The organism is Streptomonospora mangrovi (genome assembly GCF_027604915.1).
GTDB classification, from domain to species: Bacteria; Actinomycetota; Actinomycetes; order Streptosporangiales; family Streptosporangiaceae; genus Streptomonospora; species Streptomonospora mangrovi.
This window is the reverse complement of record NZ_JAJAQC010000033.1, coordinates 1-57,671: the sequence shown is the minus strand read 5'-3', so window position 1 is coordinate 57,671 and position 57,671 is coordinate 1. Positions and strand designations below refer to the sequence as shown.

The following is a 57,671-nucleotide window of genomic DNA, read 5'->3' as shown; positions in this document are numbered from 1 at the left end:
CCGCCGAGGGTGGCCAGCGCCATCGCCGTCCACGCCCACCACGTGCTGCCCATCTCCAGCAGCCAGAAGTAGGGGAAGGCGGTCAGCGCCACGATCACGCCGCCCGCCAGGTACAGCGGGCGCCGCCCCACCCGGTCGGAGATCGCCCCGGCCACCGGCATCAGCGCCAGGCCGAGAAGGTTGTACAGCACCACGCCGGTCAGCGCCACGCCCTGGCTGAACCCCAGGCTGGTGGTGACGAAGCTGATGGCGAAGGGCTGGTAGATCTGGGAGGTCCCCGCCTCGCCGAGGCGCGCGCCGAACCCCACGGCGATGCTGCGCGGGTAGCGGCGCAGCGCCGTCAGCAGCGGGACGCGGACCTGGGCGTCGGCCGCCTTGACCCGGTGGAACGCGGGCGTCTCCTCGATCTTGAGCCGCACGAGCAGCCCCACCACCAGCAGCACCGCGCTGAGCAGGAACGGCACCCGCCAGCCCCAGCTCAGGAAGTCGTCCTCGGGGAGCAGCGCGAACAGGCTGACCACGGCGACGGCGATCAGGTACCCGATGGGGCCGCCGGTCTGGGGCAGGCTGCCCCAGAACCCCCGGCTGTGGCGGGGCGCGTGCTCGACGGTGAGGAGGGAGGCGCCGCCGAACTCCCCGCCCAGGCCGAGCCCCTGGACCAGGCGGAGGGTGACCAGCAGGATCGGCGCCCACACGCCGATGGTGTTGTAGTCGGGCAGCAGGCCGATGAGGAACGTCGCGCCGCCGATGATCATCATGGTGGCGACGAGGATCTGCTTGCGCCCGACACGGTCGCCCAGGTGGCCGAAGAGGAGGGCGCCGATGGGCCGCGACACGAACCCCACGCCGAAGGTGGCGAGCGAGAGCAGCGTGCCGATCAGCGGATCGGCGTCGGGGAAGAAGAGGCGGTTGAAGACGAGCGCGGCCGAGAGCCCGTAGAGGTTGAAGTCGTACCACTCCAGCAGCGCGCCGGAGAGGCTGGCGGCGATGACCTTGCGCATGGGTTGGCGGGGCGGGTCGTCGGTCGGGCGTGTCGTCATGTCAGCCTTCTTCGTTCGGCTTGCTGTGACGGCCTTCTTCGTTCGGCGTTCGGGGGTGGCGCCGGGCCGGACGAGGGCGCCGTGCCCCGCGCCGCCGGGGGAGGGCGGGTGCCCCGAGGGGGAGGGCGGGCGCCCCGGAGGGAGGGGCGGTCCGCCGCCCTGAGGGGACCCGCGCGGCCGACGCCCGGGGGGTTCCGGACGGGCTCCGGACGGGCATCCGAGATCGTGTTATTCGATTAACGTGACGCACGCTACATCGCGGTGGAACCGGCGTCCAGGCCCCGGGTGGCGAGGCGTTTCGGGGCGGGCCGGCGGCCCGCTGCCGTCGCCGCTCTCGCCGCCACCGCCGTCGCGACCTCGGGCATTCGCCCCGAGTGGTGATGCTCGGCCGCCTCAGGCATCCGCTGCCGTCGCCGCCCCCGTTGCCGCCCCGCTGCCGCCTCAGCCGCCCGCCCCGGGGGGGCCGATGTCCGCTCGCGCGGACGGCTCAACCCGGGCCGGGCCGGGCGACTACGCTTGACGGATGTGGCAGTGACCGAGCCCCCCGCACGCCCGACCCAGCGCGACATCGCGCGCCGGGCAGGAGTGTCGACCGCGACCGTGTCCTACGTGCTGAACGGGCGGCGCGGCGGGGCCAAGCCGCCGCCCGAGGAGACCCGCCAGCGCGTCCTGCGCGCCGTCGCCGAGGTCGGATACCAGGTCGACCACGCCGGGCGCAGCCTGCGCCGCCGCCGCACCGACCTCGTCGCGCTCATGTACCCCGCGCCCTCCAGCCCGTGGTCGGACCGCCTTGCCGAGCAGATGCAGGCGGGCGCCGCCGAGCGCGGCCTGGGCGTGGTGGCGCTGCCGCAGGGCGAAGCCGCCTCCGGCGACGCGGCCCTGCGGGTGCTGCGCGAGCGCTACGTCGACGGCGCCGTCCTACTGCCCGACTGCCGGGTGGACCCCGCCGAGCTGACCCGGCTGGCGGGCCGGGGCCTGGCGCTCGTCGTCTTCGACGACCACCTCGCCCCCGACGGCTTCGACGTCGTCCGCCAGGACCGCGCCCGCGCCTGCCGCGCCGCCGTGGAGCACCTGGTGGCCTCCGGCCACCGGCGCATCGCCTACCTGGCCCACCCCGGCGAGGACGGCTGGGACGGCGTCCGCTCGGTCAAGCTTCGCGGGTACCGCGACGTGCTCGCCGCCCACGGCATCGGCGTCGACCCCGCCCTCGTGCTGCCCGTCGCCGATTCCCGCCCCGCCGCCTACGCCGCAGTGCGCGAGCTGCTGCGCCGCCCCGATCCGCCCACCGCCGTGCTGTCGGCCACCGACCGCGCCGCCATCGACGCCGTGTGGGCGGCCCGCGACCACGGAGTCGAGGTGCCCGGCGGCCTCGCCGTGGCGGGGATCGGCAACATCCCCGAGGGAGTGGTGATCACGCCCGCGCTGACCACCGTGGGCGCGCGCGAACTCGACTTCACCCGCGAGGTCGCCCGGCTCTTCGCGCGCCTGGACGCCGCCGCGCCGCTGCCCGGCGAGGTCATGGCCGCGCCGTGGGAACTGATCGTCCGCGCGTCCGCCTGACCGCCGACACGCGCCGCTCCGCATCGAGCCGCGTCGTCCCCGCCGCCGCGCCGTCCGCACCGAGCCGCGTCGTCCGCACCGAGCGGGGTCGTCGTCCCCCTGAGTCCCGTTGTCCCCACCGAGTCGCGCCCTGCGGCGCCGGTCCGCACCCCATCGGCACCCGCCCCTGCACTCAGCCCCACACCGCGCCGCAGCCGCCCCCGCGCGTGCCCCCGTGCCCACCCCCACGCCCACCCCGCCCGGCCTTGGCGCCGCCCTTCCCCCGACGCGCCTGCCGGGGCGGGGGCGGGGCCATGGCCTACCCTTGAACGGCCCGGCCGCCCGGCGAGACCGCGAGTGGAGGCGCTGTGCCCGACCCGGACCCGACCCCCGACACCGCCGCCCGCCCCCCGGTCGCCGTGCTGCGCCGCGCGGGCGCCTGCCTGGTCGTGGACCTCGCACCGATGGCCGGGCGCGGCCTGCCCGAGGTGCTGCACTGGGGCGCCGACCTCGGCCCGCTCACCCCCGACCTCGCCGAGCACCTGCGCACCACGTCGGTGCCCGCCGTGCCCCACAGCGCCCCCGACGCGCCGCGCGGGTTCACCGTGCTGCCCACCCAGGCCGACGCCTGGGCCGGGACGCCCGGCCTCAGCGGGCACCGGGCGGGCACCGCCACCGCCCCGCGCCTGCGGCTGCGCGGCCACCGCCGGAGCAGCGACGACGGCGCCGACACGCTCACGCTGGACCTGCACGACCCGGACATCGGGATCGCCGTGGAACTGCGCTACCGGCTCGACGCGTTCGGCGTCCTGCGCGCCCGCGCCACCGCGACCGCCGACGCCTCCCCGGCCGCCGACGCCCCCGCCACCGACCCCGCCGACTCCACCGACCCGGCCGCCCGCCCCGCCCCCTACGACCTCGCGGCCCTGCGCGTGCTCCTCCCGCTGCCCGCCCGCGCCTCGAAGGTCCTCGACCTCACCGGCCGGTGGGTGCGCGAGCGCAGCCCCCAGCGCGGCCCCATGCGCGACGGAACGCTGCTGCGGCGCGCCCTGCGCGGGCGCCCCGGCCACGACAGCCCCCTGCTGATGGCGGCGGGCACCCCCGGGTTCGGGTTCGGCGCGGGCGAGGTGTGGGCGGTGCACGTCGCCTGGAGCGGCCACCAGGAGTACCTGGTGGAGCGCCTGCCCGAGGGCGCCGGAGCCCACGCCGCCGTCCTCGGCGGCGCCGAGGCCCTGCTGCCCGGCGAGATCCGGCTCGACCCCGGCGCGGCCTACACCGGCCCCGAGATCGTCTTCTGCCACTCCGCCGACGGGCTCGACGGGCTCTCCGCGCGCCTGCACGGCAGTCTGCGCGCCCGCCCCCGGCACCCGGTCCGCCCGCGCCCCGTCGTGCTCAACACCTGGGAGGCCGTCTACTTCGACCACGACCTCGACCGGCTGCGCGCCCTGGCCGACCGCGCGGCGCAGGTCGGGGTCGAGCGGTTCGTGCTCGACGACGGCTGGTTCCTGGGGCGGCGCGGCGACCGGTCCGGCCTGGGCGACTGGGAGGTCGACCCGCACACCTGGCCGCACGGGCTGGACCCGGTCATCGACCACGTCCACGCCCTCGGCATGGACTTCGGCCTGTGGGTCGAGCCGGAGATGGCCAACCTCGACTCCGACCTGGTGCGCACCGACCCCACCCGCCTGCTCCACCCCGAGGGCGACCCCGGCCGCACCTGGCGCCACCAGTACGCGCTCGACCTCGCCCGCCCCGACACCTGGCGGCTCGTCCACGACCGCCTCGACGCGCTGCTGACCCGCTACCCCATCGCCTACGTCAAGTGGGACCACAACCGCGACCTCTACGAGGCCGTGCACCGCGCCGAACCCGGCGGCGCACCGGGCGGCGCCGGGCGCCGCGTGCCCGGCGTGCACCGCCAGACCCGCGCGCTGTACGCCCTGCTGGACGCGCTGCGCGAGCGCCACCCCGACGTGGAGTTCGAGTCCTGCTCCAGCGGCGGCGCCCGCATCGACCTGGGCATCCTCGACCGCGCCGAGCGCGTGTGGGCCTCGGACTGCAACGACCCCCTGGAGCGCCAGGCCGTCCAGCGCTGGACCGGCCTGCTGCTGCCGCCCGAACTCGTCGGCACCCACGTCGGCCCGCCCGTCGCCCACACCACGCACCGCCGCACCGACCTCGCGTTCCGGCTGTGCACCGCCCTGTTCGGCCACTCCGGGATCGAATGGGACCTCACCCGCTGCGGCGAACGCGACCTCGCCGCCCTCACCGCCTGGACCGCCATGGTCCGCGAGTTCCGCCCGCTGCTGCGCACCGGCCGCACCGTGCGCGCGGAGCAGACCGACCCCGCCGCGCTGCTGCACGGGGTCGTCTCGCCCGGCCGCGACCACGCGCTGTACTGCTTCGCGCAACTGGCCACGGCGGCGGCCGAGCAGCCCGGCCGCACCCCGCTGCCCGGCCTCGACCCCGATCGGACCTACACGCTGCGCCACCGCACCGACCTGGGCGACCCCACGCGCGGGGCGGCGGGCGCGCCCGCCTGGATGCACGCCGACACTCCGGCACCGGTGCTCGGCGGCGCCGCGCTGGGCGCCCTGGGCGTGCCGATGCCCCGGCTGTTCCCGGCGCAGGCGGTGCTGGTCGAGGCGCGCGCGGCCGACTGACGAGCCCCGCCGCTCCTGACCCGCCTCAGGCGCCTCCGGCGGCCTCGGGTTTCCCCGCCTCCCGCTTCTCCGGTCCCTCTGGCTCCTCTGCGGCCCTCCGGCCTTCAGCGTCCGCCGCCCCCTCGGCGTCCTCCGCGTCCTCGATGCCGAGCGCCGACAGCGCCGCCGCCAGCACCGCCGGGCGCAGCTCGCTCGGATCGGCGTCGCCGAAGAACACCAGGCAGTCCGACAGCCCGCCGATGGCGGTGACCGCGCGGCACTGGGCGGTCAGGTCGGGCTCAGGCCCCGCCAGCAGCGCGATGAGCCGCCGCCGCCAGTCCATGACGCGCGCGCCCAGGTCCAGGTAGGACAGCGTCGCCAGCTCCCGGGCGACCAGCGCGGTCACCCGGCGGTGCCGGCAGCTCGCGTCGAAGTACCCGCCGAGCAGCGCGCGCGGGTCGGTGGACCCGGCGGCCTCGTCGCGCGCGATCAGCTCCTCGATGTCCTCGATCAGCGGCTGGACCAGGCTGCGCACCAGCTCCTCGCGCGAGGGGAAGTGGTAGTAGAGCGCCGGCTTGGTCAGCCCCAGCCGCTCGGCGATCGCCCGCAGGCTCGTCTGCTGGACGCCCTGCTCGCTGAACAGGTCCAGGGCGGCGGCCTGGATCCGCTCCCGGGTCTCGCCGCTGCGCGCTCGTGGCACCCGCACCCCTCCTCGGTCGATCGACGCATCGAGACTAGTGCGCCCGCGGTGGATCCGCGTTCGTTTACCTACCGGAAAGTAAACCGTTGACGGCGGCGTTCGGCGCCGGTTAGGTTTACCTTCCGGTAAGTAAACAAACGAGGGAGGACACCATGGCGCTGACCGTGCTGATCTCCGGAGCCAGCGTGGCCGGCCCGGTCCTGGCCTACTGGCTGCGCCGACACGGCCACACCCCGGTCGTGGTCGAGCGCACGCCCGAACTCCGCATGGGCACCGGGGGCCACGCCGTGGACCTGTTCGAGCCCGCCGTCGAGATCGCCGAGCGCATGGGCGTGCTGGCGGAGATCCGCGAGGCCGCCACCGGCACCGCCGCCATCACCCTGGAGCGGCCCGGCCGCCGACCGGTCGAGATCGACCTGGGCGGGCTGCCCGCCGCCTCCGCCGACCGCCACGTCGAGGTGCTGCGCGGCGAGCTGGCCCGGATCCTGCACGCCGCCACGCGCGACGACGTCGAGTACGTCTTCGGCGACTCCGTCAGCGCCCTGCGCGAGGACGCCGGCGGGGTGGAGGTCGCCTTCGAGCACGCGCCGCCGCGCCGCTTCGACCTCGTCGTCGGCGCCGACGGCCTGCACTCCACCGTCCGCCGGCTGGCGTTCGGCCCGGAGGAGCGCTACCGGCGCTTCCTCGGCGGCTACCTCAGCGCCTTCACCGTGCCCAACCACCTCGCCCTGGACGGGCGCATGGCCCTTTACAACGCCGTGGACCGGCTGGTCGGCCTCTACCCGGTCTGGCAGACGGGTGACGCCCGCGCGGTGTTCCTCCGCCGCCACGCCGAGGTGCCGTTCGACCACCGCGACACCGGCGCGCAGGTCCGCCTGCTGCGGGAGATGTTCGCCGACGACGGCTGGCAGGTGCCCCGGCTGCTGGAGGAGGCGGCGGGCGCCGCCGACTTCTACTTCGACTCCATCAGCCAGATCCGCATGGACGAGTGGTGGCGCGGCCGGGTCGCGCTCGTGGGCGACGCCGGGTACGCCCCCGGTCCGGCGGTGGGCGGCGGCACCACGGTGGCGTTCGTGGCCGCCTACGTGCTGGCCGGGCACCTGGCGGCGGCCGGGGGCGACCACCGCGCCGCCCTGGCCGGCTACGCCGCCGAGATCGGCGACTACGTGCGCCGCAGCCGCGAGTTCGGTCCCCGCGCGATGCGCACTCTGGTGCCCCGCTCGCCGCTGGAGGTCCGCATGGCGGGCTGGGTGCTGGGCGCCCTGCCGCGCCTGCCCGCCGCCGTGAGCGCGCGCCTGCTGGGTGGCGAGAACCGGGTGTCGACCCAGCTCGCGCGCTTCACCGTCCGCGACTACCCGCCTACCCCGCCCGCCGACGCGTGAGGCAGGCGGGAGGGGCGGGACAGGGCGGGGACAGGGGAGGGGAGCCGTGGGGGAGGGGGCGTGCCGCCGCACCCCGCCGCACGTCGAGCGCCTGCCCCCGCCGCTCGCCCGCGTCCCCGTAGGCCCGTGTCCCCGCGCGCACGCGGCGGCCCCGGATCTCCGGGGCCGCCGCGTGCGCGTCGGCTGACCGCCGGGCGCCCACGCCGGTGCGCGGGCCGCCGTGCGCTACTTGGCCTTGGCCGCCTCGCGGCGGCTGGGCGCCCAGTCGGCGGCGGCGCGCACGGCGGTGCCGGCGGCCTCGGCGATCTCGGCGGGGGTGGGCTCGGCCGGCTCGCTCTCGGGGTCGTAGTGGAGTTCGGCGATGTCACCGACGATCCGCACCTTCGACTCGCGCAGATCGTCGATGTCCTCCCGGCTCCAGGCGGCGACCCGGTCGCGGAACCCCGAGCGGACGCCCAGGCGCGGTCCCCGCTTCTCGCGCCCGGCGAACTCCTCGATGACCTGCGTCCGGAGCTTGCGGGTCGAGGCCCGGTCCCACCCCTCCCCCATCAGGTTGCCGTTGACCGCCCGCAGCACCTCGGCCTCCGGTGCCGTCACCCCGCTGTGCACGGTGGTGGCGGTGTCGGGGGCGGGCAGGCCCGAGGTGTCGCCCAGGTCGATGGCCTCCAGGAAGCGGTGCCACAGCCGGTCGGCGGGCGAGCCCGGGTTGGTGACCAGTGTCACCCGCTCGGGACCCACGAGCGCGGCCCACCGCTGGGCCAGCCGGCCGAGGGCGAACGCCCGCCACAGGTGGGTCTTGGGGTCCTGCTCCAACTCCTCCCAGCCCCGGTCGCGCTGCCGGGCGAGCTGGCGCAGGTAGCGGTCGTAGCTGGTGGCGTGGCCGTTGCGGACGTGCTGCTGCCACACCGACGGCAGCAGCTTGCCCAGGCCGCGCCCGGTGATGAACACGTCGGTGTTCTCCGGCACGCCGAACTCCTCGATGGTGCGCCGCGCGGCGTCGGTCCGCACCACCGACAGCGCCTCGGCCGAGACGATCGCGGTGCCCGACCAGTCGCGCACCTGCTTGCGCAGGTTGGCCCACCATGCCTTCTCCTGGGCCGAGCGCTCCTCGGTCACCCACGGGTACTCGGTGCCGAGCAGGCCGTAGGAGGCGGTCTCGTGGTGGTTGAGCCGCCCGGCATCGGGCCGGCGGGGCGGGACGGGGTACAGGACGTTGATCGCGGCCAGTTCGCGCGCGCGGTCCTGCATCATCTGTTGCAGATACGTCGTTCCTGATTTCTGCACACCTATGTGCAGGACAAGCCGCTGTGCCACGGGCTACTCCCATTCCTCGAACGTGCGCGCGCAGAAGCCACCGCCGGGAGGCGATCGGCGGACGAACACCAGGGGTACGTCGGACCGGTGCCGGAGCGGCGCCGGCCCGCCGGTGCGGGGACCGGCCGGTCCCGCGTCAGGCCCGCCCGGGGGTGCGGTGCCGCGGCGCCTGCCACCCGAAATTGTCACACGCCACTTCTACGATGGCGATGCCTCCGTTGCCTGGAGGTAAGGCGTATGAGCAGATGCCGGACACCGGGGCCGGTCCGCGTGGAACGGGCCGGTCCCGCCCGGCGCTCCGCTGTCGTGCACTGCGCTGCTGTGCGGTCGCGGCGCTGCCAGCGGCGGCCCGCGTTCTCTTCGTGCGCTCCGTTACAGCTACCGGCCGACTAACCCGCACCGGTGCGCCGGAAACCGTCGCGGCCCGTGCGCGCCGCCGCGCATACCTCGCGGCCCCCGTGGTAGCGGACCCGGTGGCGAAACCGTCCGCCCGGCCGACAGGCCCGCGCAGGCCGGGCGGAGTGCACGCACACACGCGCCAGGACTGGAGGGCGAGATGCAGCACGACGCGTTCATCGGACAGGTGCAGGCCCGCGCCCGCCTGGACAGCCGTGGGAGCGCCGAGGCGTTCACCCGGGCCACGCTCGAAACGGTCGCCGAGCGGATCAACCCCGACCTCGCCGACGACCTCGCCGCGCAGCTCCCGCAGGAGATCGGCGAGAACGTGCGCCGCGTCACCGACCAGTACGACCCCACCGAGCGCTTCGGCCAGGACGAGTTCGTGGACCGGGTGGCCGCGCGCGCCCACGCCGACCGGTCGCAGGCGTCCTACGCCGCCCGCGCCGTGTTCGAGGTGCTGGACGAGGCCACCGTCAACGTGATGACCAAGGTGCGCGGCGGCCTGCCCGAGGACCTGCGGCGGTTCACGCTCGCGGGCAGTCGCGGCGGCACCTGATCCGCCCCCCGGCGGCGCCCGGGGGGACGGCGGCGCGGCGGTGCGACAGCGGGCCGCCGCGCCCGCGCACGTCACGCCAGGGCGACCGCGCACGCCACCGCGTCGGTGCAGGTCGTCGCACCCGCGCAGGTCGTCGAGTCCGCGTCCGCCGGGATCCGGCGTCGACGGTTGGCCGTCAGCCGTCAGCCGTCGGCCGCCGGCGCGGCCCGGTGCCGGCGGCGCCCGCCGCCCCGCGTGCCGCCCGCCGCGTTCCTCGTTCCTCCCACCACGCCGAAGGAGAGCCGTGCCGCGCATCGGGTACTTCCTGTCGACCGAGCAGCATCCGCCCCGCGAACTCGTGCGCCAGGCGCGCATGGCCCACGAGGCCGGGTTCGACGGGCTGTGGATCTCCGACCACTTCCACCCCTGGCTGGACCGGCAGGGCCAGGCGTCGTTCGTCTGGCCGGTCATCGGCGCCATCGGCGAGACCGTCCCGCTGCCGGTGACCACCGCCGTGACCTGCCCCATCCGGCGGATCCACCCCGCGATCGTCGCCCAGGCCGCCGCCACCGCCGGCGCGCTGCTGCCCGGCGGGTTCGCACTGGGCGTGGGCACCGGCGAGGCGCTCAACGAGCACATCTTCGGCGACCCCTGGCCCTCGGCGCCCGAGCGGCTGGAGATGCTCGAAGAGGCCGTGGGGCTCATGCGCGAGCTGTGGACCGGTCGGCTGGTCTCGCACCGGGGCACCCACTACACGGTGGACGGCGCCCGGATCTACACGCTGCCCGAGGAGCCGCCGAGGGTGCTGATGTCGGCCTTCGGCCCCAAGGCCGCCGACACCGCCGGGCGGATCGCCGACGGGCTCATCATCATGGGTCCCGCCGCCGACACCGTGCGGGAGTTCCGCGCCAGCGGCGGCGAGGGCCGGCCGGTGCAGGGCGGCCTGCACGTCTGCTGGGGTCCCGACGCCGCGCAGGCGCGGGCGCTGGCCCGGCGGCAGTGGCCCAACGACGCCCTGCCGGGGGAGACCTCCCAGATCCTGCCGCTGCCCCGGCACTTCCGCCAGGTCACCGACGAGCTGATCACCGAGGAGCGCGTGGCCGCGCAGGTGCCGTGCGGGCCCGACCCCGAGGCGCACCTGGCGGCGATCCGGCCCTACTACGAGGCGGGGGCCGATGAGGTCTACGTCAGCCAGATCGGCCCCGACCAGGACGGCTTCTTCGACTTCTACGCCAACGAGGTGATCCCCCGACTGCGCGCCGGGGACGCGGGGGGCGCAGGGGAGTAGCGCCCGCGCGGTGTGGGGGCGATCCCCCGAACGAACGACCCGGCCCGGCCGCCGCGCACCGGCGGCCGGGCCGGTGGCGTGCGGGGGCCTGGCGGTGGGGCTGAGAGCCAGGTCAGGTCCGCGATCGGGGGCGCCGCACGGGAGAAAAAACCGGGGATCCGAAGGTTTATCCGCGCGGGAGGTCGGCAACAAAGTTGAGTGTCGACGCATCAGGTTTGCTGAGCACGCAGGAGGTGACCATGATGCTGATGCGTACCGACCCCTTCCGGGAGTTCGACCGCCTCGCCCAGCGGCTGCTCGACGACTCCGCCGCCCGTCCGGCGGCCATGCCGATGGACGCCTACCGCGAGGGCGACACCTTCGTCGTCTCCTTCGACCTGCCGGGCGTGCGCGCCGACTCCATCGACCTGGAGGTCGAGCGCAACGTCCTGACGGTCCGCGCCGAGCGCCCCGGTTCCGCCGGCGCCGAGGGGCGCGACCCGGTGGTCAGCGAACGCCCCTACGGCTCCTTCTCGCGGCAGCTCTTCCTGGGCGAGACGCTCGACACCGACCGCATCGCGGCCGACTACACCGACGGCGTGCTGACGCTGCGCATCCCGGTCGCCGAGCAGGCCAAGCCGCGCAAGATCAGCGTCGCCGCCGGCGGCAGCGGCCAGGCGCGCCAGATCAACGCCTGACCCGCCCGGCGCCGGCGCCGCGCGGGGGCGCGCGGCGCCTCCCGCGCCCCGGTCGCCTCTGCCGAGGGCGGCGCCCCCTGGGGCGCCGCCCTTCGCCGTGCCCGCGTGCCCGCACCCGTGCCGCGCCGCGTCCGGTCGGCGGACGGGCGCGCGCCGGGGTGGGGGTCCTCACAGCCCGCCCGCGCGTGGCGCATCGCCCCCGGCACCGCCCCCTTGCCACGATGGGGACCGGTGCGCGGCCCACCCCCGGCGCACCGGCGAGGACACCACGGAGACGACGAAAGGCGCGCCGATGCGACTCGACCTCAGCGGCAGGACGGCACTGGTCACCGGTTCGACCCAGGGCATCGGCGAGGCCATCGCCACCGGGCTGGCCCGCTCGGGCGCCCGCGTGGGGGTCAACGGCCGCACCGCCGCCCGGGTCGAGGAGGCGGTGGAGCGGCTGCGCGCGGAGGTCCCCGGCGCCGACGTGGTGGCGGTGGCCGCCGACGTCGCCACCGAGGACGGCGCGGCGCAGGCCGTCGCCGCCCTGCCCGACGCCGACATCCTGGTCAACAACCTGGGCATCTTCGGATCGGCGCCCGCGCTGGAGATCTCCGACGACGAGTGGCGGCGCTACTTCGAGGTCAACGTCCTGGCGGGCGTGCGGCTGACCCGCGCCTACCTGCCGGGCATGATGGAGCGCGGGTTCGGGCGGGTGCAGTTCATCGCCAGCGACTCCGCCGTCGTCATCCCCGCCGAGATGATCCACTACGGCATGTCCAAGACCGCGCTGCTGGCCGTGGCGCGCGGGTTCGCCAAGGAGGCGGCCGGCACGGGGGTGACGGTGAACTCGGTCATCGCGGGCCCCACCCACACCGGCGGCGTCGAGGACTTCGTCTACCAGTTGGTGGACCGGGACCTGCCGTGGGAGGAGGCCCAGCGCGTGTTCATGCGCGAGCACCGCCCGCAGTCCCTGCTGGGCCGGCTGATCGAACCCGAGGAGATCGCCAACCTGGTGGTCTACCTCAGCTCCGCGCAGGCCGCCGCCACAACGGGCGCCGCCGTCCGTGTCGACGGCGGCTACGTCGACTCGATCGTGCCGTAACGCCCCGCGTCGCGGTGTCGCTCCGTCCGGTGAGCCACGCCACCGCGTGAACCGCGCCTTCCGGCGGGCCGGTGCTGGCACCGCGGGGCCGCACGCGGCAGCCTGGGGGCATGACTTCCCGACACACCGACCCGCCCGCAGCCATGCGCGCCGTCGTCCAGGACCGCTTCGGCGGTCCCGAGGTCCTGCGCCTGGTCGAGCGCCCCGTCCCCGAGCCCGGCCCCTCCCAGGTGCTCGTGCGCGTGCACGCCGCCGGCCTCAACCCCACCGACTGGAAGCACCGCTCCGGCCGCCGGTTCCTCGGCGACCCGCCCTACGTGCTGGGGTGGGACGTCTCCGGAGTGGTGGAGCGGGTGGGGATCGGCGTGACCCTGCTCGAACCCGGCGACGAGGTCTTCGGCATGCTGCCCTACCCCTACGGCGCCGGGTCCTTCGCCGACTACGTCACCGCGCCCACGCGCGCCCTCGCCCGCAAGCCCGCCGGGCTCGGCCACGTCGAGGCCGCGGGCGTGCCGCTCGCCGCGCTGACCGCCTGGCAGGCGCTGGTCGACACCGCCGGCCTGGCCGAGGGGCAGCGCGTGCTCGTCCACGCGGCGGCCGGGGGAGTGGGGCACCTGGCCGTGCAGATCGCCGCGGCGCGCGGTGCGCGGGTGGTGGGCACCGCCAGCGCCAAAAAGCACGAGTTCGTGCTGGGTCTGGGCGCCGAGGAGGTGATCGACTACCGCGCGGTGGACTTCGCCGCCGAACTCGACGGGCTCGACGTGGTGCTGGACACGGTGGGCGGCGACTACGGCATGCGCTCCCTGGACACGCTGCGCCCGGGCGGCACCCTGGTGACGACCCTGCCCGTCGGCCAGGAGGAGGTCATCGCCCAGGCCCGCGAACGGGGCATGCGGGCGGCGGCCATGCTGGTGGAGCACGACCACGCCGGAATGTCGGCGGTGGCCGACCTGGTCTCCCGGGGCCTCCTCAAGGCGCACGTCAGCGAGGTGTTCCCCCTCGACCGGATCGCCGACGCCCACCGCGCGGGGGAGACGGGCCACACCACCGGAAAGATCGTCGTGGACGTCGCCGGAGCCTGAGGACGCGGTCCCGGGTCCGGGCGTACCGGCGTACCGGCGTACCGGCGTACCGGCCCGGGTTTTCCGCGGTGTGCCTCCGCTCGCGTGCGGCGGGCCGCGCGCGAGCGGACGCGGGGGCTATCGTGGGCGGCGATGAGGCTGCTGATCATCTCCGACACCCACATCCCGCGCCGCGCCCGGGTGCTGCCCGACCAGGTGCTGGCCGAGGTCGACCGCGCCGACGTGGTCGTGCACGCCGGCGACTGGTGCGACCTCGGGTCGCTCACCGACCTCCAGGCGCGCGCCCGGCGGCTGATCGGCGTCTACGGCAACAACGACGGCCCCGATTTGCGCGCCCGCCTGCCCGAGGTCGCCCGCGCCGAACTGGAGGGCGTGCGCCTGGCCGTGGTCCACGAGACCGGCCCCTCCGCCGGGCGCGAGAAGCGCATGGCCGCGCGGTTCGGCGACGCCGACGTGCTGGTCTTCGGCCACTCCCACATCCCGTGGGACACCACCGCGCCCACGGGCCTGCGGCTGCTCAACCCCGGGTCGCCCACCGACCGCCGCCGCCAGCCCCACCACACCTACCTCACCGCCACGGCCGCCGACGGCGAACTGCGCGACGTGCGCCTGCACCGGATCGAGCGCGGCTGAGCGGTTGAGCCGCCGCCCCACGGGCCGGCGCCCCGGCCGCCGCTTGGCTCCGCTTGACCTCAACCATGGTTGACGATGCAGGCTCGGTCACGGACGCGCCCGCACCGGGCGCCGGTGCGAGTGAGGGAGAACCGACATGCGTGCGGTGGTCGTGGAGGAGTACGGCGGACCCGAGGTGCTGCGGCCGCGCGAGGTGCCCGAACCCCAGGCCGGTCCCGGCGAGGTGGTCGTGGACGTGGCGGTCGCGCCGATCGACTTCGTGCAGACGCAGTTGCGGCGCGGTTTCACGCCCGGCCCGCCGCTGCCCGAGGTCCCCTACATCCCCGGCAGCGGGGTCGCCGGACGGGTGCGGGCGGTCGGCGAGGGCGTGCCGGCCGGCCTGGTGGGCACCCGCGTGCTGGGCCGCACCCCGGGGCAGGTGGGCGGCAACGCCGAGCGCGCCGTGGCCGTGGCGGCGTCGCTGATCCCCGTCCCCGACGGCGTGTCCCTCGCCGAGGCCGCCGCCCTGCAAAGCGACGGCAGCACGGCGATCGGCCTGGTGGCGGGCGCGGGCGTCGGCGCGGGCGAGTTCGTGCTGGTGGAGGCGGCGGCGGGCGGGCTGGGCAGCCTGCTGGTGCAGTTGTCCCTCGCGGCCGGTGCGCGGGTGGTCGGCGCGGCGCGGGGCGAGGCCAAGCTGGCGGCGGTGCGCAAGCTGGGCGCCGAGGCCGCGATCGACTACTCCCGGCCCGACTGGGCCGAGGAGGCCCGCGCGGCGACCGGCGACGCCGGGTTCGACCTGGTCTTCGACGGTGTCGGGGGTGAGATCGGCCGGACGGGGTTCGGCCTGGTCGCGCGCGGCGGCCGGTTCTCGGTGCACGGCGCCTCCAGCGGCGCGGCCACCGAAGTCGCACCGGCGCTGGCCGCCGAGCGGGGCGTGGCGGTCCTGCCGCTGTCCCAGCTCTTCGGCTTCGGCGCCCACACCCAGGAGCGGACCCGCCGAGCGCTGGAGGAGGCCGCCGCCGGTCGCCTGATCCCGCTCATCGGCGCGACCCTCCCGTTGGACCGCGCCGCCGAGGCCCACGCCGCGATGGAGGCGCGCACGGTCGTCGGCAAGACGCTGCTCGTGGTGGGAGAGGACCCCGCGTAACCCCTCGGCCGGGGGGCGGGGGCGCCCCACCTGTTGCGTCGACTCCGCGGTCGCGCCGCCGCCTACATCAGCCGTCCGTCCCGCGAACCGGTGGTCCTCCGGCCCCGCCCTGCGCCGACCTTGGTGCCGCACCCCTCGCCGCCGCCGCGCTCGGCCTCGCCCTCGTCCGGCAGGGAGCGCGGCGGCATACTGGCTTCGATCGTGGGGGAGTGCGGTGGCGGCCGACCCCCGGGGCCCTCCGGGGGGCTTCCTGGTGGCGTGTGCTGCGGAACGGACGGTGAGGTATGACGGCGGCCGACGCGCCGGTGGTCATCGGGCAGGCGCGTTGGCCCGGTGAGCTGCGGCCCTATCAGCGGGACGTGTTGGAGCGGCTGCGGCAGCGGTTCGCCTCCGGTGAACCCCGGGCCTGGGTGGTGCTGCCGCCCGGGGCCGGGAAGACGCTGGTCGGGCTGGAGGCCGCCCGCGAACTCGGGGCGCGCACCGTGGTGCTGGTGCCCAACACCGCCATCCAGGGGCAGTGGATCGCCGAGTGGGAGCGGTTCGAGCGGCCCGGCGGCGCCCGCGCCGGGACCTCGCGGGAGCTGGGCGACGCGGTCAACGTCCTGACCTACCAGTCGCTCGCGGTGTTCGACCCCGACATCGACCCCGACCCCGATCCCGAGGACGACGGCGACGGCGCCGAGAACGGGACCGGGGGGCTGCTCCGCCGCCTGCACCCCAACGGCGCCGCCCTCGTGGACGCCCTGCGCCGCGCGGGGCCGCTCACCATCGTGCTGGACGAGTGCCATCACCTGCTCCAGGTCTGGGGCCGCCTCCTCGCCGAGATCCTGGCCGAGCTGGACACCCGGGCGCACGTCATCGGCCTCACCGGCACCCCGCCCACCACCCTCACCCGCTCCGAGTCCGCGCTCGTCACCGGCCTGTTCGGCGCGCCCGTACACGGCGCCTCCATCCCCGCCCTGGTGCGCGACGGCCACCTCGCCCCCTTCGCCGAACTGGCCTGGCTGGCCGAGCCCACCGCCGTGGAGCGCGACTACCTCGCCGAGAACGGGCTGCGCTTCGCCGAGCTGTGCACCGACCTGCTGGCCCCCGGGTTCGCCGAGCCCGACCTGCGCTCCTGGCTGCACACCCGCTTCCTGGAGGGCGTGGACCCCGCCACCGGAGCGCGCCGCCCGTGGCCCGACCTGGCGGCCGCCGAACCCGAACTCGCCGACGCGCTGCTGCGCCTGCACCACGCCGGGCACGTGCCGCTGCCCGAGGGCGCCCGCCTCCAGGAGTGGCACCGCACCGCCCCGCGCGTGGCCGACTGGATGGCGCTGCTCGACGACTACGCCCGCCGCCACCTGCTGCCCGGCGCGCGCCGCCCCGCCGCCAACGCCGAGGCGTTCGAGCGGGTCCGCGCCGCGCTGCCGGCCGTCGGCTACCAGCTCACCCGGCGCGGCGTGCGCACCGGCCGCTCGCCGGTGGACCGGGTGCTGGCCCGCAGCGCCGCCAAGGCCCGCGCCACGGTGGAGATCGCCGCCGTGGAGTCGGCCGCCATGGGCGACCGGCTGCGCGCCCTGGTGCTGTGCGACCACGAGCGCGAGGGCGCCCGCCCCTCGGCGCGGCTGCGCGGCGTGCTCGCCGACGAGGCGGGCTCGGCCTGGGAGTGCCTGGTGCTACTGGGCGAGGACGCGCGCACCCGGCCGCTGCGCCCCATGCTGGTCACCGGGCGCACGGTGGCCACCACGGCCGAGGTCGCCGCCGACTTCGCCGCCTGGGTGCGCGAGCGCCGCCCCGGCCTGGAGTTGACCGCCCTCAGCGCCGGCGCCGACACCGTCCTGGGCATCGGCGCCCGCGAGGCCGACCTGGTGCGGATTGAAGGCGACTGGAACTCCCGGACCTGGGTGCGGCTGGCCACCGCCTACTTCACCGAGGGCGGCTGCCAGGTGCTCGTGGGCACGCGCGGCATGCTCGGCGAGGGCTGGGACGCCCCCGCCGTCACCACCGTGGTCGACCTGACCACCGCCACCACCCCCACGGCGGTGGTGCAGGGGCGCGGGCGCGCGCTGCGGCTGGACCCCGGCAACCCCGACAAGACCGCCCACACCTGGACGGTGGTGTGCGTCAGCCCCGACCACCCCCAAGGCGACACCGACTGGGAGCGGTTCGTCCGCAAGCACGAGGGCTACCTGGCGGTGGACGCCGAGGGCGAGGTGATGAACGGCGTCGCCCACGTGGACCCGGCGTTCTCCCCGTTCCACCCGCCGCCCGCCGCGGAGTTCGACGCCATCAACGCCCGCATGCTGGCCCGCGCCGAGGACCGCCTGGGCACCCGCGAGCGCTGGCGCGTGGGCGCCCCCTACCGCGACGAGGTGCTGCCGACCCTGCGGGTGTCGCCGCTGCCGGGCGCGGCACCGGAGTGGACCCGCGCCACCGCCGAGGGCGAGGCCGCGCGTCCGCCGGCCGCCGTGCCCGCCCAGCGGGGCGTGGCCATGCGCGACGCCGACCCCGCCGACCTTCCCTCCCGCGCCCCCACCCCGGTGGCGGCGGCGCTGGGCGCGCTGGCCGCCGCCTGCGTGGCGCTGCTCTGCCTGGCGCTGGGCCTGGTCGCCGGGGCGGTGGTGGCGGCGCCGACCGCGTTCGCCGCCGTGGAGCGGACGGTCGTGCGCCGCGCGCGCCTGGCCCTGGCGACGGGGCTGGTGCGCGAGGCCGCCCGGCCGCCCGGGGTGGTGGCGTTCGCCCGCGCCGTCGCCGACGCGCTCGCCGCCACCGGGCAGTCCGAGGCGGGCGCCGAGGGCGTGCGGCTGCACGTCGACCGCGACGGCAGCTCCCGGGTGACCCTCACCGGCGCCGGTCCCGAGGCGGCCGAGCGGTTCCGGGCGGCGCTGGAGGAGGTGCTGGCGCCGGTCGCCGGCACGCGCCGCGTCATCCACCGCTACGAGGTGGCGCCGGGCGAGCACCCGGGCGGCGAGCGCGGCCTGGCCGCCGCCTGGCTGCGCCGCGACGCGCCTCTCAACCGCGCGGTGCCCCACGCCGTCCCGGCGGTCTTCGCCCGCGACCGCACCCGCCTGGCGGCCTTCGAGCGGGCGTGGCGGCGCTGGGTGGCGGCCGCCTCGCCCGTCTCGGGGGCGGTGGCCGCCGGCGCCCCGGCGCTGCGGGGCGCTCCGGGAGCGCCGCCCTGCCCGGTGGCCACCACCAGCCGCCTCACCTGGTGGTGAGGCCGGCGGGCGGGCGGCGCTAGCCGAAGGTGTAGGGGGTCAGGTACTCCGGGACGACCACCTTGGTGTCCGGCGCGACCTCCTTGACCTTGGCCGCGAACTCCTCGGGGCCCATGGCCTCGCCGGTGGCGTCCACCGGCGGGTTCTTCAGCGGCACCTCGAAGTCGTCCCAGTGCACCGGCACCACGGTGGCCGGCTTGCCCAGCGCGCGGATCAGCCGGGGGACGTAGTCGTGGGTGGCCGAACTGGAGGGCAGCGCGACCATGGCGACGTCGGGGTCCAGACCCGCCACGGCGCGCTCGGCGAAGTCGCTGGCGCCCATGAAGAAGATGGCGGGGCCGCCCTTGACCCGCACCTGGAAGCACAGGGTGTCGCCCTCGGGCAGGTCGGCGATCGTGGCGGGCTTGGTCGCGGGCGGCGCGGGCACCGTGCCGGGGAAGGCCATGGAGTAGTTGCCGTTGCGGCTGTGCAGGGAGGGCACGACCTCGACCACGACGTCGGGGAAGTCGAACACCTCGCCGCCCTTGACCGCGCTGAGCTGGGCGGTGTCCACCTCCATGGCCTGGGCCAGGTAGACCGTGGAGGCGGTGCCCACCACCCGCGCGCCGGTGCTCTTGGCGATGTAGGGGACGTCGTTGAAGTGGTCCCAGTGGGAGTGGGTGACCAGGACCAGCGAGGGGTCGCCCATGTGCCGGTCGATCACGTCGCCCTTCACCGTGAGCTTCGTGGTGGGGTTGAACTTCCCGGTGAACAGGCCGGTGGGGTAGCGCGACAGGTAGGGGTCGACCAGCAGGGTGGTGCCGCCGGCCTCCAGGCGCCAGCCCGAGGTGCCCAGCCAGTGCAGCCGGGCGGTGGTGCCGCTCAGGCGGTCGTCGGCGGCGGGCGCGGTGTCGGCGGTGGCGGCGACTACCCCGACGGCGCCGGCGCCCAGCAGCGAGGCCAGCGCGGTCCCGGCCCCGGCGGTGCGCAGAAAGCGGCGGCGGTCCAGTGCGGACATGGTTCTCCCCTGGTCTCTTGGGTGGCGGGTCGCGCGGCCCGGCTCTGCGGCGGCCGCGCGGGGACGACCCAACCAGCGCCGGGGCCGCCGCGTCCAAGACCACGGGGGAACGGCGGTCATATCCGGACGCGTATCGGACCAGGCCACGGCCGGTGCGTGCGGGGAAGGAGGGCGGGAAAAACCGCCCGGCGTCACTCCACGGGCGCGCGGCCCGCCGCCGACCGCAGCTCCTCCACCGCCGCGCGCGCCGCCCGGCCGATCGCCACGTCCACGTCCAGGCGGCGGGCGTCGGACTTCACGGTGGGGGTGGCGGCGAACACCGCGACCGCGTACCGGCCGCCGTCGGGGTACTCGGCGACCCCGGCCTCCATGTGCAGCCCAGGCAGCGTGCCGGTCTTGGCGCACACCCGCACCGCCGGCGGGAACCCCGAGGCCAGCCGGGTCCAGAAGATCTGCTGGGCCAGGTAGGCGCGCACCGCCGCGCACGCCGGGGCCGGACCCGCCGCGTCGGTCCAGATCAGCTCCAGCAGCCGGGTGATGTCGCGCGCGGTGCTGGAGGTGGTGCGGTCGGGGTCGAACACCCGCAGGCGGCGCATGCGCTCCTCGGGCAGGGTGGGGAAGACCCGGGCGAACTCGGCGTAGTCGCGCGCGCCCACGTCGGCCAGCATCATCTCCAGCACCTGGCGGGGCCCGCCGATGACCCGGGTGCGCTCCAGACCAAGCTCGGCCGCCAGCATCCGCACGGTGTCCAGCCCCACCCGGCGCAGCAGCACGTCGGCGGCGGTGTTGTCGCTGACCTGGATGGCGGAGTAGGCCAGGTCGCGCAGCGACATCTCGACGTCGTCGGCGTAGCCGGCGGTGCCCCAGCCGCCCAGCCGGTCGGCGGCGCCCACCACCACCCGCTCGGCGGGGTCGAGCTGGCCGGCGTGGGCCTGGCGGGTGAACTCCAGCACCAGCAGCACCTTGAAGACGGAGGCGATCACCACCTGGTCGTCGGCGTGCCAGGCGACCTCGCCGCCGTCGACGAGGTCGCGGGCGTGCAGCTTGGCGGTGACTCCGGTCTCGGCGAACACCGCCGCCAACCTGTCCTGGATCGACACGCGGGCCACGCTAGCGCCCGACGCGCGTCCGCATCCCGCCGCCCCGACCGATAGCCGTTTCGCTATGGGCGGGGCTAGGCTGGTGTGCCGTGGACCTGTCCCGCCACCTGCGCCACTTCCTCGCCGTGGCCGAGGAGATGCACTTCGGCCGGGCCGCCGAGGCGCTGGGCATCGCCCAGCCGCCGCTCAGCCAGTCCGTCCAGCGCCTGGAGCGGGAGCTGGGGGTGGTGCTGTTCGACCGCTCGCGCCGCGCCATCGCCCTGACGCCCGCCGGCCGGCTGCTGTGCGACGAGGCGCGCGCCCTGCTGCTGCGCGAGGAGCGGCTGCGCGCGGTGATGCGCCGCGCCCGCGACGGCGAGCTGGGCGCGCTGCGCGCCGGGGTCCCCGCCGACACCCCCGCCCCGGTGCTGCGGGCGCTGCTGGAGGCCATGGCCGAGCACGCGCCCGGCCTGGAGGTCGACCTCCAGGAGCTGACGACCGCCGAGCAGGTGCGGATGCTGGCGGCCGCGCACCTGGACGTGGGCCTGCTGCACCACCCGGTCGAGGCGCCCGACGCGCACCTGGGTCCGACCGCCGACATCCCGCTGGGCGCGGTGCTGGCGCGCACCTCGCCGCTGGCGCGCTCGGCCGAGGTGGCGCCGGCCGACCTGGCCGGCCACGACCTGGTGGCGTTCCCGCGCGCCACCGCGCCCGGCGCCTACGACCACCTGCTGGCCGCGTGCCGCGCCGCCGGGTTCAGCCCCGCCCGGGTGCGCCACGCCGGCAACCCGGAGTTCCTGCTGGGGCTGGTGCTGGCCGACCGGGGCGTGGCGCTGGAGCCCGAGGCGCTGGCGCGGCGCGAGCCCCGCGCGGCCTGGCGCCCGCTGAAGGGCCGCCCGCTGGTGCGCCGGATCGGCGCGGCCTGGCCGCGCGAGGCGCCGCATCCGGCCGCCGCGCAGTTCGCGCGGGTGGCGGTGGGCCTGCTGGCGCCGCCGGAGCCGCCCGCGCCGCCCATCGGCCCGGCCGAGCGCCCGTGGTCGGTGGTCTACACCCCGCCGGAGCGGGGGCCGGGCGCCGACCGCGCCTTCTAGGGCGCAGCGCCCGCGCCCCGTCCGGCCCGCCGCGCGCGTCCCGTCCGCCCGTCGCGCGCCCGTCGTGCGCCCCCAGCGTGCCCGCCCTCCGGCGCGGCCTCAGTCCGCCGCCGGCGCGGGCGCCGGCCGGAACCGGAACCCCATGCCCGGCTCGGTGGTGAAGTAGCGGGGCCGCGAGGGCACCGGCTCCAGGCGCCGCCGGATCTGGGTCATGTACACCCGCAGGTAGTTGGTCTCCTTGACGTAGGCCGGCCCCCACACCTCGCGCAGCAGTTGCTCGTGGGTGACCAGCCGGTCGGCGTTGCGGACCAGCACCTCCACGATGCTCCACTGGCGCGGGGTCAACCGCACGGGTTCGCCGCCGCGCGACGCCTCCTTGGCGGTGAAGTCGATCGTGAAGTCGGGGGTGGTCACCACGCCGCCGCTCTCGGGCATCACCGCGCGGCGCAGCACCGCGCGCAGCCGCGCGAACAGCTCGTCCACGGCGAAGGGCTTGGTGACGTAGTCGTCGGCGCCCAGGTCCAGCGCGCGGACCTTGGCCGCCTCGGTGTCGCGGCCCGACAGCACCACGATGGGCACCGTGCTCCACCCGCGCAGCCCCTGCACGACCTCCAGCCCGTCCATGCCGGGCAGGCCCAGGTCGAGCACGACGGCGTCGGGGTGGCGCCGGGCCGCCAGCCGCAGCGCCTGGTGGCCGGTCGCCGCGAAGTCGGCGGCGTACCCCCGGGCGCGCAGGTTGACCTCCAGCGCCTTGCGGATGCGCGGGTCGTCGTCGACGACCAGCACCCGGCCGGCCTCGCTCATGGTGTCGTCCCTTCGTCGCGGCGCCCCCGCGCCGGGCGGCGCCCGCCCCGGCCGGAGCGGGCGCCGCCCGGCGCGCTCAGGCGCCCTCCTCGGCCGACTCGTCCAGGGCGAGGTTCAGCTCCAGCACGTTGACCCCCGGGTCGCCGAGGACGCCCGCCCAGCGGCCCTGGGTGTGCTCCTCGACCAGGGCCAGCACCTCGGCCCGGTCCAGGCCGCGGTCGCGGGCCACCCGAGGCGCCTGGAGCCGCGCGTTGGCCGTGGAGATGTGCGGGTCCAGCCCGGAGCCGGAGGCCGTGACGGCGTCCACCGGCACCTCGGCGCCGGCGGCCAGCCCGTTCTCCTCACGGTAGGCCACGGCGCGGGCCTCGATGTCGGCGAGCAGGGCGGGGTCGGTGGGGCCGAGCTGGCTGGCGCCGCTGTGGGAGCCGTCGTGGTCCACCGCCGAGGGGCGGGGGTGGAAGTAGCCGGGGCCGGTGAACGGCTGGGAGAGCAGCCGCGACCCCACCACCTGGCCGTCGCGCACCACCGGGGAACCGTCGGCGCGGTCGCCGAACAGCGCCTGGGCGGCGCCGGTGACCGCCATCGGGTAGAGCAGCCCGGTCAGCACGGTGAACACCAGCACCATGCCCAGGGCGGAGGGAAGTTGGCGCAGTGCGGCGCGCATGTCAGAAGACCCCCAGTGCGGTGACGGCCATGTCGATGAGCTTGATGCCGACGAAGGGGGCCACCAGGCCGCCCACGCCGTAGAGGAGCAGATTGCGGCGCAGCATCGCCGCCGCCGACAGCGGCCGGAACCGCACCCCGCGCAGCGCCAGCGGGATCAGCGCGACGATGACCAGCGCGTTGAACACCACGGCCGCCAGGATCGCCGAGTGCGGCGAGGCGAGCCGCATGACGTTGAGCGCGTCCAGCGGCGGCAGCACGCCGGCGAACATCGCCGGGATCACCGCGAAGTACTTGGCGACGTCGTTGGCGATGGAGAAGGTGGTCAGGGCGCCCCTGGTGATCAGCAACTGCTTGCCGATCTCCACCACCTCGATGAGCTTGGTGGGGTCGGAGTCCAGGTCCACCATGTTGCCGGCCTCCTTGGCGGCCTGGGTGCCGGTGTTCATGGCCACCCCCACGTCGGCCTGGGCCAGGGCGGGCGCGTCGTTGGTGCCGTCGCCGGTCATGGCCACCAGCCCGCCGCCGCGCTGGTGCTCGCGGATCAGCGCGAGCTTGTCCTCGGGCGTGGCCTCGGCGAGGAAGTCGTCCACGCCGGCCTCCTCGGCGATGGCCTTGGCGGTGAGGGGGTTGTCGCCGGTGACCATCACCGTGCGGATGCCCATGGCGCGCATGCGCTCGAAGCGCTCGCGCATGCCGGGCTTGACCACGTCCTTGAGGTGGACCACCCCCAGGACCCGCGCCGGGGCGCCGCCGTCCCCCGCCGGGCCGGCCTCGGCCACCGCCAGCGGGGTGCCGCCCTCGGCGCCGATGCGCGCCGCCTGGTCGGCGAGGTCGCCGGGCACGGTGCCGCCGCACTCGCGCACCCACGCCGCCACGGCGTCGACCGCGCCCTTGCGGATGCGCCCGCGCGCGCCGTCCACGCCGCTCATGCGGGTCTGGGCGGTGAAGGGCACGGGCTCCAGGTCCCCCTCGTCTTCGGTGGAGTCCGGCGCGGGCGCTCCGGCGCGGGTGAACTCCACGATGGAGCGGCCCTCGGGGGTCTCGTCGGCCAGGCTGGAGCGGTGCGCGGCGCGGGCGAGGTCGGCCTCGTCCACCCCGGGCATGGGCACCAGCGCGGCGGCCCGGCGGTTGCCCAGCGTGATGGTGCCGGTCTTGTCCAGCAGCAGCGTGTCGACGTCGCCCGACGCCTCCACGGCGCGGCCCGACATCGCCAGCACGTTGCGCCGCACCAGCCGGTCCATCCCGGCGATGCCGATGGCGCTCAGCAGCGCCCCGATGGTGGTGGGGATCAGGCAGACCAGCAGCGCCACCAGCACGAGCACCTCCTGGCGGGCGCCGGAGTAGACGGCGAACGGCTGGAGGGTGACCACCGCCAGCAGGAACACCGCCGTCAGGCCGGCCAGCAGGATGTTCAGCGCGACCTCGTTGGGGGTCTTGCGGCGCTCGGCGCCCTCCACGAGCGCGATCATGCGGTCCAGGAACGTCTCGCCGGGCGGCGCGGTGATCCGCACCGCGATCCGGTCGGAGAGCACCCGGGTGCCGCCGGTCACCGCCGAGCGGTCGCCGCCGGACTCCCGGATGACCGGGGCCGACTCCCCGGTGATGGCCGACTCGTCGACGCTGGCCACGCCCTCCACGACGTCGCCGTCGCCGGGGATGACCTCGCCGGCGGCCACCTCGCACACGTCGCCCACGGCCAGCGCGGTGGCGGCGACCTCCTCGACGGTGCCGTCGGGGCGCCGGCGCCGGGCGGTGGTGTCGGCGCGGGCGCGGCGCAGGGTGGCGGCCTGCGCCTTGCCCCGGCCCTCGGCCAGGGCCTCGGCGAAGTTGGCGAAGAGCACGGTGAACCAGAGGAACAGCGCGACCAGGCCGTTGAACAGGTTCTCGGCGGCCGTGGCCGAGCCCAGGTCGCGCACGAACAGGACGGTGCACAGGGCGCTGCCGACCAGCACGACGAACAGCACCGGGTTGCGGGCCTGCACGCGCGGGTCGAGCTTGGTGACGCTGCCGACAAGCGCCTGGCGCAGGACGGCCGCGTCGGGCGGCGACGGGCGCCGCCGGGGCGGGCGGCCGGAGCGGGGATCGGTGGCCGCGGCGGGGCCGGTGGGCGCCGGCGCGGCCTGGCGGGTGGTGGACACGGTTCTCCTACAGGGACAGGTGCTCGACGATGGGGCCCAGCGCGAGCGCGGGCAGGAAGGTCAGCCCGGCGACGACCACGACGACGCCGATGAGCAGGCCGCCGAACAGCAGCGTGTGGGTGGGCAGGGTGCCCGCGGTGGCGGGGGCCGGCTGCTTGCGGGCCAGGGACCCGGCGATGGCCAGGACCGGGATGATCAGCAGGAACCGGCCGACCAGCATGGCCAGCCCCAGCGTGGTGGTGTACCAGTAGGTGGTGGAGTCCAGGCCGGCGAACGCCGAGCCGTTGTTGTTGGCGGCCGAGGCGTAGGCGTAGAGGATCTCGGTGAGCCCGTGCGGCCCCTCGGCCGAGCGCGAGGCCAGCGCGGTGTCCAGCACGGAGGACGCCGCGGCGAACCCCAGCAGCACCGTTGGCATGGCCAGCAGGTAGAGCACCACCAGCTTCATCTCGGCGGCCTGGATCTTCTTGCCCAGGTACTCGGGCGTGCGCCCCACCATCAGCCCGGCGACGAACACGGCCAGCACGGCCATCACGAGCAGGCCGTTGAGGCCGACGCCGGCGCCGCCGGGGCTGACCTCGCCCAGCATCATGTGGATCAGCGCGGTGCCGCCGCCCATGGGGGTGAGGCTGTCGTGCATGGCGTTGACCGACCCGTTGGAGGTGCCGGTGGTCGAGGCCGCCCACAGGCCCGAGGCGGCGGCGCCGAACCGGGTCTCCTTGCCTTCGAGGTAGCCGGCCGCCTGGTCCACCCCCAGGGCGTCCAGGCGGGGGTTGCCGGCGGTCTCCAGCGCCATGGCCGCCACCGACATCCCGGCCCACACCACCGCCATGACGGCGAACACCGCGCGGCCCTGGCGGCGGTCGCCGACCAGGTGGCCGTAGGCGAAGGCCAGCGCGAACGGGATGACGAGGATCGCCCAGTTCTCGACCAGGTTGCTGAGCGGGGTGGGGTTCTCGAACGGGTGGGCGGAGTTCATGTCGAAGAACCCGCCGCCGTTGGTGCCCAACTGCTTGATGGCGACCTGGCCGGCGGCGGGGCCGCCGGGGATGAGCTGGCGGGCGCCCTCCAGGGTGGCGGCGGCGGTGTGCCCGGACAGGTTCTGCACCACGCCCTGGCCGGCCAGCACCACGGCGAGCGCGAACGACAGCGGCAGCAGCACGCGCACCGTGCCCCGGGTGAGGTCCACCCAGAAGTTGCCGACGGTGGCGGCGCGCCGCCGGGCCAGCCCGCGGACGAGGGCCGCCATCACGGCCATGCCCGCCGCCGCCGACACGAAGTTCTGCACGGTGAGCCCGGCCATCTGGCTGAGGTGGCTCATCGTGTACTCGCCGCCGTAGGACTGCCAGTTGGTGTTGGTGACGAAGCTGACGGCGGCGTTGAACGCCACGTTGGGGGCCACCCCGGGCAGGCCGACGGGGTTGAGCGGCAGCACCCCCTGGAGCCGCAGCAGGGCGTAGAGCAGCAGGAACGAGACCAGGCTGAACGCCAGCAGGGACAGGGCGTAGCCGGTCCAGCGCTGCTCGCGGCCGGCGTCCACCCGGCACAGCCGGTAGACGGCCCGTTCCACGGGCAGGAACACCCGGTCGCCCGGCGCGCGGCCGGCGTCGCCGTAGACGGCGGCCAGGTAGCGGCCGAGCGGGGGTGCGGTGAGCAGCAGCAGCGCGATGAGCGCGGCGAACTGCGACCAGGCGGCGCCGGACATCAGAACCTCTCGGGAAGCAGCAGGGCCGCCACCAGGTAGGCGGCCAGGGGGACGGCGAGGGCCAGGGCGAGGGCGTCGTCGAGGGTCACGGCGCGACCGCCTCGCCGGCGCGGTCGGCGCGCTCGGGGCGGCCGGCGGGGTGCTCGTCGTCGCCGGCGCCGGCGGGCGCGGCGCCGATGATCCGTTCGCAGCCGCGGACGTAGCCGACGCACAGGGCGAAGAACACGACCGCGACGAGCACGAACGCGATGTCGGCCATCGGTCGGGCTCCTCTCGTGACGGGTGGGGCGTGAATGGGGTGAAAGTGCGCGAAGTGCGCACCTCGCCCACACTGCGCGCCCCGGCCCGGCGCCGCCCGCATCCGCAACGCGCTCTTAACCCGGCGGGCCGCGTTATTTAGCACCGTCTTGACGCGGGGGAGGTGGTGGGCGTGCGCGGGCGGGCGGCGGGGCGTGACGCGGGCGACACCGCGCCGGCCGCTAAGAACCCACCAAGCGCCGTTGCCGCCGCGACCTCGGGCGACTACAACGGGTGCGCGGGCGGTGGGACGTTCCCCGGCCGCCCGCCAGGAGGAGGGAGGGTCCGCGATGGCACGCGGACGGCTGCGCGTCTACCTGGGCGCGGCCCCGGGGGTCGGCAAGACCTACGCCATGCTCGCCGAGGCGCACCGGCGCCGCGCCCGGGGCGCCGACGTGGTGGTCGCCTACGTCGAGACCCACGGCCGCCCCGAGACCCAGGCCATGATCGGCGACCTGGAGACCGTGCCGCGCCGCACGGTCGAGCACCGCGGCGCGGTCTTCACCGAGATGGACCTCGACGCCGTGCTCGCCCGCCGCCCGCGCATCGCGCTGGTGGACGAGCTGGCGCACACCAACGTCCCCGGGTCGGCCAACGCCAAGCGGTGGCAGGACATCGCCCGGCTGCTGGACGCCGGAGTCACCGTGCTGTCCACGCTCAACATCCAGCACCTGGAATCGTTGAACGACGTCGTGGAGCGCATCACCGGCGTGCCCCAGCGCGAGACCGTGCCCGACGCCTGGGTGCGCGCCGCCGACCAGATCGAGCTGGTCGACATGACCCCCGAGGCGCTGCGCCGCCGCATGGTCCACGGCAACGTCTACGCCCCCGACAAGGTCGACGCCGCCCTCCAGAACTACTTCCGCGTCGGCAACCTCACCGCGCTGCGCGAACTCGCGCTGCTGTGGCTGGCCGACAAGGTCGACGACCAGCTCGACCGCTACCGCAGCGAGCACGAGGTCACCGCCACCTGGGAGGCGCGCGAGCGGGTGGTCGTGGCGCTCACCGGCGGCGCCGAGGGCGACACCCTCATCCGCCGCGCCGCCCGGATCGCCGCGCGCAGCAAGGGCGCCGATTTGCTGGCGGTGCACGTCGCCCGCTCCGACGGGCTGGTGGGCGCCGACCCCGCGCTGCTGGCCCGCCAGCGGGTGCTGGTGGAGTGCCTGGGCGGCACCTACCACGAGGTCATCGGCGACGACGTGCCCACCGCGCTCATCGAGTTCGCCCGGGGCGCCAACGCCACCCAGTTGGTGCTGGGCGCCAGCCGGCGGGGGCGGCTGGGCCACGCGCTGTCGCCGGGGGTGGGGCCGACCACCACGGCGCTGGCAGGGTCCATCGACGTCCACCTGGTCAACCACGAGCACGCCGGGCGCGGCGGGCGGCGCGGCCCGGCACCGGCGCTGCCCCGGCGCCGCCGGGCCATCGGCCACGCCCTGGCGCTGGGCGCGCTGCCGCTGCTGATGCTGAGCGGCGTCCTGCCGCCCGGCGAGGAGTCCCTGCCCACCGCCATCCTGGTGGTGTTCGCGGCCGTGATCGGCGCGGCGCTCACCGGGGGCATGGCGCCCGCGCTGACCGCCGCCGTGGTCGGGTTCCTGCTGATGGACGTCTTCCACACCCGGCCCTACCTCACGCTGGCGGTCTCCCACCCGCGCGACGTGCTGGCGCTGGGGGTGTTCCTCGTGGTGGCCGCGGCGGTGAGCGTGGTGGTCGACCGCGCGGCCCGGCGCACCCGCGAGGCCGCGCGCGCCCAGGCCCAGGCCCAGACCCTGGCCACCGTGGCGGGCAGCGTCCTGCGCGGGTCGCGGCCGCTGGCGGCGCTGCTGGAGCGGCTGCGCGAGACGTTCGGCTCGGAGTCGGTCGCCCTGCTGGAGCGGCCGGCCGAGGACGGCGCGCGGCTCGACCCGGGGGCGTGGCGGGTCGCCGCCTCGGCCGGGGAGCCGCCGGGCGCCGACCCGGGCGAGGGCGGGGTGGAGGTCGCCATCGACGACACCCTGCGCCTGGTCCTGCGCGGCGGGCGGCTGGCCGCCGAGGACCGCCGCGTGGTCGAGGCGTTCGCCGCCCAGGCGGCGGTGGCGCTGCGCCACGAGCGGCTGGCCGAGGAGGCGGCCACGGCCCGCCCGCTGGCCGAGGCCGACCGGCTGCGCACCGCGCTGCTGGCGGCCGTCAGCCACGACCTGCGCGGGCCGCTGGCCTCGGCCAAGGCGGTGATCACCAGCCTGCGCAGCGAGGAGGTGCACTTCGACGCCCACGACCAGGCCGAGCTGCTGGCCACCGCCGACGAGGCCGTGGACCAGCTCACCCGGCTGGTGGCCAACCTGCTGGACATGAGCCGGCTGCGCGCCGGGGCGCTGGGGGTGAGCTTGAGCGACTTCGACGTGGCCGAGGCGCTCATGCCCGCCCTGGAGGAGGCCGCGCCGGAGGCGCCCGTGCGGCTGCGCGTCCCCGACGACCTCTCGGCCGTGCACGCCGACCTCGGCCTGCTCCAGCGGGCGCTGGCCAACGTGATCGGCAACGCGCTGCGCTACAGCCCCGCCGGCGCCCCGCCCGAGATCACCGCCACCGAGACCGACTCCCGGGTGGAGGTGCGGATCACCGACCACGGCCCGGGGATCCCCGAGGAGGAGTGGGACCGGGTATTCGTGCCGTTCCAGCGCCTGGGCGACACCGACAACACCACCGGTGTGGGGCTGGGGCTGGCGCTGTCGCGGGGCCTGGTGGAGGCCATGGGCGGCACTCTCTCCCCTGAGCCCACGTCCGGAGGCGGGCTGACCATGCTGGTCTCGCTGCCGTCGGCCGACGCCACCGAGCCGGCGGAGCCGGCCGAGCCGACGCCGCCGCTGCCCTAGCCGGGCGGCCGGCCGGGAGCGGTGCGGGTGTCAGGTGCCGGTGCCGGCGTCGGTGCGGGGGCGGGTGTCGGGCTCGGGGGCCGGGGCGAAGGCGGGAAGGGCGGGGGCGGCGGCGGTCAGGGCGGTGCGCAGGACGGCGCCCAGGGGCGGGGGATCGGACGACTGCGCGAGGGCGCGGGCGTGCTCCTCGGCGGCGACGCGCAGGGCGGCGTTGAGGACGGCCGCCTGCATGCGGACGGCGAGGTCGCCGGGTGCGGCGCCGACGCGCTCGGCGATGATCTCGGCGAAGACCTCCTCGGCGGCGTGGTGGACGTCCAGCCAGACGGTGCGCAGCGCGGGCTCGGTGCGGGTCATCCGGACCAGGTCGGCGATGGGCTCGGTGCCGAGGGTTTCGCGGTCGGCGAATATGCCCACGCGCTCCAGGTGCGCCAGCAGCCCCGCGCCGGGCGGGCAGTCGCGCAGCGCGGCGGCCAGGGTCTCCAGGCTCCCGGTGAGCAGGGGGCGGACGCAGCTCTCCTTGGTGGGGAAGTAGCGCCACAGCGTGCGGGCGCTGATGCCGATGGCGCCGGCGATGTCGTCGCCGGTGGTGGCGGCCACCCCCTTGGCGCGGAACAGTTTGACGGCGGCGCGCGCGATCTCCAGGCGCATGAGCGAGCGGCGCCGCTCCGACATGGGCGGGCGGCCCCGGCCCTGCTGCGCCGGCCTCGACGTCCGCGCCGGGCCGGTCGGCCCGGTCGCCCCGGCCGGTCCGCTCGGCTGCGGCGGGTCCGCCGGCTCCCCTTCGTCCGGCGGCCGGACCGGCTCCGCCGGCTCAAGCGGTTTGCGCTGCGCCACCCCGACCTCCTTCGCCACCGGCCCCCGGGAGGGCTCCCCGGGCCGCACCAGGCTACCGCTCCCACGTGCCGGAATATCACTCACCGACAAAATGTCGCTTAGCGACAAAAAGTCGTAGAGTGACAGAGGAGGCCCGAGGCAGCCTCGCCGGTCGGCCACGCAGGGCCGACCCTGCCGTCGGGACGAAGGGACCAACCGTGATCGAGTCGGGTCTGGCCGGGAAGAACGTCGTCGTCACCGGGGGCGGCTCCGGCATCGGGCGGGCCAGCGCGCTGCGCTTCGCCGCCGAGGGCGCCCGCGTGCTCATCGCCGACCTCAACGCCGAGACCGCCGAGAGCGCGGCCGCCGAGGTCCGCGCCGCCGGCGGCACCGCCGAGGTGGTCGCCGGCGACCTCAGCCGCCAGGAGGTGGTGGACGAGGTCGTGGCCGCCGCCGTGGAGCGCCTGGGCGGGATCGACGTCCTCGTCAACAACGCCGGGATCATGGACGACCTGTCGGCCACCGCCGACGTCACCGACGCCGTGTGGGAGCGGCTGATCCGCGTCAACCTCACCGCGCCGTTCCTGCTCACCCGCGCCGCCCTGCCGCACATGCTGGAGCGGGGCAAGGGGTCGATCGTCTTCACCGCCTCGGAGGCGTCCCTGCGCGGCAGCGCCGCCGGCACCGCCTACACCGCCGCCAAGCACGGCGTGGTGGGCCTGGTGAAGTCCACGGCGGTCATGTACCGCGACCACGGCATCCGGGTGAACGCGGTGGCCCCCGGCGGCACCGCCACCGCCATCGCCGTGGAGGCCGCCCCGGCGCCCGGCGGCCCCACGGTGGTCGGGACCTACGCCACCAACATCGGCCGCGTGGCCGACCCCGCCGAACTCGCCGCCGCGATCGTCTTCCTGGCCTCCGACGCCGCCAGCAACATCAGCGGCGCCGTCCTGCCCGTGGACAACGGCTGGTCGGCGGTCTGACCCGGAGCGCCCGGAGCGCCCGGAGCGAGGCCCAGGCGCAGCCGCCGCCCCGAGCACGGACGCGCCCACCCGGTGCCGCCCCGGCGCCACCCGCACGTGGGCGGCGCCGGGTGGCGACTCAGTCCCCGCCCGCGTCGCCGGGCTCCCCGCCGGAGTCCGGCGACGCGGGGCGCCGGGCCGCACGCCGCCCGTCCGGTCACGGGCCGACCACGATTCCCGGTTCATCGACCCACACCGCTTGTCCCGCAGCGGAGACGGTAAGCCCGAGCCGATCGCGTTCCGGTCGGCCCGCCGCCTCCCACGCGGTGTAGGCGCGTTCGACCTCGGCCCACAGGCGGCGCGGCCCGTGGTGGCTCACGGCGAACTCGTCCGCGCCGGGGACGTGGTCGGCCGCCGCCCAGGACCCCCGAGCGTCGTAGAGCCAGACCGTGAACTCGCCCGACCCGTCGCGAGCGCTGAACCGCATGGCGTAGAGGTCCTCCACCGCCGCGCCGATCACGAACCGGGCACCGCTGTCCTCGGCCGCCAGTACGGCGCCGGGGTCCAGGGTCGTCGTGCCCTCGGCCATGGGCGCGTCGAAGTCGATGTGGTCGCGCCAGGTTCCCGTGTAGGAGCGCTGACCGCGCAGCCACATGAACGCCGCAGGGCCGATGATCCGCCCCGAGGCGGTGCCGTCGGCTCCCACGTCCAGGCGGAGCAGGTGGTGGCCGAGGTAGTCGTTGCCCCAGGGGGTCACGATCACCCCGCCGGGCCGGGTCTGCTCCACCCAGGCGAAGGGCACCGACTTCGCGGCGACCGTGGAAAGCACCCGGTCATAGGGGGCGTCAGCGGCGACCCCCTTCGTGCCGTCGCCCACGACCACGGTCGGCGCGAAGCCCGCGCGCTCCAGGTTCGCCCGCCCCTGCTCGGCCAGGGCCGCGTCGATCTCCACCGTGGTCACCTGCCGCGATCCCAGCCGCGCCGACAGCAGGGCCGCGTTGAAGCCGGTCGCCGTGCCGATCTCCAGCACCCGCGCACCGTCGTACACCTCAAGCGCGTCGAGCATGGCGGCGACCATCAGGGGTTGGCTCGCCGAGCTGGTCGCCAGCCGTCCGCGCCCGTCCGCGCCCTCGGGTGCGCCGTCGTCGACCTGGGTCACGACGGGCACGTCGGAGTAGGCCCATTCCCACCAGCGCGGATCGTCGCGTGTGACGGGGGACAGCCACCCGTCGGCGTCGTTGGCCCAGACCACGTCGGGCAGAAACGCGTGGCGCGGCACCGAGGCGAAGACGCGCTCCCACACCGGGTCGGTGAGCACTCCGCGAGCGCACAGCAGCCCGGCCAGCGCGGCCGGGCCGCCGTGCGGTGGCGAAGTCACTTGTTCTCGCCGGTCTTCTCACCGCCGCGGCCGTGCGGGGACGGGTTCTGCCCGTCCTGGATGATCTTGGGCTCCGGTTTCTGGTCCGGTTCGCCTTCTTTACGGTGACCCATCGCAACCTCCAGCGGAAGGGGACGTGCCCTCACCGTAGTCAGAAGGCAACGCATTGTCACTGGAGCTGACCGGCACCGGTCAACGGCCGGTTACCCGCGGGTCCCAGGTTTCACCTGAGCGGTGCTGGGGCGGGCCGGACGTCTGGTTCCGTCCCGTTCGCACCGCACGGGAACCGCCTCATCTCCAGTGATCGGACCAGGGTGGCGGCGGCCAGGCTGTGCGGGTGGGTGGCTACTGCGGGTCTGTCCGAAGGTCGTTGCTATGGTGTGAACATGATAATCATTTTCATTCCTCGGAAAGATGCTCCGTGGTAGGGGAGCCGCCCGGAACGGCCCTGGTCACCGGGGCTGCCGGGGGAATCGGGAGTGCCGTCGTGCGTCTGCTGGTCGAGCGGGGGTTTGCCGTGGCGGCGCTGGACGTCGACGGCGACGGCGTCGCCGACCTGGCGGCGCGGCTGGCCGCGCGGGGGCACCGCGTCCGGGGATACGCGGTCGACGTGGCCGACGCCGACGCCGTGGAGGCGGCGGTCGCGGCGGCCGAGAGCGACCTCGGGGCGCTCGCCGCCGCCGTCAACGTCGCGGGGGTCCTGCGCTGGGGGCCGGTCACCGCCTTCTCCGATCGGCAGTGGCGCGAGGTCTTCGACGTCAACACCCTCGGCGTCTTCCACGTCTGCCGCGCGGCGGCGCGGGCGATGGTGCCCCGCCAGTCCGGCAGCATCGTCACCGTCGGCTCCGACGCCGGTGCCGTGCCCCGCGCCGCCATGGCGGCCTACGCCGCCTCCAAGGCCGCCGCCGCCCACTTCACCCTGTCGCTGGGCCTGGAACTCGCCCCGCACGGCATCCGCTGCAACGTCGTCTCGCCCGGCGCCACCGACACCGCCATGCAGCGGGCGCTGTGGGACCGGGAACCCGCCCCCGCGACGCAGCCCGCCGAGTCCGCCGAGCCCGCTGCACCCGCCCCCGGCGCCCGCGCCGAACCCGCTACCGCGCCCGGCGCCGATCCGCGCGCCTTCCGGGTGGCCGTACCCCTGGGTCGGATCGCCCAGCCCGACGACGTCGCCGAGTCGGTCGCCTTCCTCATCTCCCCGGCCGCCCGGCACATCACCCTGCACGACCTGCGCGTGGACGGCGGCGCCAGCCTCGGCGCCTGAACCCCGGTGACTCCCGGGCCGGTGGCCCGCCGCCACCCCCACACCCCCCACACCCCCCGCACCCCCGCCCCGCTTCCGCGCCCCCACACCCCACGCCCCATCCCCGTCCCGATCCCGTCCCCGCCGCCGCTCCGGCCTCCGGCGCGTGGCGCCCGCGCGAAAGGACCGCTGATGCCGCTACCGACCATCGACCCCTACCCGATGCCCGGCGAGGGCGACCTGCCCGCCAACCGCATGGCGTGGACGGTGGACCCCGACCGCTGCGTGCTGCTCATCCACGACATGCAGCGCTACTTCCTCGACGCCTTCACCCCCGAGGAGGAGCCCGTGCCCAGCCTCCTCGCCAACATCTCCGCGCTGCGCCGCCGCTGCGCCGAGTTGGGCGTGCCGCGCGTCTACACCGCCCAGCCCGGGTCCCAGCACCCCCGGGAGCGCGGCCTCCTGCGCGACCTGTGGGGCGACGGCCTGCGCGACGACCCCGCCCACACCGCCATCGTGGAGCCGCTGGCGCCCGCCGCCGACGAGCCCGTGATCACCAAGTGGCGCTACAGCGCCTTCGCCCGCACCGACCTGGAGTGGCGGCTGCGCGACTCCGGCCGCGACCAACTGGTCGTCTGCGGGGTCTACGCCCACATCGGGGTGCTGGTCACCGCCTGCGACTCCTTCATGCGCGACTTCGAGACCTTCGTGGTCGGCGACGCCGTCGCCGACTTCTCCGCCGCCGAGCACGCCATGGCCCTGTCGTACGCCGCCAACCGCTGCGCGGGCGCGGTCGGCACCAAGGAGGTGCTGGCCGCCCTGTCCGGCTGACCGGCTCCGGCTGTCCCCCCCGGCCTCCGCCGTCCGCCCCGGCCCCGCCGACCACCTCCGGCCGTCCGGCCGTCCCGCCCGACCCCCCCCCCGGCCCGGACGCCCGCGGCCCCCCCCCCCCCCCCCCGGCCGCCCGCCCGCCCGCCGGCCCGGCCCCCGGGCCGGCACGGCCGGAGGCCGCCCCCCGCTACCCCTCCGCCGCCCGCTCCCGCAGCGGGCGCTTGTCCACCTTCCCCACCCCGGTCAGCGGGAGCGCGGGCACCGCGCGGACCTCATCAGGGACCTTGAACGGCGCCACCCCCCGCGCCAGCAGCGCCGCGCGCACCTCCTCCCGGCCGGGGCAGGCGGCGCCCCGGGCGACCACGAAGGCCACCGACCGCTCCCCGAGCACGGGGTCGGGCGCGCCCACCACCGCCGCGGCCGCCACCCCCGGCACCCCCAGCAGGTGCTCCTCCACCTCCACGGCCGCGATCTTCTCGCCCGCCCGGTTCACCTGGTCCTTCACCCGTCCCACCACCACCAGGTCCCCGCGCTCGGTGCGCACCACCAGGTCGCCGGTGCGGTAGAACCCGTCGGGGGTGAACCGCAGCGCGTCCAGTTCCCGCGCCCGGTAGTAGCCGCGGATCGTGTAGGGCCCGCGCGTGAGCAGCTCGCCGGGGGTGCCCGGCGGCACCGGCCGGCCGTCCTCGTCCACCACCGCGACCTCGTCGGCGGGGGAGAGCGGGCGGCCCTGCGTCGTGCACACCACGTCGTCGGGGTCGTCCAGCCGGGTGTAGTTGTTCAGGCCCTCGGCCATCCCGAACACCTGCTGGAGGCGGCAGCCCAGCGCCGGGCCGACCCGCCGCGCCGTGGCGTCGTCCAGCCGGGAGCCGCCGACCTGGAGCACCCGCAGCGACCCCAGGTCGTGCGCGGTGCGCCCGGCCTCCTCCAGCCACGCCGGCACCAGCGCGGGCACCAGCGCGGTGATGGTCACCCCCTCGCGCTCCACCAGCCCGAAGGCGGTCGTGGGGCTGGGGTCGGGGCTGAGCACCACCGTGCCGCCGGTCGCCAGCGTCCCCACGATCCCCGGCGACACCATGGTGAAGTTGTGCGCGGCCGGCAGGACCGCCAGGTACACGGCGTCGGCGCCCACGCCGCACGCGGCGGCCGAGGCGCGGGCGTTGTAGCCGTAGTCGGCGTGGGTGCGGGGGATCAGCTTGGGCGTGCCCGTGGTGCCGCCCGACAGCAGGAGCAGGGCCGGTTCCTCGGCGGACCCCGCATCGGCGGCGGGCGGGGCGGCGCCGGCCTCCAGCAGGGCGTCCCAGGCCAGGCCGCCGGTGTCGCCCGGGTCGCCCACCACGATGAGGCGGCGCACCGACGGCGCCTCGGCGGCGATGCGCGCGGCGGCCGGGCGCGGGTCGGCGCGGCCCCGGCCCTGGGCGACCACGAGCGCGCACGCGCCGCTGGTGCGCACCAGCGACTCCACCTCGGCCGGGCCCAGCGAGGGCAGCGCCAGCACCGGCAGCGCGCCGATGCGCACCAGCGCGAACAGGGTGACCACGTACTCGGCGCGGTTGGGCAGTTGCAGCAGCACGCGCTCGCCCGCGCGCACCGGCAGCGCGGCCAGCCCGGCGGCCACCCGGTCCACGCAGGTGTCCAGATCGGCGTAGCTGAGCCGGTCGGCGCCGTCGACCAGGGCGAGGCGGTCGCCGTGGCGGGCGGCGCCCTCGCGCAGCGGCGCGTCCAGCCGCCGGTCGTCCCAGAACCCGCGCTCGCGGTACTCCCGTGCCGTGTCCGCGGGCCAGGGCAGCCAGTCCTGCGGCATGCGACTCCTCCTTGTGATGTGGGCGATCCGGGCTCGACTCGGCGATCCGGGCGGTGCTATACATAGACACCGGTAATGAAAACGGTTTTCATTATCACCGATACCCGCGAACCACACCGCAAGGGGGCGAATCGTCGTGGCTGACCGCGCCGAGGCCGGGCCCAAGTCCGTACGGGAGCAGGTGGCCGCGATCCTGGGCACCGACGGCTTCGCCGACACCGACGACCTCTTCGACCACGGGCTGGACTCCCTCGGGCTCATCCGGCTCGTGGGCGCCTGGCGCGAGGCCGGCCACGACGTCACGTTCGCCGACGTTGCCGCCGAACCCACGGCGGCGGCCTGGCGCGACCTGCTGCGCCGCTCGGCCCCCGCCGCTCCCGCCGCCCGCACGCCCGCCCCGGCCGCCGACACCGCCGCCCCCACCGACCTGGTCGCCGCCCCCGGCTCCGCCGCGCCCGCCGCCCCCGGCGCGCCCTTCCCCATGGCGACCATGCAGCACGCCTACTGGATCGGCCGGCAGGACGGCCAGCCCCTGGGCGGGGTCGCCGCGCACTTCTACACCGAGTTCGACGGGCGCGGCCTCGACCCCGACCGGCTCGCCGCCGCCGTGCGCGCCGTCGTGGCCCGCCACCCCATGCTGCGCGTGCGCTTCACCGGCGACGGCCGCCAGTACACCGCCCCCGCCGAGGCCGAGGCGCCCGCCCTGGCAGTGCACGACCTGCGGGACCTCTCCCCGCACGAGGCCGAGCGGGTCCTGGCGCGGGTGCGCGACGACTCCACCCACCGCCGCATGGACGTCGCCGCCGGGCACGTGCTGGACATCGCCCTGTCCCTGCTGCCCGGCGGCGCCACCCGGCTGCACGTCGACCTCGACATGATCGTCGCCGACGCGCTGAGCCTGCGCGTGCTGCTGGAGGACCTGCGCACCGCCTACACCGGCGGCTCCCTGCCCCCGCTGGACTACGACTTCGCCCGCTACCTGGCCGACCGCGCGGCCCGCGCCGCCGCCGACCCCGCCCCTCGCGAGCGCGCCCGCGCCTGGTGGGCCGAGCGCCTGCCCGACCTCCCGCCGCCGCCCGCCCTGCCCACCGTCCCCGACGCCCTCGCGCCGGCCTCGGCGGGCGCCCCGCCGACCCGCTCCACCCGGCTGCACCACCACCTCCCGCCCGAGCGCACCCGCGCGTTCGCCCGCCGCGCCCGCGCCGCCGGGGTCACCCCCGCCGCCGCCCTGGCCGCCGCCTTCGCCGAGGTGCTGGGGGCCTGGAGCGCCGAGCCGCGCTTCACCCTCAACCTGCCCCTCTTCGACCGGGCGCCGCTGCACCCCAACGTCGACCAGGTGATCGGCGACTTCAGCGGCTCGGTGCTGCTGGGCGTGGACACCGGCGCGCCCGCCCCCTTCGCCGAGCGCGCCGCCGCCGTGCGGACCGACCTCCACCAGGCGGTGGACCACGGCGCCTACGGCGGGGTGGAGGTGCTGCGCGACCTCGCCCGCTCCGGCGGCGGCGCGCCCGTCCTGGCGCCGGTCGTCTACACCAGCGCCATCGGCCTGGGCCCGCTGTTCACCGACGCCGTCCAGGAGGTGTTCGGCGCGCCGTCGTGGATCATCTCCCAGGGCCCCCAGGTGCTGCTGGACGCCCAGGTGACCGAGTTGGACGGCGGCCTGCTGCTCAACTGGGACCTGCGCGAGCACGCGTTCGCGCCCGGCGCGGCCGCCGAGGCGTTCGACCGCTACCGCGCCCTGGTCGAGGAGCTGATCGACGACCCCGCCGCCTGGTCGCGCCCGTTTTGCCCCCCGCTGCCGGCCGCCCGCGCCGCCGCGCGCGCCGCCACCGCGCCGGACGCGGCGCCGCCCGCGCCCCGCACCCTGCACGCGCCCTTTCTCGCCCGCGCCCGCACCGCGCCCGCCGCCACCGCCCTGGTCGCCGCCGACGGCACCGCCGTCTCCTACGGCGACCTGGCCGACCGCGCGCTGCGCGCCGCCGGTGCCGTCGCCGCCCAGGCGCCCGCCGGCGCGGTCGTGGCCGTCGACCTCCGCAAGGGCGCCGACCAGGTGGCCGCCGTCCTGGGGGTCCTCGCGGCCGGCTGCGCCTACCTGCCCGTGGGCCGCGACCAGCCGGCGGCCCGGCGCGCCCGCGTCATCGCGGCGGGCGCGCCGGCGCTGCTGCTCACCGACGACCCCGGCCGCCACGACGGCCGCGTACCCGTGCTGGCCTGGGACGACGCGCGCACCGCACCGCCCGCCGAACCCCGCCCGGCCGCCCCCGACGACCTCGCCTACGTGCTGTTCACCTCCGGCTCCACCGGCACCCCCAAGGGCGTGGAGGTCCCCCACCGCGCCGCCGCGCACACGATCGACGTGCTCAACGCCCACCTGGGCACCGGCCCCGGCGACCGCACCCTGGCGCTGGCCGACCCCGACTTCGACATGTCGGTGTTCGACCTGTTCGCGCCGCTGTCGGCCGGCGGCGCCGCCGTGCTGGTCGACTCCGCCGACCGCCGCGACGCCCTCACCTGGGCGCGCGCCGCCGCCGACGCCGGGGCGACCCTGCTCAACTGCGTGCCCGCGCTGCTGGACATGCTGCTGGCGGCGGTCGAGGCGGGCGCGGCGCCGATGCCGCCGCTGCGCGCCGCGCTGCTGGGCGGCGACCGCATCGCCCCCTCCCTCGCCGACCGGCTGCGCGCCCAGGCCCCCGACTGCCGGTTCCTCGCGCTGGGCGGCATGACCGAGGCCGCGATCCACTCCACCCTGCTGGAGGTCGATGAGGCCGACCCCGCCTGGCCGTGCGTGCCCTGGGGCCGCCCGCTGCCCGGCGTGCGCTGCCGGGTGGTCGACCCCCAGGGCCGCGACCGGCCCGACCACGTCGCCGGCGAGCTGTGGGTGGGCGGCGCCGGGCTGGCCCGGGGCTACCGGGGCGACGCCGCCGCCACCGCCGACCGGTTCGTCACCGCCGGCGGCGAGCGCTGGTACCGCACCGGCGACCTCGCCCGCTACGCCCCCGACGGCACCCTGGAGTTCCTCGGCCGCGCCGACCACCAGGTCAAGGTCAACGGCGTGCGCGTCGAGACCGGCGAGGTCGAGGCCGCCCTGCGCGCCCACCCCGGCGTGGCCGCCGCCGTCGCCGTGGCCCTGCCCGGACCCGCACCGCGCCTGGCCGCCGCCGTCGCCCCCGCCCCCGGCGCCCCCGCCGACGGGCTCGCCGAAGCCGCCGCCGACCACGCGCGCACCCTGCTGCCGCCGGCCATGCTGCCCGACCCCGTGGTGGCGCTGCCCGCCGTGCCGCTCACCCGAAACGGCAAACCCGACCGCGCCGCCGTGGCCGCCCGGATCACCGACCACCTCGGCGCCGCCCCGGCCGGCGCCGAACCGCCCGCCACCGCCGCCGAGCGCCGCGTCGCCGAGGTCTGGCAAGAGGTGCTGGGCGCCGCCGCCGTGCACCGCGGCGACTCCTTCTTCGCGCTGGGCGGCGACTCCCTGCTGGCCACCCGCGTGGTCGCCGCGCTGCGCGCCCTCGGCCACGCCGAGGCGGGCGTGGCCGAGCTGTTCGCCCACCCCGTGCTCGCCGACTTCGCCGCCCGGCTGCCCGAACCCGGCGCCGCGGCGGACACCGGTACCGGCGCCGCGCCCATCGCCCACGACCCCGGCGCGCGCCACGAGCCGTTCGCCCCCACCGAGGTGCAGCGGGCCTACCTCACCGGCCGCAGCCCCGACTTCCCGCTGGGCGGGGTGGGCACCTACCACTACACCGAGTTCGACGGCGCCGGCGTGGACCTGCCCCGGCTGGAGCGCGCGCTGAACCGGCTCGTCGCCCGCCACGACATGCTGCGCGCGGTCTTCGGCCCCGACGGCGACCAGCGGGTCCTGCCCGAGGTCGCCCCCGTCCGGGTGCCCGTGGCCGACGCCGACCCCGACGACCCCGACCCCGCGCTGCGCGACCTGCGGGAGTCCATGTCCCACCAGGTCCTCGACCCCACCCGGTGGCCGCTGTTCGACGTGCGCGCGGTGCGCTACCGGCGCGGCGGCGCCGAGCGGGTGCGCCTCGGCGTCGGCCTGGACTACCTGGTCCTGGACGCCCTGAGCATCATGACCTTCTACACCGAGCTGGACCGCCTCTACCGCGAGCCCGCCGCCGAACTGGAGCCGCTCGACGTCACCTTCCGCGACTACCTCGCCCAGGTGCGCCCCGACCCCCAGCGGCGCCGCCGCGACGAGGACTACTGGCGCGCCCGCGTGGCCGAGCTGCCGCCCGCGCCCGACCTCCCGCTGCGCCGCGCGCCCGCCGACATCGACCGCCCCCGCTTCACCCGCCGCGCCGACCGGCTGGCCCCCCGCGAGTGGGCGGCGCTGCGGGCGCTGGCCCGCTCGGCCGGGATCACCCCCGCCGCGCTGCTGCTCGCCTGCTACGGCGAGGTGCTGGGCCGCTGGAGCGGCCAGACCGCCCTCAGCCTCACCCTCACCCTGTTCAACCGGCACGACGTCCACCCCCACATCGGCCGCGTCCTGGGCGACTTCACCTCCCTGTCGCTGACCTCCTACCACCGCGAGCCCGGCCGGGACCCGCTGGAGGCCGCCCGCGACCTCCAGCGGCGGCTGGGCCGCGACCTCGACCACCGCGAGGCGCCCGCCGAGTGGGTGCTGCGCGAGCTGGCGCGGCGCACCGGAGGCGCGCAGCCGGGGATCCCCGTGGTGTTCACCAGCTCCCTGGGCGTGGGCGGCGACGTCTCCCTGGACCTGTCGCCCGAGTTCCCCGAGCGGGTGTGGGGGCTGTCCCAGTCCCCGCAGGTCTACCTGGACAACCAGGTCATGGAGAGCCGCGGCGGCCTGGAGGTCTCCTGGGACGCGGTGGAGGAGCTGTTCCGCCCCGGCGTGCTCGACGCCATGTTCGCCGCCTACCTGGACACCCTGCGCGCGCTGGCCGCCGACGGCGCCGCCGCCTGGCCGCGCGCCGCCGCGCCCCCGCTGCCGGCCGACCAGCGCGCCGCCCGCGCCGCCGCCAACGCCACCGCCGGCCCCCGCCCCGCCGGCACCCTGCACGGGGGGTTCTTCGCCCGCGCCGCCGAGCGCGCCGACGCCCCCGCCGTGATCACCGCCGAGGGGGTCCTCACCCACGGCGAACTGGCCGAGGCCGCCCTGCGCACCGCCGCCGGGCTGGTCGGGCGCGGCGTGCGCCCCGGCGACACCGTGGGCGTGTGCCTGCCCAAGGGCGCCGACCAGGTCGTGGCCGTGCTGGGCGTGCTGGCCGCCGGCGCGGCCTACGTGCCCGTGGGCGCCGGCCAGCCCCCGCTGCGGCGCGAGCGCATCCACCGCGCCGCCGGCACCGTGCTGGCCGTGGGCGACGGCACCGGCGCGCCGCGCGCCGCCGACCCCGCCGAGCTGCGCGCCGCCCCGCCGCTGGCCGCGCCCCTCGCCACCGACCCCGGCGCGCTCGCCTACACCGTGTTCACCTCCGGCTCCACCGGCGCGCCCAAGGGTGTCGCGGTCAGCCACGCCGCCGCGCTCAACACCGTCGCCGACATCACCGAGCGCTACGAAGTGGGATCCGGCGACCGGGTGCTCGCGCTGTCGGCGCTGGACTTCGACCTGTCGGTCTACGACCTCTTCGGCCTGCTGGGCGCCGGCGGCGCGCTGGTGGTGCCCGAGGAGGACGACCGCCGCGACGCCGAGCGCTGGCGCGCGCTGTGCGCCGAGCACGGCGTGACCGTGTGGAACACCGTGCCCGCCCTGCTGGACATGCTGCTGCTGGCCGCCGAAGGCCCCGGGCTGCCCCCCGCGCTGCGGCTGGCCCTGGTGTCGGGCGACTGGGTGGGCGCCGACCTCGCGCCGCGCCTGCGCGCCGCCGCCGGCGGGCGGGTGCGCCTGGTCGCCCTGGGCGGCGCCACCGAGGCGGCCATCTGGTCCAACGCCTTCGACGGCGGCCACGTCCCCGACGGCTGGCCCTCGGTGCCCTACGGCCACCCGCTGCGCAACCAGCGCTACCGGGTGGTCGACCCCCACGGCCGCGACTGCCCCGACTGGACCCCGGGCGAGCTGTGGATCGGCGGCGCCGGGCTGGCCGAGGGCTACCGGGGCGACGCCCGGCGCACCGCCGAGCGGTTCCCCACCGCCGGCGGCGAGCGCTGGTACCGCACCGGCGACCTCGGGCGCTACCGCCCCGGCGGGCTCCTGGAGTTCCTGGGCCGCACCGACCGCCAGGTCAAGATCGGCGGGCACCGGCTGGAACTCGGCGAGGTCGAGGCCGCGCTGGAGGACCACCCCGGCGTGCGCCGCGCGGCGGTGCTGGCCGTGGGCGAGCGCAGCGCGCGCCGGCTGGCCGCGTTCGTCGCCGGCGACCCCGCGCCCGGCCCCGCCGACCTCGCCGCCCACCTGGCGGCGCGGCTGCCCGCCCACGCGGTGCCCGCCGAGGTCCACGCCCTGGCCGAGCTGCCGCTGACCGCCAACGGCAAGGTCGACCAGCAGGCTCTCGCCGAGCTGGCGGCGGCCCGGCCGGCCGGCGGCCCCGCCCCGCTCGCCGACGAGGTCGAGAAGCACATCGCCGGCGTGTGGTCGGAACTGGTCGGCGCCGAGGTCGGCGACCGCGACGCCAACTTCTTCAGCCTGGGCGGCACCAGCCTGCTGGCCATCCGCATGATCACCGTCCTGCGCCGCGACCTCGGCGCGGAGCTGTCCACCCGCGCGTTCCTGGCCGCCCCCACCCTCGCCGCGCTCGCCGACCAGGTCCGCGCCGCCCGCCCCGGCGACCTCCAGACCGGCGTGATCTGACCCGCCCGGCCGCCCGGCCGCCCGCCGCCGCCCGCCCGCACCGCGCACCGGCCCCGCCCCGACCGGCTCCACCCCGAGGAGAACCCCACCGTGCAGTCCGCCACCACCGCGACCCTCCACGCCCTGCTCGCCGACCTGCGCGCCGCCGGCGTCCACCTGTGGGCCGACGACGCCCAGATCCGCTTCCGCGGCCCCGCCGGCGCCCTCACCGACGACCACCGCGCCCTGCTGCGCGAGCACCGCGCCGAGGTGCTGGCGCTGCTGGACCAGGAGGCCGAGCCGGTCCTCACCCCCGACCCCGCCGCCCGCCACGAGCCGTTCCCGCTGACCGACGTGCAGGGCGCCTACCTGGTGGGTCGCGGCCCGGCCTACGACTACGGCGGCGTCGCCTGCCACGCCTACGCCGAACTGGACTTCCCCGACCTCGACCCCGACCGCCTGCGCACCGCCTGGAACCGCCTGGTCGCCCGGCACGACATGCTGCGCGCCGTGGTCTCGGCCGAGGGCCACCAGCGGGTCCTGCCCGAGGCGCCGGGGGAGTCGCTGACCGTCACCGAGGTCGGCGACGGCGACACCGCCCGCCACGCCGCGCGCGCCCGGGAGCGCCTGCGCGACCTGGTGCCCGACCCCGGGTCGTGGCCGCTGGTGCGGCTGCACCTCACCCGGGGCGCCGACCGCGCCCGCCTGCACCTGTCGGTGGACCTGCTCGCCGCCGACTACTCAAGCGTCCGGCTGCTGCTGGACGAGCTGGCCGCGCTCTACGCCGACCCCGCCGCCGAGCCGGCGCCGCCCGCCGCGACCTTCCGCGACTACGTGCTGGCGCACCGGGCGCTGCGCGAGACCGCCCGCTACCACCGCGACCGCGCCTACTGGATGGAGCGCGCCGACGACCTGCCGCCGGCGCCCGAGCTGCCGCTGGCCGAGGGCGCCGCCGAGGCGTCGGCCGCCTTCACCCGCCACGCCGCCGCACTCACCGCCGAGGAGTGGCGCGGCCTGCGGGCCCGTGCCGCCGAGCGCGGCCTGACCCCCGCCGCCACCGCCCTGGCCGCCTACACCGAGGTGCTGGCCCTGTGGTCGCGCCGCCCCGACTTCACGGTGAACCTGCCGGTGTCCCAGCGGCTGCCGCTGCACCCCGACGTCGAGCGGATCGTCGGCGACTTCACCACCCTGACCCTGCTGGCCGTGCGCGCCGACGACGGCGCCACCTTCACCGAGCGCGCCCGCACCCGCCAGGAGCGGCTGATCGAGGACATGGACCACGGCCTGTACTCGGGCACCGAACTGCTGGCCGAACTCGCGCGCCGCCGCGACAGCGCCGCCGTGCTGATGCCGGTCGTCTTCACCGGCGCGATCGGCACCGACACAGCGGACACAGGCGACCCAGCAGGCACAGCCGGCACCGCCGAGGGCGCCGCCGCCGAGGCCGGCGCGTGGGCCGCCCGCGAGGTCCACGGGCTCTCCCAGACCCCCCAGGTGTGGATCGACTGCCAGGTCAGCCAGGCCCAGGGCGCGCTGGCGGTGCGCTGGGACGTCCGCGAGGGCGTGCTGCCCGAGGGCGTGGCCGCCGCCGCGTTCGCCGCCTACACCGACCTGCTGCGCCGCCTGGCCCGCTCCGAGGACGCCTGGGCCGCCGAGGCGCCGGTGGACCTGCCCGCCGACCAGCGGGCCGTGCGCACCCACGTCAACGCCACCGCCGCGCCGCTGCCCGACACCCTCCTCCACGAGGGCGCCCTGGAGCTGGCCCTGCGCGAACCCGGCGCCCCGGCGGTGCTGCACCCCGGCGGCGTCCTCACCCGCGGCGGCCTGCTGGCCCGCGCCGCCGCCGTCGCCGAGGTGCTGCGCTCGCGCGGCTGCGGACCCGGCGAGCACGTGGCCGTGGTCATGGACAAGGGCGTGGAGCAGGTGGTCGCCGCCTACGCGGTGCTGCTGACCGGCGCCGCCTACGTGCCCGTCGACACCACCCAGCCCGCCGCCCGCCGCCGCGCGATCCTGCGCGACGCGGGGGTGCGCACCGCCCTCACCCAGTCCTGGCTGCGCGAGATCGGCGACTGGGCCGAGGGCGTCGAGCCGGTCGCGGTGGACACCGTGCCCGCCGGCCCTGCGCCCGACCGGCTCCCGCCGCGCGTCGCCGCCCCCGACGACCTCGCCTACGTCATCTACACCTCCGGCTCCACCGGCGCGCCCAAGGGCGTGATGACCAGCCACCGCGCCGCCCGCAACACCATCGACGACGTCAACCGGCGCTTCGGCGTCGGCTCGGGCGACCGTGTGCTGGGGCTGGCCGCCCTCGGGTTCGACCTGTCGGTCTACGACCTGTTCGGCCCGCTGTCGGTGGGCGGCGCGCTGGTCCTGCCCGCCGCCGACCGGCGCGGCGACCCCGCGCACTGGGCGGAGCTGGCCCGCGAGCACGGCGTGACCCTGTGGAACTCGGTGCCCGCCCAGATGGGCATGCTCGCCGACTACCTCACCACCGCGCCCGGCCTGGCCCCCACCTCCCTGCGGGCGGCCCTGCTGTCGGGCGACTGGATCCCGCTCACCCTGGCCGACCGGGTCCGCGAGCACCTGCCCGCCACCGCGCTGCACAGCCTGGGCGGCGCCACCGAGGGCGCCATCTGGTCCATCCACCACCCCATCGCCGAGGCCCCCGGCCCCGACTGGCCCAGCGTCCCCTACGGCCGGCCGCTGGACAACCAGACCTTCCACGTGCTGGACCACGCCATGGCCGACCGGCCCGACTGGGTGGCGGGCGAACTGTACATCGGCGGCGCCGGCGTGGCCCTGGGCTACCTGGGCGACCCCGACCGCACCGCCGAGCGGTTCGTCATCCACCCCCGCACCGGCGAGCGGCTGTACCGCACCGGCGACCTGGGCCGCTACCGGCCCGGCGGCGACATCGAGTTCCTGGGCCGCGAGGACGACCAGGTCAAGATCCGCGGGCACCGCGTGGAGCTGGCCGAGATCGAGGCGGCGGTGGAGTCCCACCCGGCGGTGGCCGCCGCCGCGGTGGTGGCCGTGGGCGGGCGCGAGGACCGGCGCCTGGCCGCGTTCGCCGAGACCGCCCGGCACCGCCTGGGCGGGCACGGCGGCGCCGCCGGCGAACCCGCCGGAGCCGCGGCGGCGGAGGCGGCGCGCGAGGCCGCCGCCGGGATCGACCGCGCCGACCTCGCCGCGTTCCTGGACGCCATGCGCGCGGCCGCGCTGGGCGCCATGACCCGCACCCTCACCGGCGCCGGGCTCTTCGCCGGCACCGCACACACCGCCGCCGAGGCCGCCGCCAAGCTCGGCGCCGACCGCCGCCACCACCGGCTGCTGGCCCGCTGGCTGGACGCCCTGGCCGAGGCCGGGCGGCTCACCCGCGAGGGCGACCGCTTCAGCGGGCTGCGCCCGGTCACCGAGGACGACCAGCGCGCCGCCTGGGCGCGCCTGGCCGACCTCGACGCCCGCGTGGACTACGGCACCGAGGTGCTGGACTACCTGCGCGCCTGCGCCGACCGGCTGCCCGAGCTGCTGCGCGGCGAACTGGACGTGCGCACCCTGCTGTTCCCCGGCGCCGAACTCGACACCGCCGGCGCCGCCTACCGCGACAACCTCGCCATCCGCCACCTCAACGCCGGCGCCGCCGCCGCGCTGGCCCGGATCGCGGCCGGGCGGACCTCCGGCGAGCCGCTGCGGGTGCTGGAGATCGGCGCGGGCGTGGGCGGCACCACCGAGGCCGCCGTGGCGGCGCTGGCCGGCCACGACGTGGAGTACCTGTTCACCGACCTGTCCCCGTTCTTCCTCAGCGAGGCCGCCGAGCGCTTCGCCGACTTCCCGTGGGTGTCCTTCGGCCTGTTCGACCTCAACCGCGACGCCGAGGAGCAGGGGTACGCCCCCAACTCCGTCGACGTGGTGGTGGCGGCCAACGTGCTGCACAACGCCGTGGACGCCGACACCGCGCTGGCCCGCGTGGCCGGGCTGCTGGCCCCCGGCGGGCACCTGCTGTTCATCGAGACAACCCTGGAGCGCGACCCCGCGCTGCTGGTCTCCATGGAGTTCCTCGACGGCCTCGACGGCGGCCACCGCGACGCCCGCGCCGGCACCGACCAGACCTTCCTCACCCGCGAGCAGTGGAACGCGGTCCTGGAGCGGGCCGGCGCCACCGCGCCGCTGGTGCTGCCCGACGCCGGCGACGGCCTCGCCGCCACCGGGCAGAGCCTCTACCTGGCCCGCCTCAAGACCGACCGGGTGCCCCTCACCCCCGCCGAACTGGTCCGCCACACCGCCGAGCGGCTGCCCGAGTACATGGTGCCCGGCCAGTGGCGGGTGCTGGACGCCCTGCCGCTGACCGCCAACGGCAAGGTCGACCGGGCCGCGCTGGCCCGCCGCCTGCCCGGCCCGGCCGGCGCCCCGGCGCCCACGGCGCCCGCCGGGGCCGCCCCCGCCGACGAGCTGGAGCGCGCGCTGTGCGGGCTGTGGAGCGAGCTGCTGAACTGCGGCACCGTGGGCCGCGACGACGACTTCTTCGCGCTGGGCGGCGACTCCCTGCTGGTGGCGCGCATGGTCGGCCGGCTCGGCGAGGTGCTGCCCGGCGCCGGCGGGGACGGCGCCGCCGACATCGAGTGGGAGGTCGTGCTGCGGCACATGCTGCGCCGGCCCACCGTGGCCGGGCTCGCCTCCTACCTGCGCGACCTCTCGCGGCAGGCGGCGGCGCCCGAACCCGGCCGCGCCGACCCCTACGTGGCGCTCAACGGCCCCGGCGGGGGAGCGGTCACCGCGCTGGTGCACGCCGGAACCGGCACGCTGATCCCCTACCGGGCGCTGATCACCGAGATCCGGCGCCGCTCGCGCGGCGAGGGCACGCTGGTGGGGCTGGAGCTGCCCGACATCCCCGCCTTCCTGGCCGCCGACCCCGCCGCGATCATCACCCAATGGGCCGCCGACTACGCCAACGCGCTGCTGGAGCGCGGCGGCGACCGGTTCCACGTGGTCGGCTACTGCCTGGGCGGGCTGATCGCCACCGAGGTCGCCCGCACCCTCACCGACGCCGGCGCCGAGGTCGCCTCGCTCACCGCCATCAGCACCCACCGGCCGCCGTTCCGGCTGGACGACGAGCTGATCTCGGAGTACGCCTTCGCCGTCATGATGGGCATCGACCCGCTGGCGGTGGGGTTCCCCGCCGAGGAGGACCGGGTCTCGGCCGCCTCCGACCGACTGCTGGAGGCCACCCCGGGCCTGCTGCCCGACGGCGCCATCGGCCGGCTGGAGGGGGAGTACGCCGACGTCGCCGCGCGGTTCCGCGCCCTGGCCGAGGTCCCGCGCGCCGAGCGCATCGCGCGGATGTGCGCGGCCGTGCCGCCCTCGGCGGGCACCTACACCCCCGAGGCGCTCACCGAGATGTTCCACATCTTCCGGCAGAGCGTGTTCGCGATCTCCCGCTACGAGCCCGAGCCCTACGCCGGCGACGTCACCTTCCTGCGGCACCGGGGCGCCTACCCGTTCCCCGGCAACAAGGAGAGCGTCACCGCCTACTGGGAGCGCCTGGTGCTGGGCGACCTGGACATCGTGGACGTGCCCGGCGACCACTTCAGCCTGCTGTCGGTGCCCTATGCCCCCGGGGTGCTGACCCGGCTGGCCGAGGTCACCGGTGGGGACGTGCTGCGGTGAGCGGCGCCGGACCCGTGGGGATCGTGGGCGCCGCCGGGGCGGTGGGCGCCGCCGCCGCCCGCCGGCTGCGCGCGCTGGGCCACACCGGCCTGCTGCTGGGCGGGCGGCGCACCGGGCCGCTGGAGGCGCTGGCCGCCGAACTGGGCGGCGGTGCGGCGGCGGTGCGCGTGGACGCCGACTCACCGGAGTCGCTGGCGGCGTTCTGCGCGGGCCGCGCGGTGGTGCTCAACTGCGCCGGCCCCTCATACCGGCTGCTGGACCGGGTGGGCCGCGCGGCACGCGCCGCCGGGGCCGACTACGTGGACGTCACCGGCGACACCGTCCGCGACCGGCTGGCGGCGGCGCCCGAGCCGCACCCCACCGCCGCAGTGGTGTCGGCGGGGGTGCTGCCCGGGCTGTCGGCCCTGCTGCCGCGCTGGTTCGCCCGGCGGCACGGGCTGTCGGCGCTGCGCTGCTACGCGGGCGGCCGGGAGCGCTGCACCGAGGCGGCGGCCGGCGACCTGCTGCTGTCGCTCCCCGGCGCCGGCACCGAGACCGGCGGGGCCGCCTTCGGCGAGCCCTTGGCCGCCTGGCGCGGGGGCCGGACGGCGCCCCGGGCGCTGCGCGCCGTGGACGGCGCCTGGGCGCCCGGGTTCGCCGAACCCGGGTTCGTGCAGCCCTTCCTCACCGAGGAGGCCCGCCGCGTGGCCGCCGACCTGGGGCTGGCCGACCTGGAGTGGTACAACGTCCACCCCGGCGAGCACACCCGCGCGGTGCTGACCTCGGTGGCAGGGCGGCCCGGGGCCGACGCGGCCGAGGCCACGGCCCGCCTGCGCCGGGCCGCCGACCTCGACCTCGCCGGGCGCACCCCCTACTACCGGCTGTCCTACGTGCTGACCGACGCCGCCGGCCGCGCGCACACCCTCGTCGCGGAGTTCCCCGACAGCTACCGCATGACCGGCCACGTGGGCGCGCACGCGGCCCACACCGCCGCGCTCGGCGGCCTGCCCGAGGGCGTCCACCACGCCGCCGACGTGCTCGACCCGCAGGAGGCGGTGGACGCCCTGTTCACCGACACCCCCGAAGGAGCGGCCGCCGGCGTCCTGCGCCACAGCGAGACGGCCCCGGCGGCGGTCACGTCCGAGGCCGAGGAGGGCGCCCTGTGAGCCCCGTTCACAGCACGGCCGGCCCGCCGCCCGCCCACGGCATGGCGGCCCGTGCCGAGGGCGGGTCCGCCGGCCGCGCGTCCGCGTCCCGGGTTCCCGCCGGGACGGGTGCCGCCGCTGCCACCACCAGCATCACCGTCGGCGGCGTGCCGGCCGGCGCCACCACCGGGGAGGGAGGCCGGTGACATCCGCTCGCGATCCCGAAACCGCACCCGCACCTCGCGTCCCCGCGTCCGGGCGGCCGCTGCGCACGATCGTGTGCGGCACCGGGTTCGGGCGCTTCTACGTCGAAGCGCTGGCGCGGCTGCCCGAGGAGTTCACGCTGGCGGGGCTGCTGGCCCGGGGCGGGGAGTTCTCCCGCGACTACGCCCGGCGGCTGGGCGTGCCGCTGTACACGGACCCCGACCAGGTGCCCGGCGACGTGGACGCCGTCTGCGTGGTCGTGGGCTCGGCGGTGTCGGGCGGGCCGGGCGGCGAACTCGCCCGCGCCTTCCTCGGCCGGGGCCTGCCCGTCCTCCAGGAGCACCCCGTCCACCCCGACGAGCTGGCCGAGGCGCTGCGCGCCGCCCGCCGCGCCCGCACCGTCTACCACCTCAACCCCTTCTACCGGCACGTGGAACCCATCCGCCGCTTCCTGGCGGCGGCCCGCACCCTGCGCGGGCGCGGCCCGGTGCTGTTCGTGGACGCCACCTCGGCGATCCAGGTCCTGCACCCCCTCCTGGACGTGCTCGCCCGCGCGCTGGGCGCCCCCCGCCCCTGGGCGCTGGGCGACCCGCTGCCGCCCGACCCCGCCGCCGACCGCCTGGCCGCCGCGCCCCAGCCCTACCGGGTGCTCCAGGCCGCCGTCGCGGGCGCGCCGGTCACCCTGCGGGTGCAGAACCAGCTCCACCCCTCCGACGGCGACAACCACGCCCTGCTGTGGCACCGCCTGGCGATCGGCACCGCCGAGGGCGTGCTCACCCTCGCCGACACCCACGGCCCCGTCCTGTGGCAGCCGCGCCTGTACGCCCCCCGCGACGCCCACGGCCGGCTGCGCACCTCCGGCCCCGGCACCGAGCACCTGGCCGAACCCGCCACCACCGTGCTGGCGGGCACCGAGGCGCCGCCCCGCCGCGAGGTGTTCGACCGCCTGTGGCCCCAGGCGCTCGCCCGCGCCCTCACCGACTTCGCCGCCGACGTCCGGGCCGGCGCCGACCCGCTGGAGCGCGGCGGCTTCGACCTGGGCGTGTGCCGCCTGTGGCACGAGACCACCGCCCGCCTGGGCCGGCCCGAGATCGTCCGGCCCGACCCGCCCACCCACCTGGGCGCCGCCGACCTGGCGCCCGCCGTCCGCGAGGAAGCCCCATGAGCCCCGCCCCAGCGCCGTCGTGGCTGCGCCGCTTCCGGCCCCGCCCCGAGGCCCGGATCCGCCTGGTCTGCCTGCCCCACGCCGGAGGCGGCGCCAACGCCTACCGCGCGTGGGCCGCGCTGCTGCCGCCCGGTGTCGAACTCGTCGCCGTGCAGCCGCCCGGCCGCGAGGACCGGATGGGCGAGGACCCGGCCGACGACATGGCCGAGGCGGTCGCCGCCGTCGCCGAGGAGCTGGCGCCCCTGCTGGACCGGCCCTACGCCCTGTTCGGGCACAGCATGGGCTCGGCCGTGGCGTTCGAACTGGCCCGGCGGCTGCGCGGCATGGGGCTGCCCGAACCCGACCGGCTGTACGCCTCGGGCCGCCGCGCCCCCGCCGACGCGCCACCCGGCACCGTCCACCTGGCCTCCGACGACGCCATCGCCGCCGAACTGGCGCGCCTGGGCGGCACCGACCCCCAGGTGCTGGCCGAACCCGGGCTGCGGGAGGCCGTGCTGGCCTGCGTGCGCGCCGACTACCGGCTCATCGAGCGCTACCGGCCCTTCGCCGGCGCGCCGTTGAGCTGTCCGGTCAGCGTGTTCCTGGGCGCGGCCGACCCCGAGGTCGACGCCGGGCGCGCCCGGCTGTGGTCGCAGACCACCACCGGGCGGGTCGACGTCCGCGTGTTCCCCGGCGACCACTTCTACCTCGGCCCCCGGCGCGCCGAGGTCGTCGCCGAGCTGGTGCGCCGGCTGGACCCCGCCCTCGCCGCCGCGCCCGGCCCCTGGCCGAGCACGCCCTGACCCGTCCGACCCTGGAGGACACCATTCCCGCCATCGACTACTACTCCCCGGCGGCCGAGTTCTTCGACCTCGTCGGCCACCGGCACCTGGCCTCCAGCGCGCCCGCGCTGCGCGCCGCCCTGGCCGGCCTGGACACCGCGCACGGCCCCGTCGTGGACATCGGCGCGGGGACCGGCCTGGTGACCGCGACCATCGCCGGCATCCTGCCCTCGGCGCGCATCATCTCGGCCGAGCCCTCGCCGAACATGCGCGCGATCCTGACCAGCCGCGTGTTCGCAGACCCCGACCTGCGCGAACGCGTCACCGTGCTGCCCGAGCCCGCCCAGGAGCTGCCGCTGCCCGACTCCATCTCGGCTGCGGTGGTCTTCGGCGTGGCCGGGCACATCCCCCGCTCCGAGCGGCTGGAGCTGTGGCGCCGCCTGGCCGAGCGGCTGCCCCCGGGCGCGCCCGTGGTGGTGGAGCTGATGGGCGTCGACACCCCGCGCTCCATCCCGTTCGTGCGGATGTGCCGGGAGACCGTCGGCGAGCAGGTCTACGAATGGTGGATCTCCGGCGAGCCCGCCGGCTCCGGCACCATGCGCTGGCGCACCCAGTGGCGCGTCTTCCGCGGCGGCGACCTCGTGCGCACCGTGGACGACGAGTACGACTGGGAGACCTTCGGGGTCGAGCGGCTGGCCGAGGAGTCCGGGCTGACCGCCAAGCGGCTCGTCCAGGCCGGTCGCGCCGCCACACCGGAGATCGGGGTGCTGGTCAAGTGACGAGCCGACACGACACCGCGCCCGCCGCCGCGCCGGAGCGCGAGACCCCCGCCGCCGGGACCGGCGCCGCCGCCGGCACCCCGGACGCCCCCGCACCCCTGGGCGCGCTGCTGGCGCCCGTCCGGACGCGGGTGGCCGCCGCCACCGCGCTCCAGGGGCTGGCCGGCGCGCTCGGCCTGGTCCCGCTGATCTGCGTGGCCGAGATCGCCGGCGCGCTGCTGGCCCCCGGCGGGCCCGACACCGGCCCGCTGTGGACCCTGGTCGTCGCGGCCGTCGCCGGCGCGGTCGCCGCGCTGGCGGCCGGCGCCGCCTCCACGGTGGTGGGGCACCTGGCCGACAACGACCTCCAGTTGTCGGTGCGCCGGTCGCTGGCCCGCCGGGTGGCCCGGGTGCCGCTGGGCTGGTTCGCCGGCCGGGGCTCGGGGCGGGTCAAGAAGGCCCTGCACGACGACATCTCCGACGTCCACTCGCTGGTCGCCCACACCCTGCCCGACCTGGCCGCCGTGGTGGCGGTGCCCGTCGTGGCGCTGGTCTACCTGGCCGCCGTGGACTGGCGGCTCACCCTGGTGGCGGTGGCGCTGGTGATCGGCGGGGCGGCGCTGTTCGCCCGCGCGATGGCCGGGAGCACGGCCAAGATGGCGCGGTACGTGGCCGCCATGGGCGCGGTCAACAGCGCCGCCGTGGAGTTCGTCGACGGCATCCAGGTGGTCAAGCACTTCGGCCACCACCGCCGCGCCCACCAGCGGTTCACCGCCGCCGCCGACGACTTCGCCGACTTCTTCGTCTCGTGGACACGCAGCACCACGCCCGTGGCGGTGGGCAGCTTCCTGCTGCTGTCGGCGCCCACGGTCACCGTCACCACGGTCGGCGCCGGCGCCCTGTTCGCGTTCCTGGGCTGGAGCGAGCCCGTGTCGATCGTGGCGTTCGCGCTGCTGGCCCCCGCGCTGTGCGCGCCGATGAGCGCGATCGGCCAGAGCGTGCAGCAGATCCAGGCGGCGCGCGCCGCCGCCGAGCGGGTGGCGGGCGTGCTGGCCGCCCCGGTGCTGCCCGAGGGCGGGGCCCCCGCGCCCGAAAGCGCCCGCGTGGTGTTCTCCGGAGTGCGGTTCGCCTACCCCCGTCCTGAGGGCGCTCCGGGCGAGGAGGAGGCGCTGCGCGGCGTGGACCTGGTCCTGGAGCCGGGCACCGTGACCGCGCTCGTCGGCCCCTCGGGCGCGGGCAAGAGCACCCTGGCCGCGCTGCTCGCCCGCTTCCACGACGTCACCGCCGGGTCGATCACCATCGGCGGCACCGACGTCCGCGACCTGGCCACCGCCGAGCTGTACCGCACGGTCGGGTTCGTCTTCCAGGACACCCGGCTGCTGCGGGAGACGGTCGCCGCCAACATCGCGATGGGCCGGCCGGGCGCCACCCGCGAGGAGGTCGCGGCGGCGGCGCGGGCCGCGCGGATCGCCGACCGCATCGAGCGGCTGCCGCGCGGCTACGACTCCGTCGTCGGCGAGGACGCCGAGCTGTCCGGCGGCGAGGCGCAGCGGGTGGCCATCGCCCGCGCCCTGCTCGCCGACACCCCCGTGCTCGTGCTGGACGAGGCCACCGCCGCCGTGGACCCCGAGGCCGAGGAGTCCATCCAGGACGCCCTCAGCGAACTCGCGCGGGGCCGCACCGTCCTGGTGGTGGCCCACCGGCTGCGCACCGTGGCCGGCGCCGACCGGATCGCGGTGCTGGACGCCGGCCGCCTCGCCGAGATCGGCACCCACGCCGACCTGCTGGCCCGTGGGGGGCGCTACGCCGCCCTGTGGCGCGCCCAGCAGGGGGAGGGAACCGACGGGCCGGAGGGTTCCGGTCGGCCCGACCAGGCTGCCCGCACCGGCCACCCGCCGACCGACCCCGGCCGCCCGGACGCCGACCGTCCTGACGACCCCGACAACCCCGACGAGCCCGACACCCCCGACGAGTCCGACCGACAGGGAGCCGACCGGTGATCCGAGCCTTCCTCCACGCAGTCGGCCCCGACCAGGCCGGTCCGCTGCGCGCCAGCCTGGCGCTCACCACCCTGGTGTCGGCGGTGCAGGGCGTGCTGTTCGCCCTGCTCGTGCCCGTGCTCACCGCGCTGCTGAGCCCCGACCCGCAGGCCGCGCGGCCCTGGCTGGGGGTGCTCCTGGGGGCCGCCGCCGGGTACGCGGTCCTGCGCGCCACCAGCCTGTTCGTCAACTTCCGGGTCGGCGGTGCGGTGTCGCGCGGCCTCCACCACCGCATCGGCGACCAGTTGGTCCGGCTGCCGCTGGGCTGGTTCACCCGCGCGCGGGTGGGCGAGCTGAACCGCATCACCACCGACGCGGTCTCGCGCGCCACCAACCTGCCCGTGCACCTCTACCCGCCGCTGGCCGACGCCGTGGTCACGCCCGTGGTGGCGGTGGCGGCGCTGGCGCTGTGGGACTGGCGCCTGGGGCTGGCGGCGGCCGCGTGCCTGCCGCTGCTGTGGGTGGTCTTCCGCCGCGCCGGCGACGCCGCCGGGCGCTACGACGGCGCGCGCGACGCCGCCGCCGACGAGGCCGCCGACCGGGTGCTGGAGTTCGCCCAGGCCCAGCCGGTGCTGCGCGCCTTCGGCCGCGCCGAGCAGGGCACCGCCCGCCTGGACGCCGCGCTGGCCGCCGAGCACGGTGCCTTCCGCACGCTGCTGGCGCGCGCGGTGCCCGCCCTGCTGGGCTACTCCTTCGCCGTCCGGTTCACGTTCGCGGTGCTGCTGGCGGGCACCGTCTACCTCGCGGCGGGCGGCGACCTCGCGGCGCCGCGCGCGGTGGCCCTGCTGGTGCTGGTGGCGCGGTTCACCCACCCGCTGGCGGCGGCGGGCGAGCAGAGCGCGGCGCTGCGGATGGCGGTCAACCAGCTCCAGCGGATCAACGCCGTGCTGGACGCCCGGCCGCTGCCCGAGCCCGCCACCCCGGTGCCGCCGCGCGGCGCCGACGTGGAGTTCGACGGCGTGGTGTTCTCCTACAGCCCCGAAGGCCCCCGGGTGCTGGACGGGGTGGACCTGCGCGCCGAACCGGGCACCCTCACCGCCCTGGTGGGGCCGTCTGGGTCGGGCAAGACGACCGCCGCCCGGCTGCTGGCCCGCTTCCACGACGTCGACGCCGGGAGCGTGCGCGTGGGCGGGGTGGACGTCCGCGAGATCGGCAGCGACGAGCTGTCGCGGCACGTCGCCGTGGTCTTCCAGGACGTCTACCTGTTCGACGCCTCCATCGCCGAGAACGTGCGCGTGGCCGACCCCGACGCCACCCGCGCCGACCTGGACCGGGTCGCCGCCCTGGCCGGGCTCGACACCGTGGTGGCCGAGCTGCCCGAGGGCTGGGACACCCGGGTCGGCGAGGGCGGGGCGGCGCTGTCGGGCGGGCAGCGCCAGCGCGTCTCCATCGCCCGCGCCCTGCTCAAGGACGCGCCGATCGTGGTCCTGGACGAGGCGTCGGCCGCCCTCGACGCGGAGAACGAGGCGGTGGTCACGGCGGCGGCCGTCGCGCTGGCCGCCGAGGGCCGCACGGTCCTGGTCATCGCGCACCGCCCGGCGACCGTGGCGGCCGCCGACCAGGTGGTCTTCCTCGACGGAGGGAAGGTCGCCGAGGCGGGGCCGCCCGGTGAACTGCTGGCCCGGGGCGGCCGGCACGCCGACTTCGTCCGCACCCGCGAACGCGCCCGCGGCTGGCGCCTGACCTCCGCCGCACCCTAACCGCCCCGATCGTCGCGCGGCCGGCGCCTCCTCGCTGCTCGCCTCCAGCCGGCCGCGCGACCCCCCCCCGGCGCGCGGGCCCCCCCCCCCCGTGGGGGGGGTGGGCTACCCCGGCGCCGGCCCCACCCCCCCCCCCCCCGCCGCGGCCGCGGCGCCCGCCCTGGCAGTGCACGACCTGCGGGACCTCTCCCCGCACGAGGCCGAGCGGGTCCTGGCGCGGGTGCG

At 77.0% G+C, this 57,671-nt stretch carries 38 protein-coding genes (1 of these 38 running past the window's edge); 24 read left to right on the top strand and 14 right to left on the bottom strand.

The window, feature by feature from the left end:
- Positions 1–1,040, bottom strand: partial view of an MFS transporter gene (locus LG943_RS18595; protein WP_270073587.1) — the 5' portion only. 325 nt of this gene lie to the left of the window's left edge; the window shows 1,040 of its 1,365 coding nt (coding positions 1–1,040); its start codon is at positions 1,038–1,040; its stop codon lies beyond the left edge, outside the window.
- Between the two features lie 531 nt (positions 1,041–1,571).
- Here LG943_RS18595 and LG943_RS18590 point away from each other — a divergent pair.
- A complete protein-coding gene (locus LG943_RS18590; RefSeq protein WP_270073586.1) occupies positions 1,572–2,600 on the top strand; it encodes a LacI family DNA-binding transcriptional regulator in 1,029 nt (342 codons plus the stop codon).
- A 347-nt stretch (positions 2,601–2,947) separates the two neighbouring features.
- Positions 2,948–5,242 (top strand): alpha-galactosidase, encoded by a 2,295-nt coding sequence (locus tag LG943_RS18585; RefSeq protein WP_270073585.1) that lies wholly within the window; start codon positions 2,948–2,950, stop codon positions 5,240–5,242.
- 25 nt (positions 5,243–5,267) lie between these two features.
- Here LG943_RS18585 and LG943_RS18580 read toward each other — a convergent pair whose 3' ends face one another.
- On the bottom strand, positions 5,268–5,921 hold the full coding sequence (locus LG943_RS18580; protein ID WP_270073584.1) for a TetR/AcrR family transcriptional regulator: 654 nt from the start codon (positions 5,919–5,921) through the stop codon (positions 5,268–5,270).
- 152 nt (positions 5,922–6,073) lie between these two features.
- On the opposite strand from LG943_RS18580, the gene LG943_RS18575 reads away from it, so the two are divergent.
- Positions 6,074–7,303 carry an FAD-dependent monooxygenase gene (locus LG943_RS18575; RefSeq protein WP_270073583.1) on the top strand — a complete coding sequence of 410 codons (1,230 nt, stop codon included), beginning with the start codon at positions 6,074–6,076 and terminating at the stop codon, positions 7,301–7,303.
- A 225-nt stretch (positions 7,304–7,528) separates the two neighbouring features.
- On the opposite strand, the gene LG943_RS18570 is transcribed toward LG943_RS18575, so the two are convergent.
- Positions 7,529–8,554 carry a hypothetical protein gene (locus LG943_RS18570; protein WP_270073582.1) on the bottom strand — a complete coding sequence of 342 codons (1,026 nt, stop codon included), beginning with the start codon at positions 8,552–8,554 and terminating at the stop codon, positions 7,529–7,531.
- Between the two features lie 619 nt (positions 8,555–9,173).
- Between LG943_RS18570 and LG943_RS18565 the strand changes: the two genes are divergently transcribed.
- The 8 genes from LG943_RS18565 to LG943_RS18530 all read left to right on the top strand — a co-directional run bounded on the left by LG943_RS18565 (position 9,174) and on the right by LG943_RS18530 (position 18,644).
- A complete protein-coding gene (locus LG943_RS18565) occupies positions 9,174–9,572 on the top strand; it encodes a DUF2267 domain-containing protein (protein ID WP_270073581.1) in 399 nt (132 codons plus the stop codon).
- A gap of 283 nt (positions 9,573–9,855) precedes the next feature.
- A complete protein-coding gene (locus LG943_RS18560; RefSeq protein ID WP_270073580.1) occupies positions 9,856–10,839 on the top strand; it encodes a TIGR03557 family F420-dependent LLM class oxidoreductase in 984 nt (327 codons plus the stop codon).
- Between the two features lie 239 nt (positions 10,840–11,078).
- Positions 11,079–11,516, top strand: coding sequence for an Hsp20/alpha crystallin family protein (locus LG943_RS18555; protein ID WP_270073579.1), 438 nt, complete (start codon positions 11,079–11,081; stop codon positions 11,514–11,516).
- 292 nt (positions 11,517–11,808) lie between these two features.
- Entirely contained in the window at positions 11,809–12,603 is a 795-nt protein-coding gene (locus LG943_RS18550) for an SDR family NAD(P)-dependent oxidoreductase (protein WP_270073578.1), read from the top strand.
- A gap of 110 nt (positions 12,604–12,713) precedes the next feature.
- Positions 12,714–13,685 carry an NADP-dependent oxidoreductase gene (locus tag LG943_RS18545; protein WP_270073577.1) on the top strand — a complete coding sequence of 324 codons (972 nt, stop codon included), beginning with the start codon at positions 12,714–12,716 and terminating at the stop codon, positions 13,683–13,685.
- A gap of 132 nt (positions 13,686–13,817) precedes the next feature.
- Positions 13,818–14,318, top strand: coding sequence for a metallophosphoesterase family protein (locus LG943_RS18540; RefSeq protein WP_270073576.1), 501 nt, complete (start codon positions 13,818–13,820; stop codon positions 14,316–14,318).
- 136 nt (positions 14,319–14,454) lie between these two features.
- A complete protein-coding gene (locus LG943_RS18535; RefSeq protein ID WP_270073575.1) occupies positions 14,455–15,444 on the top strand; it encodes a zinc-binding dehydrogenase in 990 nt (329 codons plus the stop codon).
- 284 nt (positions 15,445–15,728) lie between these two features.
- Positions 15,729–18,644, top strand: coding sequence for a DEAD/DEAH box helicase family protein (locus LG943_RS18530; protein WP_270073574.1), 2,916 nt, complete (start codon positions 15,729–15,731; stop codon positions 18,642–18,644).
- A gap of 19 nt (positions 18,645–18,663) precedes the next feature.
- On the opposite strand, the gene LG943_RS18525 is transcribed toward LG943_RS18530, so the two are convergent.
- Together LG943_RS18525 and LG943_RS18520 are read right to left on the bottom strand one after the other, a co-directional pair.
- Positions 18,664–19,641 (bottom strand): MBL fold metallo-hydrolase, encoded by a 978-nt coding sequence (locus LG943_RS18525; protein WP_270073573.1) that lies wholly within the window; start codon positions 19,639–19,641, stop codon positions 18,664–18,666.
- Positions 19,642–19,832: 191 nt separating this feature from the next.
- Positions 19,833–20,741 carry a serine hydrolase gene (locus tag LG943_RS18520; RefSeq protein ID WP_270073572.1) on the bottom strand — a complete coding sequence of 303 codons (909 nt, stop codon included), beginning with the start codon at positions 20,739–20,741 and terminating at the stop codon, positions 19,833–19,835.
- An 89-nt stretch (positions 20,742–20,830) separates the two neighbouring features.
- On the opposite strand from LG943_RS18520, the gene LG943_RS18515 reads away from it, so the two are divergent.
- Positions 20,831–21,811: a LysR family transcriptional regulator gene (locus tag LG943_RS18515; RefSeq protein ID WP_270073571.1), complete on the top strand. Its 981-nt coding sequence runs from the start codon at positions 20,831–20,833 to the stop codon at positions 21,809–21,811.
- A gap of 99 nt (positions 21,812–21,910) precedes the next feature.
- On the opposite strand, the gene LG943_RS18510 is transcribed toward LG943_RS18515, so the two are convergent.
- The 6 genes from LG943_RS18510 to LG943_RS18485 form a co-directional block, all read right to left on the bottom strand.
- Positions 21,911–22,615 (bottom strand): response regulator transcription factor, encoded by a 705-nt coding sequence (locus LG943_RS18510; RefSeq protein ID WP_270073570.1) that lies wholly within the window; start codon positions 22,613–22,615, stop codon positions 21,911–21,913.
- Between the two features lie 76 nt (positions 22,616–22,691).
- The gene (kdpC, locus tag LG943_RS18505; protein ID WP_270073569.1) at positions 22,692–23,279 is read right to left on the bottom strand and encodes a K(+)-transporting ATPase subunit C; all 588 of its coding nucleotides are present in this window, start codon (positions 23,277–23,279) and stop codon (positions 22,692–22,694) included.
- A 1-nt stretch (position 23,280) separates the two neighbouring features.
- On the bottom strand, positions 23,281–25,419 hold the full coding sequence (gene kdpB, locus LG943_RS18500) for a potassium-transporting ATPase subunit KdpB (RefSeq protein WP_408648611.1): 2,139 nt from the start codon (positions 25,417–25,419) through the stop codon (positions 23,281–23,283).
- A 7-nt stretch (positions 25,420–25,426) separates the two neighbouring features.
- Complete coding sequence (kdpA, locus tag LG943_RS18495; RefSeq protein WP_270073568.1) at positions 25,427–27,121, bottom strand: potassium-transporting ATPase subunit KdpA; 1,695 nt, start codon at positions 27,119–27,121, stop codon at positions 25,427–25,429.
- Positions 27,121–27,210 (bottom strand): potassium-transporting ATPase subunit F, encoded by a 90-nt coding sequence (locus tag LG943_RS18490; RefSeq protein ID WP_270073567.1) that lies wholly within the window; start codon positions 27,208–27,210, stop codon positions 27,121–27,123. The genes kdpA and LG943_RS18490 overlap by 1 nt, the downstream gene beginning before the upstream one ends.
- Positions 27,207–27,380 carry a hypothetical protein gene (locus LG943_RS18485; protein WP_270073566.1) on the bottom strand — a complete coding sequence of 58 codons (174 nt, stop codon included), beginning with the start codon at positions 27,378–27,380 and terminating at the stop codon, positions 27,207–27,209. The genes LG943_RS18490 and LG943_RS18485 overlap by 4 nt, the downstream gene beginning before the upstream one ends.
- A 328-nt stretch (positions 27,381–27,708) precedes the next feature.
- Between LG943_RS18485 and LG943_RS18480 the strand changes: the two genes are divergently transcribed.
- A complete protein-coding gene (locus LG943_RS18480) occupies positions 27,709–30,264 on the top strand; it encodes a sensor histidine kinase (protein WP_270073565.1) in 2,556 nt (851 codons plus the stop codon).
- Between the two features lie 30 nt (positions 30,265–30,294).
- Here the strand turns inward: LG943_RS18480 and LG943_RS18475 are convergent, their stop codons facing one another.
- Positions 30,295–30,936 carry a TetR/AcrR family transcriptional regulator gene (locus LG943_RS18475; protein ID WP_270073564.1) on the bottom strand — a complete coding sequence of 214 codons (642 nt, stop codon included), beginning with the start codon at positions 30,934–30,936 and terminating at the stop codon, positions 30,295–30,297.
- Between the two features lie 359 nt (positions 30,937–31,295).
- On the opposite strand from LG943_RS18475, the gene LG943_RS18470 reads away from it, so the two are divergent.
- Entirely contained in the window at positions 31,296–32,060 is a 765-nt protein-coding gene (locus LG943_RS18470; protein WP_270073563.1) for an SDR family NAD(P)-dependent oxidoreductase, read from the top strand.
- Between the two features lie 196 nt (positions 32,061–32,256).
- Here the strand turns inward: LG943_RS18470 and LG943_RS18465 are convergent, their stop codons facing one another.
- Positions 32,257–33,417 carry a methyltransferase domain-containing protein gene (locus LG943_RS18465; protein WP_270073562.1) on the bottom strand — a complete coding sequence of 387 codons (1,161 nt, stop codon included), beginning with the start codon at positions 33,415–33,417 and terminating at the stop codon, positions 32,257–32,259.
- 421 nt (positions 33,418–33,838) lie between these two features.
- Here LG943_RS18465 and LG943_RS18460 point away from each other — a divergent pair, with 421 nt between their 5' ends.
- Positions 33,839–34,681, top strand: coding sequence for an SDR family NAD(P)-dependent oxidoreductase (locus LG943_RS18460; protein ID WP_270073561.1), 843 nt, complete (start codon positions 33,839–33,841; stop codon positions 34,679–34,681).
- Positions 34,682–34,852: 171 nt separating this feature from the next.
- The gene (locus LG943_RS18455) at positions 34,853–35,491 is read left to right on the top strand and encodes an isochorismatase family protein (RefSeq protein WP_270073560.1); all 639 of its coding nucleotides are present in this window, start codon (positions 34,853–34,855) and stop codon (positions 35,489–35,491) included.
- 187 nt (positions 35,492–35,678) lie between these two features.
- Here LG943_RS18455 and LG943_RS18450 read toward each other — a convergent pair whose 3' ends face one another.
- Entirely contained in the window at positions 35,679–37,295 is a 1,617-nt protein-coding gene (locus LG943_RS18450; protein WP_270073559.1) for a (2,3-dihydroxybenzoyl)adenylate synthase, read from the bottom strand.
- A 136-nt stretch (positions 37,296–37,431) separates the two neighbouring features.
- Here LG943_RS18450 and LG943_RS18445 point away from each other — a divergent pair, with 136 nt between their 5' ends.
- The 8 genes from LG943_RS18445 (at position 37,432) to LG943_RS18410 (ending at position 57,446) form a co-directional block, all read left to right on the top strand.
- Positions 37,432–44,052, top strand: a complete 6,621-nt coding sequence (locus tag LG943_RS18445) for a non-ribosomal peptide synthetase (protein ID WP_270073558.1) — start codon at positions 37,432–37,434, stop codon at positions 44,050–44,052.
- A gap of 90 nt (positions 44,053–44,142) precedes the next feature.
- Positions 44,143–49,695: a non-ribosomal peptide synthetase gene (locus LG943_RS18440; protein WP_270073557.1), complete on the top strand. Its 5,553-nt coding sequence runs from the start codon at positions 44,143–44,145 to the stop codon at positions 49,693–49,695.
- Complete coding sequence (locus LG943_RS18435) at positions 49,692–50,840, top strand: saccharopine dehydrogenase NADP-binding domain-containing protein (RefSeq protein WP_270073556.1); 1,149 nt, start codon at positions 49,692–49,694, stop codon at positions 50,838–50,840. The genes LG943_RS18440 and LG943_RS18435 overlap by 4 nt, the downstream gene beginning before the upstream one ends.
- A 181-nt stretch (positions 50,841–51,021) precedes the next feature.
- Positions 51,022–52,188: a Gfo/Idh/MocA family oxidoreductase gene (locus LG943_RS18430; RefSeq protein WP_270073555.1), complete on the top strand. Its 1,167-nt coding sequence runs from the start codon at positions 51,022–51,024 to the stop codon at positions 52,186–52,188.
- Positions 52,185–52,970 (top strand): thioesterase II family protein, encoded by a 786-nt coding sequence (locus LG943_RS18425; RefSeq protein WP_270073554.1) that lies wholly within the window; start codon positions 52,185–52,187, stop codon positions 52,968–52,970. Before LG943_RS18430 ends, LG943_RS18425 begins: the two co-directional genes overlap by 4 nt.
- Positions 52,971–53,002: 32 nt before the next feature.
- The gene (locus tag LG943_RS18420) at positions 53,003–53,728 is read left to right on the top strand and encodes a class I SAM-dependent methyltransferase (protein WP_333486394.1); all 726 of its coding nucleotides are present in this window, start codon (positions 53,003–53,005) and stop codon (positions 53,726–53,728) included.
- Complete coding sequence (locus LG943_RS18415) at positions 53,725–55,707, top strand: ABC transporter ATP-binding protein (protein ID WP_270073553.1); 1,983 nt, start codon at positions 53,725–53,727, stop codon at positions 55,705–55,707. The genes LG943_RS18420 and LG943_RS18415 overlap by 4 nt, the downstream gene beginning before the upstream one ends.
- Positions 55,704–57,446, top strand: coding sequence for an ABC transporter ATP-binding protein (locus LG943_RS18410; RefSeq protein WP_270073552.1), 1,743 nt, complete (start codon positions 55,704–55,706; stop codon positions 57,444–57,446). The genes LG943_RS18415 and LG943_RS18410 overlap by 4 nt, the downstream gene beginning before the upstream one ends.
- Positions 57,447–57,671: the final 225 nt, after the last annotated feature.

What these genes read in the sequence shown, in the direction of transcription:
- LG943_RS18450 (WP_270073559.1), bottom strand. Translation starts at nt 37,295, where the DNA reads ATGCCGCAGGACTGGCTGCCCTGGCCCGCGGACACGGCACGGGAGTAC.
- LG943_RS18540 (WP_270073576.1), top strand. Translation starts at nt 13,818, where the DNA reads ATGAGGCTGCTGATCATCTCCGACACCCACATCCCGCGCCGCGCCCGG.
- LG943_RS18480 (WP_270073565.1), top strand. Translation starts at nt 27,709, where the DNA reads ATGGCACGCGGACGGCTGCGCGTCTACCTGGGCGCGGCCCCGGGGGTC.
- LG943_RS18535 (WP_270073575.1), top strand. Translation starts at nt 14,455, where the DNA reads ATGCGTGCGGTGGTCGTGGAGGAGTACGGCGGACCCGAGGTGCTGCGG.
- LG943_RS18565 (WP_270073581.1), top strand. Translation starts at nt 9,174, where the DNA reads ATGCAGCACGACGCGTTCATCGGACAGGTGCAGGCCCGCGCCCGCCTG.
- LG943_RS18455 (WP_270073560.1), top strand. Translation starts at nt 34,853, where the DNA reads ATGCCGCTACCGACCATCGACCCCTACCCGATGCCCGGCGAGGGCGAC.
- LG943_RS18525 (WP_270073573.1), bottom strand. Translation starts at nt 19,641, where the DNA reads ATGTCCGCACTGGACCGCCGCCGCTTTCTGCGCACCGCCGGGGCCGGG.
- LG943_RS18570 (WP_270073582.1), bottom strand. Translation starts at nt 8,554, where the DNA reads ATGATGCAGGACCGCGCGCGCGAACTGGCCGCGATCAACGTCCTGTAC.
- LG943_RS18530 (WP_270073574.1), top strand. Translation starts at nt 15,729, where the DNA reads ATGACGGCGGCCGACGCGCCGGTGGTCATCGGGCAGGCGCGTTGGCCC.
- LG943_RS18475 (WP_270073564.1), bottom strand. Translation starts at nt 30,936, where the DNA reads ATGTCGGAGCGGCGCCGCTCGCTCATGCGCCTGGAGATCGCGCGCGCC.
- LG943_RS18425 (WP_270073554.1), top strand. Translation starts at nt 52,185, where the DNA reads ATGAGCCCCGCCCCAGCGCCGTCGTGGCTGCGCCGCTTCCGGCCCCGC.
- LG943_RS18555 (WP_270073579.1), top strand. Translation starts at nt 11,079, where the DNA reads ATGATGCTGATGCGTACCGACCCCTTCCGGGAGTTCGACCGCCTCGCC.
- LG943_RS18510 (WP_270073570.1), bottom strand. Translation starts at nt 22,615, where the DNA reads ATGAGCGAGGCCGGCCGGGTGCTGGTCGTCGACGACGACCCGCGCATC.
- LG943_RS18575 (WP_270073583.1), top strand. Translation starts at nt 6,074, where the DNA reads ATGGCGCTGACCGTGCTGATCTCCGGAGCCAGCGTGGCCGGCCCGGTC.
- LG943_RS18545 (WP_270073577.1), top strand. Translation starts at nt 12,714, where the DNA reads ATGACTTCCCGACACACCGACCCGCCCGCAGCCATGCGCGCCGTCGTC.
- kdpC (WP_270073569.1), bottom strand. Translation starts at nt 23,279, where the DNA reads ATGCGCGCCGCACTGCGCCAACTTCCCTCCGCCCTGGGCATGGTGCTG.
- LG943_RS18550 (WP_270073578.1), top strand. Translation starts at nt 11,809, where the DNA reads ATGCGACTCGACCTCAGCGGCAGGACGGCACTGGTCACCGGTTCGACC.
- kdpA (WP_270073568.1), bottom strand. Translation starts at nt 27,121, where the DNA reads ATGTCCGGCGCCGCCTGGTCGCAGTTCGCCGCGCTCATCGCGCTGCTG.
- LG943_RS18485 (WP_270073566.1), bottom strand. Translation starts at nt 27,380, where the DNA reads ATGGCCGACATCGCGTTCGTGCTCGTCGCGGTCGTGTTCTTCGCCCTG.